This is a genomic window from Acidovorax sp. NPDC077693 (genome assembly GCF_044542805.1).
GTDB lineage: Bacteria > Pseudomonadota > Gammaproteobacteria > Burkholderiales > Burkholderiaceae_C > Acidovorax.
Map to the genome: position 1 here is coordinate 260031 of NZ_JBITVD010000005.1, position 56568 is coordinate 316598.

The 56568-nt window shown below is 69.3% G+C and carries 48 protein-coding genes (2 of these 48 running past the window's edge); 21 read left to right on the top strand and 27 right to left on the bottom strand.

The genetic code is table 11. From position 1 onward, the window contains the following. Positions 1-94: the final stretch of a phosphate ABC transporter ATP-binding protein gene (locus ACIGHN_RS08915; protein ID WP_396504140.1), read on the top strand. It extends 659 nt beyond the left edge of the window; only the last 94 of its 753 coding nucleotides appear in the window; its start codon lies beyond the left edge, outside the window; the stop codon is at positions 92-94. Between the two features lie 83 nt (positions 95-177). After that, positions 178-1005: an extracellular solute-binding protein gene (locus ACIGHN_RS08920; protein ID WP_396504141.1), complete on the top strand. Its 828-nt coding sequence runs from the start codon at positions 178-180 to the stop codon at positions 1003-1005. 136 nt (positions 1006-1141) lie between these two features. On the opposite strand, the gene ACIGHN_RS08925 is transcribed toward ACIGHN_RS08920, so the two are convergent. From ACIGHN_RS08925 to modA, 7 genes are all read right to left on the bottom strand, one after another. Beyond that, a complete protein-coding gene (locus ACIGHN_RS08925) occupies positions 1142-1618 on the bottom strand; it encodes a DUF2269 family protein (protein ID WP_396504075.1) in 477 nt (158 codons plus the stop codon). After that, the gene (locus ACIGHN_RS08930; RefSeq protein WP_396504142.1) at positions 1615-2010 is read right to left on the bottom strand and encodes a DoxX-like family protein; all 396 of its coding nucleotides are present in this window, start codon (positions 2008-2010) and stop codon (positions 1615-1617) included. Before ACIGHN_RS08930 ends, ACIGHN_RS08925 begins: the two co-directional genes overlap by 4 nt. A 5-nt stretch (positions 2011-2015) precedes the next feature. Further along, entirely contained in the window at positions 2016-3146 is a 1131-nt protein-coding gene (locus ACIGHN_RS08935; RefSeq protein ID WP_396504076.1) for a saccharopine dehydrogenase NADP-binding domain-containing protein, read from the bottom strand. After that, a complete protein-coding gene (locus ACIGHN_RS08940) occupies positions 3143-4876 on the bottom strand; it encodes an EAL domain-containing protein (RefSeq protein ID WP_396504077.1) in 1734 nt (577 codons plus the stop codon). Before ACIGHN_RS08940 ends, ACIGHN_RS08935 begins: the two co-directional genes overlap by 4 nt. Before the next feature lie 61 nt (positions 4877-4937). After that, complete coding sequence (modC, locus tag ACIGHN_RS08945) at positions 4938-6038, bottom strand: molybdenum ABC transporter ATP-binding protein (RefSeq protein ID WP_396504078.1); 1101 nt, start codon at positions 6036-6038, stop codon at positions 4938-4940. Beyond that, on the bottom strand, positions 6038-6718 hold the full coding sequence (gene modB, locus ACIGHN_RS08950) for a molybdate ABC transporter permease subunit (protein ID WP_056413008.1): 681 nt from the start codon (positions 6716-6718) through the stop codon (positions 6038-6040). Before modB ends, modC begins: the two co-directional genes overlap by 1 nt. A 62-nt stretch (positions 6719-6780) precedes the next feature. Further along, positions 6781-7572: a molybdate ABC transporter substrate-binding protein gene (gene modA, locus ACIGHN_RS08955; protein ID WP_396504079.1), complete on the bottom strand. Its 792-nt coding sequence runs from the start codon at positions 7570-7572 to the stop codon at positions 6781-6783. Between the two features lie 164 nt (positions 7573-7736). Here modA and ACIGHN_RS08960 point away from each other — a divergent pair, with 164 nt between their 5' ends. Further along, a complete protein-coding gene (locus tag ACIGHN_RS08960) occupies positions 7737-8441 on the top strand; it encodes an alpha/beta fold hydrolase (RefSeq protein WP_396504080.1) in 705 nt (234 codons plus the stop codon). A 60-nt stretch (positions 8442-8501) separates the two neighbouring features. After that, entirely contained in the window at positions 8502-9308 is an 807-nt protein-coding gene (locus ACIGHN_RS08965) for a TOBE domain-containing protein (protein ID WP_056413015.1), read from the top strand. A gap of 175 nt (positions 9309-9483) precedes the next feature. On the opposite strand, the gene ACIGHN_RS08970 is transcribed toward ACIGHN_RS08965, so the two are convergent. After that, the gene (locus tag ACIGHN_RS08970; protein WP_396504081.1) at positions 9484-10644 is read right to left on the bottom strand and encodes a helix-turn-helix domain-containing protein; all 1161 of its coding nucleotides are present in this window, start codon (positions 10642-10644) and stop codon (positions 9484-9486) included. Between the two features lie 225 nt (positions 10645-10869). On the opposite strand from ACIGHN_RS08970, the gene ACIGHN_RS08975 reads away from it, so the two are divergent. The 7 genes from ACIGHN_RS08975 (at position 10870) to ACIGHN_RS09005 (ending at position 19158) form a co-directional block, all read left to right on the top strand. Continuing rightward, positions 10870-11340 carry a (2Fe-2S)-binding protein gene (locus ACIGHN_RS08975; protein ID WP_396504082.1) on the top strand — a complete coding sequence of 157 codons (471 nt, stop codon included), beginning with the start codon at positions 10870-10872 and terminating at the stop codon, positions 11338-11340. A gap of 21 nt (positions 11341-11361) precedes the next feature. Then, the gene (locus tag ACIGHN_RS08980; RefSeq protein ID WP_396504083.1) at positions 11362-13749 is read left to right on the top strand and encodes a xanthine dehydrogenase family protein molybdopterin-binding subunit; all 2388 of its coding nucleotides are present in this window, start codon (positions 11362-11364) and stop codon (positions 13747-13749) included. 15 nt (positions 13750-13764) lie between these two features. After that, positions 13765-14556: an FAD binding domain-containing protein gene (locus ACIGHN_RS08985; RefSeq protein WP_396504084.1), complete on the top strand. Its 792-nt coding sequence runs from the start codon at positions 13765-13767 to the stop codon at positions 14554-14556. Between the two features lie 120 nt (positions 14557-14676). Further along, a complete protein-coding gene (locus ACIGHN_RS08990) occupies positions 14677-15609 on the top strand; it encodes an AAA family ATPase (protein ID WP_396504085.1) in 933 nt (310 codons plus the stop codon). Between the two features lie 144 nt (positions 15610-15753). Next, positions 15754-16968 (top strand): VWA domain-containing protein, encoded by a 1215-nt coding sequence (locus ACIGHN_RS08995; protein WP_396504086.1) that lies wholly within the window; start codon positions 15754-15756, stop codon positions 16966-16968. A 180-nt stretch (positions 16969-17148) separates the two neighbouring features. Continuing rightward, positions 17149-17895, top strand: a complete 747-nt coding sequence (locus ACIGHN_RS09000) for a CoxG family protein (protein ID WP_396504087.1) — start codon at positions 17149-17151, stop codon at positions 17893-17895. A 168-nt stretch (positions 17896-18063) separates the two neighbouring features. Further along, positions 18064-19158: an XdhC family protein gene (locus ACIGHN_RS09005; protein ID WP_396504088.1), complete on the top strand. Its 1095-nt coding sequence runs from the start codon at positions 18064-18066 to the stop codon at positions 19156-19158. A gap of 39 nt (positions 19159-19197) precedes the next feature. Here the strand turns inward: ACIGHN_RS09005 and ACIGHN_RS09010 are convergent, their stop codons facing one another. From ACIGHN_RS09010 to ACIGHN_RS09025, 4 genes are all read right to left on the bottom strand, one after another. Beyond that, positions 19198-19887, bottom strand: a complete 690-nt coding sequence (locus ACIGHN_RS09010; protein WP_056413040.1) for a glutathione S-transferase family protein — start codon at positions 19885-19887, stop codon at positions 19198-19200. 132 nt (positions 19888-20019) lie between these two features. Next, positions 20020-20190: a hypothetical protein gene (locus ACIGHN_RS09015; RefSeq protein ID WP_200912394.1), complete on the bottom strand. Its 171-nt coding sequence runs from the start codon at positions 20188-20190 to the stop codon at positions 20020-20022. A 175-nt stretch (positions 20191-20365) separates the two neighbouring features. Continuing rightward, positions 20366-21253, bottom strand: coding sequence for a transglutaminase family protein (locus ACIGHN_RS09020; RefSeq protein WP_056413142.1), 888 nt, complete (start codon positions 21251-21253; stop codon positions 20366-20368). A 366-nt stretch (positions 21254-21619) separates the two neighbouring features. After that, positions 21620-21988 carry a hypothetical protein gene (locus tag ACIGHN_RS09025; protein WP_396504089.1) on the bottom strand — a complete coding sequence of 123 codons (369 nt, stop codon included), beginning with the start codon at positions 21986-21988 and terminating at the stop codon, positions 21620-21622. Positions 21989-22091: 103 nt separating this feature from the next. On the opposite strand from ACIGHN_RS09025, the gene ACIGHN_RS09030 reads away from it, so the two are divergent. Both ACIGHN_RS09030 and ACIGHN_RS09035 read left to right on the top strand, forming a co-directional pair. Next, positions 22092-22739: an ATP-binding cassette domain-containing protein gene (locus tag ACIGHN_RS09030; protein WP_396504143.1), complete on the top strand. Its 648-nt coding sequence runs from the start codon at positions 22092-22094 to the stop codon at positions 22737-22739. A gap of 60 nt (positions 22740-22799) precedes the next feature. After that, complete coding sequence (locus tag ACIGHN_RS09035; protein ID WP_396504090.1) at positions 22800-23432, top strand: LysE family translocator; 633 nt, start codon at positions 22800-22802, stop codon at positions 23430-23432. 61 nt (positions 23433-23493) lie between these two features. Here ACIGHN_RS09035 and ACIGHN_RS09040 read toward each other — a convergent pair whose 3' ends face one another. The 7 genes from ACIGHN_RS09040 to ACIGHN_RS09070 all read right to left on the bottom strand — a co-directional run bounded on the left by ACIGHN_RS09040 (position 23494) and on the right by ACIGHN_RS09070 (position 28303). Further along, positions 23494-24342, bottom strand: a complete 849-nt coding sequence (locus ACIGHN_RS09040; RefSeq protein ID WP_396504091.1) for a LytR/AlgR family response regulator transcription factor — start codon at positions 24340-24342, stop codon at positions 23494-23496. Continuing rightward, the gene (locus tag ACIGHN_RS09045) at positions 24339-25409 is read right to left on the bottom strand and encodes a sensor histidine kinase (RefSeq protein WP_396504092.1); all 1071 of its coding nucleotides are present in this window, start codon (positions 25407-25409) and stop codon (positions 24339-24341) included. The genes ACIGHN_RS09040 and ACIGHN_RS09045 overlap by 4 nt, the downstream gene beginning before the upstream one ends. Positions 25410-25451: 42 nt before the next feature. Beyond that, positions 25452-25757 (bottom strand): 2TM domain-containing protein, encoded by a 306-nt coding sequence (locus ACIGHN_RS09050; RefSeq protein ID WP_056413055.1) that lies wholly within the window; start codon positions 25755-25757, stop codon positions 25452-25454. Between the two features lie 35 nt (positions 25758-25792). Continuing rightward, positions 25793-26824, bottom strand: coding sequence for an alpha/beta hydrolase family protein (locus tag ACIGHN_RS09055; RefSeq protein WP_396504144.1), 1032 nt, complete (start codon positions 26822-26824; stop codon positions 25793-25795). A 62-nt stretch (positions 26825-26886) separates the two neighbouring features. Continuing rightward, positions 26887-27192 (bottom strand): 2TM domain-containing protein, encoded by a 306-nt coding sequence (locus ACIGHN_RS09060; RefSeq protein ID WP_396504093.1) that lies wholly within the window; start codon positions 27190-27192, stop codon positions 26887-26889. Positions 27193-27245: 53 nt separating this feature from the next. Next, positions 27246-27815 (bottom strand): DUF6622 family protein, encoded by a 570-nt coding sequence (locus ACIGHN_RS09065; protein WP_396504094.1) that lies wholly within the window; start codon positions 27813-27815, stop codon positions 27246-27248. Positions 27816-27889: 74 nt separating this feature from the next. Continuing rightward, entirely contained in the window at positions 27890-28303 is a 414-nt protein-coding gene (locus tag ACIGHN_RS09070; protein WP_056413064.1) for a DUF2306 domain-containing protein, read from the bottom strand. A gap of 375 nt (positions 28304-28678) precedes the next feature. Here ACIGHN_RS09070 and ACIGHN_RS09075 point away from each other — a divergent pair, with 375 nt between their 5' ends. The 6 genes from ACIGHN_RS09075 to ACIGHN_RS09100 all read left to right on the top strand — a co-directional run bounded on the left by ACIGHN_RS09075 (position 28679) and on the right by ACIGHN_RS09100 (position 40432). Then, positions 28679-30016 carry an efflux RND transporter periplasmic adaptor subunit gene (locus ACIGHN_RS09075; protein ID WP_396504095.1) on the top strand — a complete coding sequence of 446 codons (1338 nt, stop codon included), beginning with the start codon at positions 28679-28681 and terminating at the stop codon, positions 30014-30016. Between the two features lie 15 nt (positions 30017-30031). After that, complete coding sequence (locus ACIGHN_RS09080; protein ID WP_396504096.1) at positions 30032-33298, top strand: efflux RND transporter permease subunit; 3267 nt, start codon at positions 30032-30034, stop codon at positions 33296-33298. After that, positions 33295-36477: an efflux RND transporter permease subunit gene (locus ACIGHN_RS09085; RefSeq protein WP_396504097.1), complete on the top strand. Its 3183-nt coding sequence runs from the start codon at positions 33295-33297 to the stop codon at positions 36475-36477. Before ACIGHN_RS09080 ends, ACIGHN_RS09085 begins: the two co-directional genes overlap by 4 nt. Before the next feature lie 63 nt (positions 36478-36540). Further along, a complete protein-coding gene (locus ACIGHN_RS09090; RefSeq protein ID WP_396504145.1) occupies positions 36541-37983 on the top strand; it encodes an efflux transporter outer membrane subunit in 1443 nt (480 codons plus the stop codon). Between the two features lie 127 nt (positions 37984-38110). Then, positions 38111-38935, top strand: a complete 825-nt coding sequence (locus tag ACIGHN_RS09095) for an undecaprenyl-diphosphate phosphatase (RefSeq protein WP_056413153.1) — start codon at positions 38111-38113, stop codon at positions 38933-38935. 162 nt (positions 38936-39097) lie between these two features. Continuing rightward, the gene (locus ACIGHN_RS09100; RefSeq protein ID WP_396504146.1) at positions 39098-40432 is read left to right on the top strand and encodes a diguanylate cyclase domain-containing protein; all 1335 of its coding nucleotides are present in this window, start codon (positions 39098-39100) and stop codon (positions 40430-40432) included. 117 nt (positions 40433-40549) lie between these two features. Here the strand turns inward: ACIGHN_RS09100 and ACIGHN_RS09105 are convergent, their stop codons facing one another. From ACIGHN_RS09105 to mutS, 8 genes are all read right to left on the bottom strand, one after another. Continuing rightward, positions 40550-42043, bottom strand: coding sequence for an FAD-binding oxidoreductase (locus ACIGHN_RS09105; protein ID WP_056413080.1), 1494 nt, complete (start codon positions 42041-42043; stop codon positions 40550-40552). A 174-nt stretch (positions 42044-42217) separates the two neighbouring features. Continuing rightward, positions 42218-44029 carry a diguanylate cyclase domain-containing protein gene (locus ACIGHN_RS09110; RefSeq protein WP_396504098.1) on the bottom strand — a complete coding sequence of 604 codons (1812 nt, stop codon included), beginning with the start codon at positions 44027-44029 and terminating at the stop codon, positions 42218-42220. 72 nt (positions 44030-44101) lie between these two features. After that, complete coding sequence (locus ACIGHN_RS09115; protein ID WP_396504099.1) at positions 44102-45886, bottom strand: diguanylate cyclase domain-containing protein; 1785 nt, start codon at positions 45884-45886, stop codon at positions 44102-44104. Positions 45887-45903: 17 nt separating this feature from the next. After that, complete coding sequence (locus tag ACIGHN_RS09120; RefSeq protein ID WP_396504100.1) at positions 45904-47433, bottom strand: oxygenase MpaB family protein; 1530 nt, start codon at positions 47431-47433, stop codon at positions 45904-45906. Further along, positions 47430-48251, bottom strand: a complete 822-nt coding sequence (locus ACIGHN_RS09125) for a carotenoid biosynthesis protein (protein ID WP_396504101.1) — start codon at positions 48249-48251, stop codon at positions 47430-47432. The genes ACIGHN_RS09120 and ACIGHN_RS09125 overlap by 4 nt, the downstream gene beginning before the upstream one ends. Positions 48252-48402: 151 nt before the next feature. Continuing rightward, positions 48403-49224: an alpha/beta fold hydrolase gene (locus tag ACIGHN_RS09130; RefSeq protein ID WP_396504102.1), complete on the bottom strand. Its 822-nt coding sequence runs from the start codon at positions 49222-49224 to the stop codon at positions 48403-48405. Positions 49225-49285: 61 nt separating this feature from the next. Then, the gene (locus ACIGHN_RS09135; protein ID WP_056413095.1) at positions 49286-50113 is read right to left on the bottom strand and encodes a proteasome-type protease; all 828 of its coding nucleotides are present in this window, start codon (positions 50111-50113) and stop codon (positions 49286-49288) included. Positions 50114-50294: 181 nt separating this feature from the next. Further along, positions 50295-52916, bottom strand: a complete 2622-nt coding sequence (mutS, locus tag ACIGHN_RS09140) for a DNA mismatch repair protein MutS (RefSeq protein WP_396504103.1) — start codon at positions 52914-52916, stop codon at positions 50295-50297. 213 nt (positions 52917-53129) lie between these two features. Between mutS and ACIGHN_RS09145 the strand changes: the two genes are divergently transcribed. Both ACIGHN_RS09145 and ACIGHN_RS09150 read left to right on the top strand, forming a co-directional pair. Then, complete coding sequence (locus ACIGHN_RS09145) at positions 53130-55676, top strand: putative bifunctional diguanylate cyclase/phosphodiesterase (protein WP_396504104.1); 2547 nt, start codon at positions 53130-53132, stop codon at positions 55674-55676. 141 nt (positions 55677-55817) lie between these two features. Further along, a protein-coding gene (locus ACIGHN_RS09150; RefSeq protein WP_396504105.1) for a PAS domain S-box protein crosses the window boundary here: on the top strand, positions 55818-56568 show its 5' portion. The gene runs 4091 nt beyond the window's last position; 751 of the gene's 4842 nt are visible here — the first part of the coding sequence; its start codon is at positions 55818-55820; the stop codon falls past the right edge of the window.

A 56568-nucleotide genomic window follows, 5' to 3' on the forward strand; every position in this document is an offset into this window, starting at 1 on the left:
CGGCCGCCTGGTGGCCGACCTGCCGGTGCACGACTTCTTCAACGGCCCCCTGCCCGAGGCCGCCCGTCTGTTTGTCAAAGGAGAACTGGTATGAAAAAAACCGCCCCCCACGCTCGCCACCCCGTGCCGTCGCTGTCGCCCGAGGACTCCGCTTTCTCGTCCCGGGGCGGCCCGGTGATGAAGAATTTCAAGCTTTTTGGCCCTGTACCGCGCATTCAGCAAGCGCTGGCAGCTATTATTTTTGTAGCATCTGACGCAGCGTCCGCGCAGAGCATCACGATGGCGTCCACCACGTCCACCGAGCAGTCGGGGCTGTTCGGCTACTTGCTGCCCGAGTTCAAGAAGACCAGCGGCATCGACCTGAAGGTGGTGGCCCTGGGCACGGGCCAGGCGCTGGACATGGCGCGCCGGGGCGACGCCGACGTGCTCTTCGTGCACGACCAGGCAGCCGAGGAGAAATTCGTGGCCGATGGCTGGGGCGTCAAGCGCTACCCCGTCATGTACAACGACTTCATCCTCGTCGGCCCCAAGGACGACCCGGCAGGCACGCGCGGCAAGGACATCGTGCAGGCGCTGCAAAAGCTCGCGGCGGGCAACGGCAACTTCGTCTCGCGCGGCGACAAGAGCGGCACCCACGCTGCCGAGCTGCGCTACTGGAAGCTCGCGGGTGCCGATGCCGCCAAGGGCAGCGGCTACAAGGAATGCGGCTGCGGCATGGGCCCCGCGCTCAACATCGCGGCGTCGAGCAACGCCTACGTGCTGGCCGACCGCGGCACCTGGCTCAACTTCAAGAACCGCGCCGACCTGGCCATCCTGGTCGAGGGCGACACCAAGCTCTTCAACCAGTACGGCGTGATGGTGGTCAACCCTGCCAAGCACCCGCACGTCAAGGCGCAGGACGCGCAGAAATTCGTCGACTGGGTCGTGTCGCCCGCGGGCCAGCAGGTCATCGCCAGCTACAAGATCGGCGGCGAGCAGCTGTTCTTCCCGAACGCGAGCAAGTGAACCCCCCTGAGGCGCTGCGCGCCATCCCGCCAGGGGGACGCCACCCGTGGCCCGGTGAAGCCGGCTCCACGGTGGCGCTGGCCTGCGGCGCGCCGGTCGGCTAACCCCCCGGGTGAAGGCATCGTCCGGTGGGGACTCAGCCCCACAGGCCGGGCTTGTTCACCATCAGGTAGAACACCACCACCATTGCGATGAAGGCGGGGTACCCCAGCGCTTCCCACCATCGGGCGCAGCGCCAGTACTGCGGGGGCAGGGCGCTGCCTGTGCGCGCAGCCTCTGCCGCCATGTCGCGCATGCGCAGCTGCAGCCACACCACCGGCAGCCAGCAGGCGCCCGCCAGCGCATACAGCCCCAGCGACAGCGCCAGCCACGGCGTTGTCAAAGGCAGGCCCAGCATGTACGCCATGCCCAGCCCCGTGGCAGGTTGGACGAACACGGTGGGGGTGGTGAACCACCAGTCCGCCCGCACCACCAGCCGCGTGACCACGGCCTGCGCCTGCACGTTGCCGCTGCGGTTGGTGAAGAACATGTAGAACGCCGAGCCCAGGCCCGTGCCCACCAGCAGCATGCTGGAGACGATGTGGATCCACTTGAGGGTGAGGTACAGGCTCATGGTCGGCTTGTTGGCGCAGCGCGCGGCGTGGCCTGCAGCAGCACCCACAGGATGGCGGCGATGGGCAGGTTCTTGGTCAAGGGGCCCAGCGGGTGCAGCCACAGGTCGGGCTGGATCACCGTGGCCAGCACCGTCATGGTGGCCATCAGCGCCAGCGCGGCGGCATACGCGGCGCGGCCAGGTCGCCATGCCATCCACCCACCCAGCACGGCATCGGCAGCCGCGCCGCCCAGGATGAGTGCAGCGGTCCAGCCAGGCGTTTGCAGCGCGGCCGGCAGGCCGGCCAGCAGGGCGCGGCTTTGGCCGTGCAGCTCCCACACGCTGACGATAGCCGTGATGAGCCACACGGCCACGAGGCTGTAGCGCAGCAGGCGCTCGGTGGCTCTGGGCAGGGCGCTCACGCGGGTTCTTCCACCACGTCGGTCACCATGCCCCAGCGGTCGAATTCAGGCGCGAAGGATTCGAGTGCGAGCAGGCCCGTGCTGGTGTGCGCACCCAGCGGCAAGGGGTTGCCGGCCGCCAGGCGCCGCGCGAGCAGGATGGCGGCCATGCACGGGATCTCCGGGCCGTGGTCGTGGTCGGCCGCGATGTGCCAGGCGCGGCGGCGCGTGTGGCCGTGGGCATCCGTGCCGGCCACGCGCACCACCATGCCGCCCAGCGGCGTGCCCAGCACGTCCAGCACGCCGCCCGCGCGGTGCAGCAGCCCGGCCAGGCGCTCGGGGTGCGGCAGCAGGCCCCAGTGGCGCAGCGCGGCGATGGCGGCGAAGCTGCGCTGCGCCAGGCCCACCTCCAGCGCGGCTCGGAACACCACGCGGTCGCGCACCTGGTAGCGCTGGGGAAACAGCTCCAGGTCCGGGATGTCGCACACCGCGGCCAGGCGGGGGCGCAGCCGCAGGAAGTGCACCGGCACCGGCTCGGACCAGCCTCGCCGGGGCCGCCACTGGCCACCTTCCCACACCGGAATGGGCACGCCGCAGTAGCTCAGCACCGCCGCCAGCGTGGCCTGCCCGCGCGGTGCGCGCTGGGCGGGGGCGATGCAGATGTCGATGCTGTCGATGTGCTGCCAGCCGGCGCACAGGTGGTCGATGACGGCGGACGACAGCGCGGGCACGGTGCTCGCGCCCGTGACGGCGGTGCGCTGCGCCGCAGCGAAGGTGCCGTGCACCGCCGCCGGGAAGTCGCACACGAAGCGGCGACCGTCGGCCAGGTCGATGTAGTGCGCCCCGGCCTCGGCCGCTGCCTGCGCCACGGCGTAGGCCTGCGCCTGGAACGGGCCGGCCGTGTGGATGACCAGGCCCACGCCCCAGGCGCGCAGCTGGTCGGCCAGGCCCGGGGCCTGGTGGTCCAGCGCCACGCCGCGTGCGCCGTGGTGCAGCGTGGCTGCCAGCGCTTGCGCGCGGGCTGCATCGCGGCCGGCCACCAGCAGGATCATGTGGTGGTGCTGGGACGGGTCGCCCGCCAGGGCGCGGCAGATGCGCGCGCCGAAGTTGCCATAGCCGCCCAGGACCAGTGTGGTGAGAGTTGTCACGAATGAGAGGGATGAACGGAGTGCAGAAAGTCGGGCCCGGAGGCGCGCGACGCGGACAGCACCGGCGCCGCCGCAGCGCTGCCAGCGGCCGCCCGGGTGGTGTGGGAGAGCAGGGCCTGCAGGGCCTTGCGGCGCGGCTGCATCTCGTGGGCGTACCAGGCCGGCACGCTGGCCGATGCCATGGGCTTGCTGTACAGGTAGCCCTGGATGGCGTGCAGGCCCGCGGCCGCCACGGCTTGCAGTTCGTCCGCGGTCTCCACGCCCTCCACCACCACCGACAGGCCGAACTCGCGGGTCAGCGCGCCGATGTGCCGCAGCAGCGACTGCCTGCGCGCATCGCTGGCCAGTTGCTGCACGAACAACCGGTCGCACTTGACGCCCGCGATCGGCAGGTCCGCCAGCATGCCCAGCGACGAGTAGCCGGTGCCGAAGTCGTCCATCACCACCGCGATGCCCAGCGTGCCCAGCGCCTGCAGCGCGTCCACCATGGGTGCGCCCAGCGCGATCACGGCGTGCTCGGTCATCTCCAGCCGCAGCGCGTGGTGCGGCAGGGCGCGCTGCGCGAGTTCTGCGCGCAGCCAATCTGAGAAGCCGGTCGCCAGCAGCGTGCTGGGTGCCACGTTCACGCTGATGGTGATCTGAAGCAGCCCTTGTTCGCGCCAGGCGGCCAGGCAGTCCAGCGCGTTGCCCAGGATCATGCGGTCCACATCGGCAGTGCGGCCCTGCAGCTCGCAGGCCAGCAGAAAGATCTCGGGGTTGAGCGGGCCCAGGGCCGGGTCTTTCACGCGCAGCAGCGCCTCGAACTGCACGCCGGGCTGGCGCAGGTCCACGATGGGCTGAAAGTGCAGCGCCAGCCGGTCGGGCTGCAGCAGGTCGTGCAGCCGGTCGGCGATGAGCGACAGCTGCATGTCGCGCTCGGGGTTGTGCGCCATGTTGGACGCCCGCATCATCGACAGCCCGCGGCGCAGCAACTGCTGGCGGCCCGCGTCGAAGTGCATGTTGCGCAGCTGCTCTACTGCCAGGGCGGTGCCGAACACCAGCACGCAGACCAGCAGCGCGCTGTTGTGCGCCGTGTCGCCAGCCGGGACGCTGAGCAGGCCGAACGTGTTGACCAGCAGCCAGTGCAGCAGCAGGATGGCCGCGCCGCACACGGCCTTTTCTTCCCACGACCGGCGCAGCAGATGGGGTGTGAGGACGCTCATCTTCACCGCCCGGTGGCGGATGGATGTCCAGGTGGCCAGGCACAGCGCAATGGCAGCCGCCAGCACGATCGCCGTCCAGTTCACCGTGGCGAAGCTGCGCACCAAGTCCTGCGTGATGGTGAAGTGCGCCAGCAGCATGCCCGCCGCCAGGCAGGCCCCCGCCATCGCGATGTGCAGTTTGCGGGCGCTGGTGCTCAGCGTCGGTATGGTCAGGCGCGTGCTCACCGCCATGATGATGAGCCCGCTGAGTGCGGGCACCAGGTCGAGTGCCACCGCGTGGTGCGCCAGCTCTTCATACAGAAAGAGGCCCACCACGTCCAGCGCCCACACGATGCAGCCGATGCCCAGCGATGCGTGCGATGCACTCACGCGCCGGCTGGGCGGGTCGGCCGAGAACGCCGTGTGCTCCACCAGGCGCTGGCACACGTGCACCACCAAAGACGCAGTCACCCAGAACAGCAGGCCCTGCAGCGGCGCAGGAAAACCCACCCCGAACGCCTGCGCGGCGTCATGCCAGATTGAAACCATGTTGCCCCACCCCCGTTGTAGGCGGTCATCATACGACCCGTGGACGGGCCCACTGTTGCGCTCAGTTGACGATGGCCACGCCCTTGATCTGCGCGTACACCGGCCTGCCCGGGACCAGGCCGAGCACGCTGGCCGAGCGCTGGGTCACCCGCGCCAGCAGCCGCGTGGGCCCGGCGTCCAGCGCCACCATCAGCTGGCCCGGGCTGTCGTGCGCCACGTGGGCCACCGTGGCAGGCAGGATGTTGAGGATGCTCGTGCCTGCAGGCGGAGTGAGCGCAATGCTCACGTCCCGCGCCTGGATGCGCAGGCGGATCGGCGCGCCCACCGCATGCGCACCGGGGCTCACCAGCAGCAGCTGTCCGCCCGCGAAAGCCACCGTGGTCACCAGGTCGTGGTCGTCGTGCTGCATGACCTGGCCTTCGATCACCGTGGCGGCGGCGTCGCCATGGGCCAGGGGCAGGTCGAGCCGCACGAGCAGTTCGGCGGTGGGGCCGTGGGCGCGCACGCGGCCATCGTCCAGCAGCACCATGTGGGCGGCCAGGCGCGCCACTTCATCGATGGCGTGGCTCACGTACAGCACCGGGATGTCGAGTGTGCGGTGCAGTGTGTCGAGGTAGGGCAGGACCTCGGCCTTGCGCTGCGCATCCAGCGCGGCCAGGGGCTCGTCCATGAGCAGCAGGCGCGGGCTGGTGGCCAGGGCCCGCGCAATGGCCACGCGCTGGCGCTCGCCGCCCGACAGGGCCTGGGGCTTGCGGTCCATCAGGTGGTGTATGCCCAGCAGGTCCACCGCTTGCTCCAGCGCCACCCGGCGCCGCGCGGGCGGCGTGCGCTTTTGGCCGTAGCCGATGTTGCCCTGCACCGTGAGGTGGTCGAACAGGCTCGCTTCCTGGAACACATAGCCCAGAGCGCGCTCGTGCGTGGCCCGCCAGATGTGCTGTGCGTCGTCCTGCCAGGTCTCGCCGTTGACCTGCACGTGCCCCGGCCGCGCACGCTCCAGGCCCGCAATGGCGCGCAGGCAGGTGGTCTTGCCGCAGCCCGAGGGGCCGAACAGCGCGGTCACCCCGCGCCCGGGCAGGCGCAGGTCCACATCCAGCGTGAAACCGGGGCGTGCCAGGTGCAGGCGGGCAGCGATCTGCTGAGAACTCGGTGGGTTGGCGCTCATCACGACACCATCGACGCCCGGCGCCGCGTGAGGTTCAGGCCCAGCAGCACCAGGAAGGAAAACACGACCATGCCCCCGGCCAGCCAGTGCGCCTGCGTGTACTCCAGCGCTTCCACATGGTCATAGATCTGCACCGACACCACGCGCGTCACGCCGGGGATGTTGCCGCCCAGCATCAGCACCACGCCGAACTCGCCCACCGTGTGCGCAAAGCTCAGGATCGCCGCGGTGATGAAGCCTGGGCGGGCCAGCGGCAGCGCCACCGTGAAGAACCTGTCCAGCGGCCCGGCGCCCAGCGTGGCAGCGGCTTCGAGCGGCCGCCGGCCGATGCTCTCGAACGCATGCTGCAGCGGCTGCACCGCGAACGGCAGCGAATAGATGAGCGAGCCCGCCACCAGCCCCCAGAAGGTGAAGGGCAGGGTGCCCAGCCCCAGGCTCTGCGTGAACTGCCCGATGGGCCCATGCGGCCCCATCGTGACCAGCAGGTAAAAGCCGATCACCGTGGGCGGCAGCACCAGCGGCAGCGCCACCACGGCGGACACCGGACCGCGCCAGCGCGACGGCGTGTGCGCCAGCCACCAGGCCAGCGGCGTGCACAGCACCAGCAGCAGCGCCATGGTGGTGCCGGCCAGGCGCAGCGTCAGGCCGATGGCCGCCAGATCGGCGCTGGAAAAGGGCATGGAGCGTCGGAAAGTGTCTTGGAAGTGGAGAAGCGGTGCCAGGCGATTTGCGCACGCGCCCTTCAGAAACTATAGCCGTAGGACTTGATGATGGCGCGGGCCTTGTCGCCGCGCAGGTACTGGAGCAGCGCCGTGGCCGCCGCGCTGTCCTTGCCCGGCGTGAGCAGCGCCGCATCCTGGCGGATGGGCTCGTGCAGATCCGCCGGCACCTGCCAGGCCGAGCCGCTGGTGATCTTGCCGTCTGCCATCACCTGCGACAGCGCCACAAAGCCCAGTTGCGCATTGCCCGTGGCGACGAACTGGTGCGTCTGCGCGATGTTCTCGCCCTGCACGAAGCGCGGCTGCAGCTGCGCGGTCACGCCCAGCTTGTCCATGGTCTGCATGGCGGCCAGGCCGTAGGGCGCCAGCTTGGGGTTGGCGATGGCCAGGTGCTTGAAGTCGCCGGTCTTGAGCACGGCGCCCTGCGCATCCACATAGCCGGGCTGCGCGCTCCACAGCACCAGCGTGCCGATGGCATAGGTGAAGCGTGCGTTGGCCACGGCCTTGCCTTCCTTCTCCAGCCGGGCGGGCGTGGTGTCGTCGGCGGACAGCAGGATCTGGAACGGCGCGCCGTTGGTGATCTGTGCGTAGAACTTGCCGGTGGCGCCGAACGACAGCTCGGCCTTGTGGCCGGTGTCGGCCTCGAAGGCGGTGGCGATCTTCTGCATGGGCGCCGTGAAGTTGGCGGCCACGGCGACCGACACGGTGTCGGCATGGGCCGACGGCAGCAGGGTGGCGAACAGTCCCGTGGACAGGCTGGTGGACCAGCCGATGGCGGTGAGGATGCGGGGCAGGGAGGCAAGGCGATGCAGCATGGCGGCGCGGCGCGGGTGGCGCTATTCATAAATGGAATAGCGCGAGTATATGCAGATCGCTCTGGTGTGCTGGTGGGGCCAGGGGGCCCGGCTGCGCCGGGTCAGGCCAATGGAGGCAGCCGCATCGGCCAGGCCGCAGTCGGCTGCGCTGTAAGCTTTGGCGGATGCAAGAGCAAGAATTTCAGGTGCTGTGCAAAGGCAGGGCGCTGCATGGAACAGCTTTTCACGGCATTTCGCCACAACCCCCGCGCACGCTGGCCCTGCACGGTGGCGGGCGCTCGTCGCGCCAGGGCTACCGGCCTCTGTTGACCTACCTGGCGGGCCAGGATCAATCTGCGGCGGCGTTCGATTTTGCGGGCCAGGGCGACAGCCCAGGGCCGATGTCCGACTCCAGCCTGGACGACCGTGTGGCGCAGGCGCTGGCGGTGGTGGAGAGGCTCGGCCTGCAGCCGCCGGTGTCACTCATCGCCAGCAGCATGGGCGGCCACATCGCGTGCAGCCTCATCCCGCGCCTGATGCCTGCGGCCATCGTGCTGTTCTGCCCGGCCGCGTACGAGGCCGCGGCGCAGCCGGTGGCTTTCGGGCCGGCATTCCAGCAGGTCATTCGCACCACCACGGCCTTTGCGGCATCGCCCGCGTTCAGCGCGCTGGAGCAATTCGAAGGCCGGCTGTTGCTGGTGCTGGGCGAGCACGACGCAGTGATCCCCCGGGAGGTCGAGCACGGGTACATCACCCGGGCCACGCGGGCGCGCAGCGTGGAGGTGATCCGCCTGGCAGGGTCGGGCCACGCGCTGCATGCCTGGCTGCAGGACCACCCCGCGGACCGTGGGCACGTGTTTGCCCGCGTCCTGGCCACGCTGCGCGGCTAGGTGTGGTGCGACACTTGTGCTTGGCCGCCCGCGCCGCCTGGCCATCATCCTGAATCTTCCATGTCCTCATCGCTGTCCATCTCGTCCGCACTGACCCACGCCCTCACCGACAAGCGCATCGACATCCTGCGGCAGATCGGTGACACCGGCTCCATCTCGCAGGCGGCGCGGGTGGTGGGCGTGAGCTACAAGGCCGCGTGGCAGGCGGTGGACACGCTCACCAACCTGGCCGGTGCGGCGCTGGTCGCACGGGCCGTGGGCGGCGCGGGTGGCGGGGGCGCGCGGCTGACCGAGGCGGGGCAGCAGTTGCTGGCGGCTGCGGATGCGATGGCCCAGGCGCGGGGCGCCGTGCTCTCGCGCTGGCAGGCCACGCCGCATGCGGGCCCCGCGCTGGCGAGGCTGGCGGTGCGCACCAGCATGCGCAACCAGTGGCCCTGCGTGGTGCAGCGGCTGGAGGTGCTGGGGCAGATCGTGCGCGTGCACCTTGTGTTCGAGGCCGAGCTGGGCGATCTCGCGGGTGCGACGGTGCTCGCATCGCGCATCACCCGCGAGAGTGCGGAACTGCTGGGCCTGCAACCGGGGCTGGTGGTGCAGGCGCTGTGCAAAGCCACTGCGGTGCGGGTGGAGCGCAGGGCGGTTTCGCGCACCGATGCGGGCGCGCAGAGCGCCGCCACGGGCAGCTTTCGCCTGCCGGCCAAAGCCGTGCGCGTGGTGCGCGGCGAGTCAGGCGACGAAGTGTCGGCCCAGCTCGCTGCCGGCGTGCAGATGGTGGGCTTTGCCGCGGCGGGCAGCGGGCTGCGCGCAGGTAGCCAGGTGGAGCTGATCGTGGACGACAACGCGGTGGTGCTGGCGCTGGCGGAAGTCTGAAGGGACCGCAGTCGGCTGTCTGCGCCGTGCGGCGCAATCTATGCAGATGCTATTGATTTGATAGCTGATAGCGCTTGTCTACCCAGCGGCAGACCACGTTTTTATTCAAGAAATTGGAGTCTTTGTGGGCCTGGGCCCGGCGCGCATGTCCACCATGCGTGCCCGCCGTCTGCGCTCAATGCCCCTTGGGCACGCCCAGCTTGCGGTACACCGTGGCGCGGCTGATGCCCAGGGCGCGTGCGGCCTCGGCGACATTGCCGCGGGCGTCCTGCACGGCCCGGCGGATGAGGGCGGTTTCGGCCTCGCGCAGCGGGGCGGGTGATGTGGCGATGGGGACCATCGGCGCCATGGTCGCAGGGCCCGCAGTCCAGGCGCTGCCGGGCGCAGCCTGGTGCGGGGCCTGGGCCAGGCCCGACAGCCGCAGCCCCGACCACAGCGGCAGGTCCAGCGGCGCGGGCGTGCCGCGCGAGCGGGCGGCATCGAAGAGCTGGGGCCAGGGCAGCGCCATCAGGTCGCTGCAGTGCCGCAGGCTGCCGGGCGGGCACAGCGGCAGGGGCAGCAGTTGCCGGGCCATGCTGTTGCAGCCCAGCACGTAGCCGTCGCCGTCCAGCACCAGCAGCCCGTCGGCTTCGCTGCCCAGCGTGCTGCCGGGCCAGTTCACGCGCAGCAGCAGGGCGTGGGGCAGTTGCAGCAGCAGCGCGTCTTCCATGGCGCGGGCGGACCGGGCCACCAGGTGGCGCAGTTCGGGGCGTTCGGGCACATCCACGCCGGTCAGGTCCAGCATGCCGATGCACTGCCCGTCGGGGCCGAAGAGCGGCGCGCCCGCGCAGCTGTAGCTGCCGTTGTCGTCGAAGAAATGCTCGCCCCGGTGCAGCCACACCGGCTGCAGCTCGGACAGCGCCGCGCCGATGGCGGTGGTGCCCACTGCGGCTTCCGACAGGTCGATGCCCACGCGGCCGATGGCGCTGGCGCGCGGGTCGTGGCGGTCGCACGGGCCCTGCACGTCCACCACGATGCCGTGGGCATTGGTCAGGATGGCGAAGTACCGCATGCCGGCAATCGCGCGGGTGAGCTGGTCCAGCACCGGGCGCGCCGCGCGCAGCAGGGCGTGGCTTTGCTCGCGGCTGCGGCGCTGGGCGGGCGCGCTCACCATGTCGAAGGCCACGCGCTGCGCGGGCTGCAGGCCCCTGTCCAGGCAGCGCTGCCACGACCGCGTGATCCACGGCTCCACCGCCGTGCGGGTGGCCAGCGCACCGTCGTCCAGCAGTGCGCGGCGTGCCTGTGCGATCAGGGCGTGGCGGTCCTCGGCGGGTGATGGCGGTGCGGTGGCGAGCATCGGTATCCCGGATGGATGGCGGGTGGCGGCGCCGCAGCAGGGGCGGTCGCAGCGGCGTGCCCCGCATGATGCGCCGGTGTGCGGCGCAACATGTTTCATTTTGAGAATTTCCGGCGCGCGCTGCCGGAAATTCAGGGTTCTCCCTAGGGATGGGGCCGGGGGGCGGGCAGAAGATGCAGCGGCTTAGGACAGGTTCACAGCCAAACTCTTCGAGGAGACAGCCAGATGCAAGTCCAGTTCACGGTCAACGGGCGCGCGGCCCGTGTTGACGTTCCACCCAACACCCTGCTGGTCCATGCGCTGCGAGAGCACCTGATGCTCACCGGCACCCACGTGGGCTGCGACACCAGCCAGTGCGGCGCGTGCACGGTGCACGTCAACGGCCGCGCGGTCAAATCCTGCGCCATGTTGGCCGTGCAGGCCCAGGGCGCCGATGTGCAGACCATCGAGGGCCTGGCCGCGCCGGACGGCACCATGCACCCCATGCAGGCGGCCTTCAAGGAATGCCACGGCCTGCAGTGCGGCTTCTGCACCCCGGGCATGGTGATGAGCGCGGTGGACCTGTGCAACAGCCACCCGCACGCGAGCGAAGGCGAGATCCGCGAGCTGCTCGAAGGCAACATCTGCCGCTGCACGGGTTACCAGAACATCGTGCGCGCAGTGCAGGTCGGCCAAAAAGCCATGGCCTCGGCATAACGGAAAACAAGGAGACAGACCATGGGTGCATCCGACTTCTCCAAGCTGCCGCACATCGGCGAGTCGCTCCGGCGCAAGGAGGACTACCGCTTCCTCACCGGCGCGGGCCAGTACACCGACGACGTGGTGCTGGCTGCGCAAAGCCACGCCGTGTTCGTGCGGTCGCCGCATGCGCATGCACGCATCAACAGCATCCACACCGACGCCGCCAAGGCCGCGCCGGGCGTGCTGGGCATCTTTGTGGGCACCGATGTGGCGGCCGACAACATCAACGGCCTGCCCTGCGGCTGGCTCATCACCAGCACTGATGGGCAACCGATGAAGGAGCCACCGCACCCCATCCTGGCGCAGGGCAAGGTGCGCTACGTGGGCGACCACGTGGCCATGGTGGTGGCCCTCACGCAGCAGCAGGCGCGCGACGCGGCTGAGTTGGTGGAGGTGGACTACGACGTACTGCCCGCGGTGGTCAGCGTGGCCGATGCAGCGGCAGGCACGGTGGCCGGCGCAGGCCTGCACGACGCGGCGCCGGACAACCACTGCTACAAGTGGGCCATCGGCGACAAGGGCGCGGTGGATGCGGCCTTTGCCAACGCGGCGCACGTGACGCAGCTCGATCTGGTCAACAACCGGCTGATCCCCAACGCCATGGAGCCGCGCACGGCCATCGGCAGCTACAGCCGCGCCAACGACGAGTACACGCTGTACGTGAGCAACCAGAACCCGCACGTCGAACGGCTGCTCATGACGGCCTTCGTGATGGGCCTGCCCGAGCACAAGGTGCGCGTGATCGCGCCCGACGTGGGTGGCGGCTTCGGCTCCAAGATATTTTTGTATGCCGAGGACGTCTGCCTGACCTGGGCGGCCAAGAAGCTCAACCGCAACATCAAGTGGGTGGCCGACCGCAGCGAGTCCTTCTTGTCCGACGCGCATGGCCGCGACCACGTGAGCCATGCCGAGATGGCGATGGACAAGGACGGCAAGTTTCTGGCCATGCGCGTGCACACCGACGCCAACATGGGTGCGTACCTCAGCACCTTTGCCAGTGCGGTGCCCACCATCCTGTACGCCACGCTGCTGGCGGGCCAGTACACCACGCCACAGATCTATGTGGAGGTGGACGCCTGGTTCACCAACACCGCGCCGGTCGATGCCTACCGCGGCGCGGGCCGGCCCGAGGCCACCTACCTGCTGGAGCGCCTGGTCAGCCGCTGCGGCTGGGAGATGAACCTGCCTCAGGACGAGATCCGCAAGCGCAACTTCATCACCAGCTGGCCCTACCAGACGCCCGTGGCGCTGCAGTACGACGTGGGCGACTACCACGCGTGCATGACGCAGGCGCAAGAGCTGGCCGACGTGGCGGGCTTTGCGGCGCGCAGGGCCGCCAGCGAGGCCCAGGGCCTCAAGCGCGGCATCGGCTACAGCAGCTACATCGAGGCCTGCGGCATCGCGCCGTCCAACATCGCAGGCGCCCTGGGTGCGCGCGCGGGCCTGTTCGAATGCGGCGAGGTGCGCGTGCACCCCACCGGCAGCGTGACGGTGTTCACCGGCTCGCACAGCCATGGCCAGGGGCACGAGACCACCTTTGCGCAGGTGGTGGCCGCGCGCCTCGGCATTCCGGTGGAGAACGTGGACATCGTGCACGGCGACACGGGCCGTGTGCCGTTCGGCATGGGCACCTACGGCTCGCGCTCCATCAGCGTGGGCGGCGCGGCCATCATGAAGGCGCTGGACAAGATCGAGGCCAAGGCCAAGAAGATCGCGGCGCATTTGATGGAGGCGAGTGACGCCGACATCGACTTCAGCGGCGGCGAGTTCACCGTGCGCGGCACGGACAAGAAGATCCCGTTCGGCCAGGTGGCGCTCACGGCCTACGTGCCGCACAACTACCCGCTCGACAAGCTCGAACCCGGGCTCAACGAAACAGCCTTCTACGACCCGACCAACTTCACCTTCCCCGCTGGCACCTACATCTGCGAGGTCGAGGTAGACCCCGCCACCGGCAGCACGCGGGTGGACAGGTTCACCGCCGTGGACGACTTCGGCACCATCATCAACCCGATGATCGTGGAAGGCCAGGTGCACGGCGGCCTGGTGCAGGGCATCGGCCAGGCGCTGATGGAAAACTGCGTGTACGACCGCGAGACGGGCCAGTTGCTGACGGGCAGCTTCATGGACTACGCCATGCCGCGCGCTGATGACTTCCCCGAGTTCAAGCTGGGCCATGTCTGCACACCCTGCACGCACAACCCGCTCGGTACCAAGGGCTGTGGCGAGGCGGGGGCCATCGGCTCGCCACCGGCGGTGATCAACGCCGTGCTCGACGCGCTGCACCCGCTGGGCGTGAAGGAGTTCGACATGCCCGCGTCGCCGCACCGCGTGTGGGAAGCCATTCAGTCGGCCAAGGCATAAGGAAGGAGATCGACCATGTACGCATTCACCTTTGAAGCGCCTTCTTCCGCCGCAGCCGCCGCGCAGCTCATCGCCCAGGGCGGCAAGCTGCTCGCGGGCGGGCAGAGCCTGCTGCCGTCGATGCGCCTGCGGCTGGCCAATCCCGAGAAGATCGTCGACCTGAACAGCATCGCCGAGCTGGCCGGCATCCGCCGCGAGGGCAACGCGCTGGTCATCGGCGCCATGACGCGCCACATGGACGTGGCGAACAGTGCAGAGGTTAAAAGCGCCATCCCGGCGCTGGCCGACCTGGCCGCCCACATCGGCGACCGGCAGGTGCGCGCGCGCGGCACGCTGGGCGGGTCGGTGGCCAACAACGACCCGGCGGCCTGCTACCCCAGCGCGGTGCTGGGCCTGGGGGCGACGGTCATCACGAACCAGCGCGAGGTCGCGGCCGATGATTTCTTCGTGGGCATGTACACCACGGCGCTGGAGGAGGGCGAGATCATCACCGCCATCCGCTTTCCGATTCCGAAGCGCGCGGTGTACCTCAAGTTCAAGCAGGCCGCGTCGCGCTTCTCGCTGGTGGGCGTGTTCGTGGCGCAGACGGACGGCGGCGTGCGCGTGGCCATCACCGGCGCGGCCAGCAGCGTGTTTCGCCATGCAGGGCTGGAGGCAGCGCTCAACCAGAGCTTCACGCCCGCATCGGCCGCAGGCGTGAAGATCGACGCGAGCGACCTCAACAGCGACATCCACGCGAGCGCCGCGTACCGCGCCAACTTGATCAGCGTGCAGACCCAACGTGCCGTGGCCCGGTTGGTGGGATAAGCGGGGAGGGGAGATCGGCGACCCACCACGGCGCCGGGTGCTCCGTGGTGGGCAGGTATTGAATAAAAATGGCCGCTACCGCTTGATGGGAAAGCGCTAGCAGCTATCAATTAAATAGCAATGAATCCACAAGCCCCTCACGTTGCACACCACCCGGCATCCGCCTCCGTGGACGCGCTGCTGCAGGCCCTGCAGGGCGTGGGCTACTTTGCCGACCGGCGCCTCGCCACGTCGGTGTTCCTGGCTCTGCAATTGCAGCGCCCCCTGCTGCTGGAGGGGGAGCCCGGCGTGGGCAAGACTGCGCTGGCCCGGGCCCTGAGCGCCGTGCTCTCGCGCAGCCTGATCCGCCTGCAGTGCTACGACGGGCTGGAGCAGCGCGAGGCGCTGTACGAGTGGAACTATGCTGCCCAACTACTGCATATGCGCGCGGCAGAGGGCCAGGGCACTGCCGACATGGAGCGGGTGGAGCGCGAGGTCTACCAGGACCGCTACCTCATCCGCCGCCCCCTGCTGCAGGCCTTGCAGGCCCCCGCGCCCGGTGCCGTACTGCTCATCGACGAAGTGGACCGCGCCGACGAGCCCTTCGAGGCCTTCCTGCTCGAATACCTGGGCGAGTACCAGGTCAGCATCCCCGAGATCGGCACGGTGCGCGCCAGCGCCACGCCCGTCACCCTGCTCACCAGCAACCGCACGCGCGACCTGCACGACGCCGTCAAGCGCCGCTGCCTGTACCACTGGCTCGACTACCCCGACCGCGACCGCGAGCTGGCCATCGTGCGCGCGCAGGTGCCGGGCGCGAGCGCGGCCCTCGCGCAGCAGGTGGCCGACTTCGTGGGCCGCCTGCGCAGCCAGCCGTTCGCCAACGCCTTCCAGCGCGCGCCCGGCATTGCCGAAAGCGTGGAATGGGCCAAGGCGCTGGTCGCGCTCGACACCATCGTGGTGGACCCCGAAGTGGTGTCCGACACGGCGGGTATCTTGTTCAAGCAGCGCGAGGATGTGGCGGCACTCACGCGCGACATGTCGCAGCAGCTGTTGCAGCCTGCCGACGCGTGATGCCAAGCGGCCCTCCAAAACACGCAGCCGTTCACGCTGAGCTTGTCCAAGCGCTGCGCGAGGCTTCGACAGGCTCAGCCCGAACGGTCTGGAGCGATCGAATGCGCATCCGTGGCCTGTGTGGGAACCTGTGAGGGTGCGACCATGGCGGGAGGCACCACCATCTCTCAACTCGGCGACGCCCGCACCGGCAAGCTGGCCGACAACCTCACGGGCTTTGGCCGCACCCTGCGCCGCGCCGGAGTGCCGGTGGATGCCGCCCGCATGGCGCTGGCGCAGCAGGCCGTGATGCTGGTGGGCGTGGAGCGCGCCGACTTCGGCGCGGCGCTGGAGTCGGTGCTGATCAGCCGCGAGCAGGACCGGCTGGTGTTCCGCGAGCTGTTCGATGCGTACTTCAAGAACCCCGCCATCGCGCAAAAGCTGCTGGCCCAGATGCTGCCCAGTGCCGAAGCGAAGGCAAACCCGGTCAAACGCCGCCCGCGCGTGAGCGAGGCCCTGGCCCCGGTGCAGGCCGCGCGCAACGCCCCGCCGGTGCGGGAGGACGAAAAAATCGACCTCGACGCCGCCATGACCGCCAGCGACCGGCAGCGCCTGCACCATGCAGACTTCCACCAGCTGTCGGCCAGCGAATACTTGCTGGTCGAACGCCTGGCGCGAGACATCGCGCTGCCCTTGCCGCACTACGCGGCCCGCCGCACCCGCCCCGGCGTGCGCGGCAGCCGCCCGCACTGGCCCGGCGCCATGCAGCAGGCCGCGCGCACCGGCGGCGAGCTGCTGACCCTGCCGCGCCTGCAGCGCCGCCAGCAGCCGCTGCCCTTGCTGGTGCTGGTGGACGTGTCGGGCTCCATGGAGCGCTACGCGCGGCTGCTGCTGGCCTTCTTGCACGCGGCCACCGCACCGCGCCATGCAGGGCCCGGTCTGCGGCGCGACGTGTTCGCGTTCGGCACGGGCCTGACCGACCTCACGCCTGCGTTCCGGCTGGCCGACACCGACGCCATGCTGCAGGTGGCTGGCCAGGCGATTGCCGACTTTGCCGGCGGCACGCGCATGGGCGACAGCCTGGCCGCGCTGCGCCTGCAGCACGCGCGGCGCCTGGTAGGGCGGCGCACGCTGGTGCTGCTCATCACCGACGGCCTGGACACCGGCGCGCCCGAGGTGCTGGAGCGCGAGCTGGGCTGGCTGCGCCGCCACAGCGGCCGCCTGCTGTGGCTCAACCCCTTGCTGCGCTTTGGCGGCTATGCGCCCACCGCGCGGGGCGCGGCGGCGCTGCACCGCCAGGCGCACGGCATGCTGGCGGTGCACAACCTCGCGCGGCTGCAGGACCTGGCGGGCAGCCTGGCGGCGCTGCTGCGGCAGTGAGGACTTGGAGCGGACGCGGAGGCGGTGGTGGTTGCCGACGAATGCCATCACCACCGTTCATGCTGGGCCCGCCGAAGCGCCGCGCAGGGCTTCGACAGGCTCAGCACGAACGGTGAAGGGGCTGCGCTGTATCGAATGCAATGGATTTCTGAGACTTGTGAACACTGAGAGGACCCCACCATGGAAATGCAAGCCAGCCGTACCCTTGCCGTGAGCCAGCAGCAGGCTTGGGACGCACTCAACGACCCCGAGGTGCTCAAGCTGTGCATCCCCGGCTGCGACAAGGTCGAGCCCACCGCCGAGCACCAGTACAGCGTGTCCATGGCGCTCAAGATCGGGCCGGTGTCGGCCAAGTTCGCCGGCAAGATCACGCTGTCGGACATCGTGCCGCCCGAGAGCTACACCATCGCCTTCGACGGATCGGGCGGCGTGGCAGGCTTTGGCAAGGGCAGCGCGCAGGTCCGGCTGGTGCCGCTGCCTGCCGATGCGGCAGGGCAGGACAGCTGCGAGCTGCACTACACCGTGCAGGCCACGGTGGGCGGCAAGATCGCGCAGCTGGGCCAGCGCCTGATCGACGGCGCGGCCAAGTCGATGGCCGAGGATTTCTTCAAGCGCTTTGACAACGAGATGCAGCGCCGCCACCCGCGCGCTGTGGCAGACGACGCAGCGGGTGCAGCCGTGCCGCCCGAAGAGCCCGAGCCTGCGGTGGCGGCCCTGGCAGCGGCGACTGGGATGCAGGCAGGCAGCGGGCCCGGTGCGCCCACTGCCACCGCCACCGTGTCTGCAGCCTCGGTGTCGACTGCCGCCGCAGAGCACAGCGCATTGGCCGCCACAGCGGGTGATGACAATCCCCCCAGCGGCATACCGGTTTGGGTGTGGGCGGCCGGCGCAGGCGCGCTGGTGCTGTTAGCGTGGTGGTGGAATTGACGCCCCCCTGAGTCGCTTCGCGCCTTCCCCCCTGAGGGGGGACGCCTCCGGTGGACCGGCGAAGCCGGATCCACGGTGGCGCTGGCATGGGCACCGTGCTGATTTGGGGCGCAGCGGGCGTGATGGATGGCGGTGCAAGACCGTTGAAATGAACTAGCGAAGAAGCAAATGGAAAACCTGGATGTGATGGTGCTGCGCACGCTGCAGGGCTGGCGGGCTGCGGGGCGGCGGGCGCTGCTGGGCACCGTGGTGCGGACTTGGGGATCGTCGCCGCGGCCGGTGGGTTCGATCATGGCGCTGTGCGAAGACGGGGCGGTGGTGGGGTCGGTGTCGGGCGGGTGTATCGAAGACGATTTGATCGACCGCCACACGCGGGCCTATGCGCAGGTGGCCGCCGCAGCCAGTGCGGCCGGTGCAGGTGATGCGGCGGTGGACCGCAGCATCCCGAGCGGCCCGCCCGCCTTCGTGAAGTACGGCATCACGGCGGACGAGGCGCACCGCTTCGGCCTGCCCTGCGGCGGCACGCTGGAGCTGTTGCTGGAGTACGACCCCGACCCGGCCGGCCTGGCCGCGCTGATCCAAGCGCTGGAGGCCGGCCGCCTCATGCAGCGCAGCGTGCGCCTGGCCGATGGCGTGGTCACGCTGCAAGCCGCCGCAGCGCCGCAGGACCTGGTGCTGGACGCGCAGCAGCTCACCAACACCTTCGGCCCCGAATACCGCATGCTGCTCATCGGCGCGGGGCAGCTGGCCGAGTACCTGGCCACCATGGCGCTGTTCAACGGCTTCGCGGTCACGGTGTGCGACCCGCGCGAGGAATACCGCGGCAGCTGGAACGTGCCCGCCGCCACGGTGGTGAGCGACATGCCGGACGACGTGGTGGCCGCCTTCAAGCCCGACCGGCGCAGCTGCGTGGTGGCGCTCACGCACGACCCCAAGCTCGACGACCTGGCGCTGCTGGAGGCGCTGAACACCGAGGCGTTTTACGTGGGCGGCATCGGCTCGCGCCGCAACAACGAGGCGCGCCGCGCGCGGATGATGGAGCACTTCGACCAGACGGCCGAGAGCCTGGCGCGGCTGCGCGGGCCCATCGGCATCTACATCGGCAGCAAGACCCCGCCCGAGATCGCGGTGAGCGTGATGGCCGAGATCCTGGCCGTGAAGAACGGCGTGGCCCTGCCGCGCGACGTGGAGGTGGCACAGGCCAAGAACGAGCGGGAACTGGCGCACAACGAGCCGGGTGCGCTGGTGTGCGGCGTGGGCTGACGCGAGCCAGCCGCGCCGACCCCTCGTTCAGCCACCCGTTCAGGCCCCCATGACCACCGGCCCGCCCTTGGCGATGCCGCGCTGGTAGGCCGGGCGTGCTTCCATGCGCCGCTTGTAGGCCTGCAGGTTCGGGCAGCTGGCAGCCTTGCTGGCGCGTGAGAGGGCGGCCTCGACCGCAAAGCTCATCTGGAAGTCGGCCATGCTCAGGTGCTCGCCGGCGAACCAGGTGTTCTGGCCCAGGTGCTGCTCCATGAAGTCGAGCGCCGTGTTCACGTTGGGGTCGATCACCTTGTCCTGCACCTTGCCGCACAGCGCCTTGGCGATGGGTTTGACGAAGAAGGGCATGGGCTGCGTCGGGATGGTCATGAACACCAGCTTCATCACCAGCCAGTTCATCAACGAGCCCTCGGCGTAGTGCATCCAGAACCGGCATTGGCGGTAGGCCGGCGTGCCGCGCGCAGGCTGCAGGTGGGCCAGGTCGCCGCCGGCCTGGGCGCCGTAGGTTTCCACCAGGTATTCGACGATGGCACCGGACTCTGCAATCACCTCGTCGCCGTCGGTGATGACGGGCGACTTGCCCAGGGGGTGGATCTTTTTCAGCGCGGGCGGGGCCAGCTTGGTGGCCTTGTCGCGCTGGTAGATCTTGAGCTCGTACGGCACGCCCAGTTCTTCCAGGAGCCACAGGACGCGCTGCGAGCGCGAGGTTTCGAGGTGGTGCACGGTGATCATGGTGTCATCTTAGCGGTTGGAGATGGGCGCCCGCGCTGTGGCGGGCCGATGGCGGGGGCAGGCCGGCAGGCACAAAAAAGCCCTCGCGAAGGAGGGCGTTTCTTGGCACGGGGCCATGGCCCCAGGGGCAGATCAGCCGCCCTTGTGGGTGCGCTTGCCAGGGTTCTTCTTGCTGCGGGTGGCCACGCCACGCTCCAGGCTGGTGCGCTGGCCGCGGCCAGGGGTGGCCAGCGACATGCCAGGCAGGGGCTGGGGACGGGGAGTGCGCTTGCGGTCTGCTTCGGTGACGATCTTGTTGCCCATGGTGGTTCTCTGTCGAAGTGGAAAAAAGAGTGATTTTAGGCCACATGCGGCTTTCGGGCTTTTTCACGCGTGGCGCACGGGCATCGAGCGTGGTCACAGCCGGCCGGTTGCGAGCCGGCGGCCATCTGCTGGCACCCAGTTGCCGCGCCGGCAGGCAGGGCACTGCCTGCGCGCGTCAAGGCACCGTGAAGTGGTTGCCTGCGACCGTTCCCTGGTCGGTGGACAGTGCCTCGATGCAGTGCACGGGCTGCACGAAGCGGTTGTCCGCATCTTCGATGGCAGTGGTGCGGATGACCGGCGGGTCGGCCCGCACGCCGCCGAAGATGGTGGCAAACGCCACGTCCGCCGCATCGCGCCCGGTGGAAAAGCGCAGCAGTCCCATCGGGATGGCGGTGCCGGAGGGGTCGAAGATGTACCAGCGGTCGCCCAGGTACACCTCCACGTAGGCATGAAAGTCCGGTGGGCCCAGGCTGGGGTCGGCGCCGTAGTCGGTGCCGGTGGTAAACCGCGCAGGAATGTTCACCGCGCGGCACAGCGCGATCATGAGGTGCGCGAAATCACGGCACACGCCCACCTGTTCGATCAGGGTATCGACGGCCGATGTGTTGGAGTTCGAGGTGTTGGACGTGAACGCCACATGGCGGTTCACCCAGTCCCGGATCGCCTGCACGCGGCCATGCCCTTGCCAGAGCGCGCCGAACTCCTTGTTGGCCAGGCGCAGCAGCCTGTCCGACTGGCAGTAGCGGCTGGGGTAGATGTAGCCCATCACCTCGGGCGGCAGTTGCCGCACCGGCACTTCCGCCAGCTGCAGGGGGTCGGCGCGGTGGTGGGCGATGTCTACCGTGGCCGAGTACGACAGCTCCAGCACGCCCGGCTCGCCGTGCAGGCGCAGCGAGCGGTTGAGCGTGGCGGGGTCGGTGTGGATCTGGTAGGAGATGTCCTGGTTGATGACCAGCCGCTCGTTGCTCACCGTCTGCTGGGGCGTCTTGGCGGCGTGGATGTTGAACACGAAGTCCGCGCCGTACTGGTCGATCTCGTAGCGCAGTCCGATGTGCAGCTCCATGCGGACGCGGTCGGCCGACGGGCGCGACGCTGCGTTGGCGTCGCTGCCCCCGGTGCCGGGCAGGGACCAGCCATCGGTGGCGAGCAAGGCGCTGTGGGGTGGCGTGGCGGCCATGGTGTGCAAAAGGGTCATGCTGCGCTCCACTGTCCGGCCGTGGACGCAAAGGGTACCGCACCGCGGCGCGCGGTGCGGGTGTGGCGGGGGTACTGGAGGTGGCGATCCATGGGTGTCCTTGGTACGCTGCGCATCCGCAATCCGGGCGCGACAGCTTGCATTGAGGATAGACCCGCAGGCCCTGCGGCCACTGTAGGCCGACGGCGCGCCGTTGCGCAGGCTGTGCGGGGCTTTGTGGCCGCCAGGGGGGATTCACGCTATGTCGAACGCGCTGCGCAGCGCTGCGCAGAACGCAGCATTGCCGCTGATCGACAGCGTCAAGGTGGTGCGTGCAGGCGCTGGGCTGCCCGGGACGCTGTGGATGCTGCCGGACAGCGGCTCGAAGGCGAGTTGCAGCGGCGTGCTGACTTCCTGCACGCCCTGCAGGTCGTACTGCCACTGGCCCCCATCCTCCGCCGGGCCGCAGGCGTCGGGGAATTCGGCGTGGGCCCACTGCAGCACCTGCGCCACTTCGGCCTGCAAGGGCGGCAGCTGTGCAGGCGACACGCTGGCCATGGCGTCGAAGGTGCCGGTGCCTTCGTCGTCTTCGCTGTAGTCAAAGTCCAGGTAGTTCAAGGTCATTGCGGCATTGTGCGGGAGACGTATGGCAACCTGGCGCGGCCACGCGTGCTGGTGCGCTCGGTGCGTGCGCGGCCCACTCTCTAGAATTCCTTCTTTTTTGAATGTGCAAGGACGCGCGGTGGCCGACAACGTGGTTTTGAGGGTGGAGCGCCTGGGTTTTGCCTACCCCGAGTGCGCGGTGCTGGAGGACGTGTCTCTGGCCTGGCCCGCAGGCCTGGCACTGGTGCAGGGCGATGAAAGCAGCGGCAAGACCACGCTGCTGCGCCTGCTGGCGGGCGAGCTGGCGCCCCGGTCGGGCGAGGTCACGCTGCAGGGCGTGCGGCAGCGCACCGACCCGGCGGCCTACCGCGCACAGGTGTTCTGGCAGGACCCGCGCAGCACGGCGCTGGACGAGCTCACCGCACGGCAGTGGCTGGCGGGGCTGCCTGCGCAGCATGCACGGTGGGATGCTGCGGCCCTGGCGGCCCATGTGGAAGGCTTTTCGCTGGACCCGCACCTGGACAAGCCCTTTTTTGCCTTGTCCACCGGCAGCCGCCGCAAGGTGCTGATGGCTGGCGGCCTGGCCAGCGGGGCGGCGCTCCTGCTCATCGACGAACCGGTGGCGGGGCTCGACAAGCCCTCGGTCAACTACCTGGTGCAGGTGCTGGGCCGGGCCGCCGCCGACCCGGCGCGGCTGGTGGTGGTGGCGCACTACGAGCCGTTGCCGGGCGTGGCCTGGGGCCGCACGCTGACGCTGGCCCGGGCTCGGTAAACTGGGCGCCTTCCCCCGGCAGTTTTTTCTACTTTTTCTCCTTTCATCCCAAGGAACACCATGGACGCGCTCCTCTTCGCCCCCGTGGCGGTGGCCATTGCGCTCACGCCCGGCCCCAACAATTTTTGCGGCCTGAACAACGGCATCCGCGCCGGTGTGGGCGCCGCGCTGGTGGCTACGGTGGGCCGGGTGGCGGCGTTCGCCATCTTCCTCACGGTTTCGGCCGTGGGCCTGGGAGCCATGCTGCTGGCGTCCGAGACGGCGTTCACCGTGGTCAAGTGGGTGGGCGCGCTGTACCTGTTCTGGCTGGGCTGGCGTGCGTGGCGCAGCCGCGAGTTCAGCGGGCTGGAGGTGGTGGAGGGCGGCGATGTGAAGGCCTCGGGCGCGCCGGTGAACCTGCGGGCGCTCATCACGCAGGAGTTCCTGCTGGGCATCACCAACCCCAAGGCGATCATCTTGTTTGCCGCGGTCTTTCCGCAGTTCATCGACCCGGTCCAGCCGGCGGTGCGCCAGTTCGTGGTACTGGGCGCCGTGTACCTGGCCGCCGAGTTCGTGTCCACGGCGGTGTACGCAGCGGGTGGGCGGCAGATCCGCCGCTTCATCCGCACATCGCGCGGGGTGGTGCGGCTGAACAAGGCCACGGGCGGCTTCTTCATGGGCGCGGGCGGCCTGCTGCTGGCCACCAACCGGTAGCGCGGTGACGCGGTAGAGCGAGCAGCGGGCCGCGCAGCCAGGACCGCCCTGCGCTGCTGCGCTACATCGCCTTGAACAGGTGGGCGTACAGGCGGCTCACGGGCAGTTTCTCGGGCCGGCCGGCCAGCTCCAGGTGCAGCTTGCCCGCCTCGTCGCGGGTCACGGTGGTGATGCTGCTGGCGCGCACCAGCGTGCTTCGGTGGATCTGCCAGAACACCTGGGTATCGAGCTGGCCGATCAGGTCCTTGAGCGGGGTGCGGATCAGGTACTCCCGCGCTGCGGTCAGCACCCGCACGTACTTGTCGGCCGCCTCGAAGTACAGCACGTCGGCCACCGGCACCATGTGGATCTGGCTGCCGCTGCTGGCCTGGATCAGCGTGAGCGGCGTGCCCGCCGCGGGCGTGGCAGGCGCTGTTGCGGCTGCGGGTGCTGCCACCCCCGGCGCCACCAGCAGATGGCGCAGTTGCGCCATGGTTGCTTCCAGATCAATAGCAGCTGGCGCTTTGCTGGCAAGCGCCAGCTGCAGTTTTTGCACTGTCTTTTGCAGCCGGGCCGCCTGCACCGGCTTGAGCAGGTAGTCCACTGCCTGGGCTTCGAACGCCTGCACCGCGTACTGGTCGTAGGCGGTCACGAACACCAGCGCCGGGAAGGGACGGCCCGCGGGGCCGTCCGTCGGCCAGGCGTCGGCCAGTTCCACCGCCGCATCCAGCCCGCTCTGGCCGGGCATGCGGATGTCGAAGAACAGCACGTCCGGCTGCAACGCCAGGGCCTGGCGCACGGCGGACAGGCCGTCGCCCACCGTGGCCACCACCTGCAGCGCGGGCCAGGCGCGGGCCAGCTCCTGCTGCAGCGCGGCGGCGAGCAGGGGTTCGTCTTCGGCGATCAACGCGCGCACGGCAGGCTGGGTCATGGGGTGGTGCTCGATGGGCTCGATTTCAAAGGAAAAGTGACCGTAGCGCTTGTCCCGCCAGCGCTACCAGCTATCAATTTCAGAGTGCCCGCCGTTCCGTGCAGCGTGGCCAGCCGCTCACGGGCCTGGGCCAGGCCGAAGCTCTGCCCCGGGCCCGGGGTGGGCAGGGTGTCGGGCAGGCCCGCGCCGGTGTCGATGACGTCGAGCACCAGTTGCGGCCCCCCGTCACCCTGCCGGGTGCTGGCGCGCACGGTGATGTGCCCGCCCTCGACCTGCGGCTCCAGGCCGTGGCGGATGGCGTTTTCCACCAGCGGCTGCAGCAGCAGCGGCGGCACGGGCACGCCGCGCAGCGCGTCGGGCAGATCCAGCGTGTAGGCCAGGCGCGGGCCCATGCGCACCGCCATCAGCTCCAGGTAGTCACGCAGGCGCTCGAACTCGTTTTCCAGCGGGTGCTGGGTGCTGCGCGATGCGCTGAGCGTGGCGCGCAGGTAGCCGATCATGCGGTCCAGCATCTCCTGCGCGCGGGCCGGGTCGGTGCCGATCAGCATGCGCAGGTTGGCCAGGGTGTTGAACAGCATGTGCGGCTCGAGCTGGGTCTCCAGCAGCTTGAGCTGCGCTTCGCTGGCCTGGCTGCGCACCTCGTTCACCTTGGCCAGCAGCCAGGCGCTCTTGCTCTTGGTGTAGAAGTAATAGGTGCCCAGGAACCCCGCCACCACGGTGATGCCGATGGAGATGCGCAGCTGCGCGCGGCCGCCCTGGTCCCACGACGAATAACCGCACCACCAGTCGCCCAGCAGCGTGCCGCCCAGGTAGCCCAGCACGATGCTGGCAAACGGCAGAAGAAACCCGGACAGGCCCGTGGGCCAGCCCGTCTCCTTGCTGGACGGAAACAGGTGCCGGCCGAAGTCGATCAGCGCCCAGGTCAGCGAGCCGATGGCGATCGAGTAGCGGGCCGGGATGTCGTAGGCCTTCTCGGGCTGAAAGGCGTACTGCAGGGCGGCGATGGCCAGGCAGAAGGCCAGCACTTGCAGCAGGTGCTGCAGTTTCTCGATCCAGTCGATTTTCATGGCAGCGCGGGCGTGGAGGTCGGGGGCTCGGAGCGGTGCGTGCTAGCGCTGGTTGCGCTCTTGCTGCTCGCGCAGCAGCCGCTCGCGCTCCTTGTGCACCATGCGCTCGCGCAGCCCGCTGCCCGTGCCCAGCACGAACACCGAGATGCCGTGCAGCGCCAGCCCCAGGCCCCAACCCAGCAGGGGGAACACCGACCAGGGCCGGTTGCCGAAGCCGTAGCGCGACATGCCGAACACCACCAGGTTGACCACGACGAAGGCTGCGGCATGCACATACCAGCCCAGCTTGGCGCCGGCGCGCCGGCGGGCCAGTTGTTCGATGTCGTCGGGGGTCATGGGGTGGGGCATGGTGAAGGGTCGATTCTAGGGCGCCGGACTGCTGGTCACGGCGCACGCCGCAGCGGCTGCAGCGGCTGCAGGTGCTGGGCAAAGAACGCCACCACCTTGGCGTCCAGCTGGGGCAGGGTGCTGCTGCGGTCAAACCCGGGCGGGTCTCCCAGCAACGCCTGGTGCACCGTGCCCAGCAGGTGCATCGGCGGCAGGGGCGAGAGCATGGCGCCGTGGCTGGCGCCGGGCAGGTGGGCGACCAGGGTGCAGCGGTCCTCGCAGGCGGCCAGCACCGCGCCGCTGTGAAATTGCGGCACCTGGTTGATGTCCAGGCCCGCGGTGATCAGCCCCAGCGGAATGCGCGGAGTGGCCAGCGTGGCCATGTCGAAGTCGGCGGCAAAGGGCACGAAGGCGATGGCCGCCTGCACGCGCGGGTCGCGGTAGGACTGGTCGGTGGCGTCGTCGAAGCGCTGGCGGATCACGCCCAGCGCCACGGCTTTCTTCAACCCGTCCAGCAGGTTGCCGTGCAGCCGCGTGATGAAGCCGACGCAGGACGAGAAGTCTTCGGCGATGTGGGCCTCGCAGTGCTGGCGAAAGCGCGCCGGGGACCAGTGGCCTCCCGCCAGCGTCAGCGCGGTGTGGCCGCCGGCCGAGCCGCCGAACACGCCCACCGTGGCCGTGTCCACCAGCGGCGCCAGGCGCGCATCCTGCGCCACCGCATCGATGGCGCGGGAGACTTCGGCGGGGCGGCGTTTCCAGCTCTCGGGGCCGGGGGTGGATGGGTCCTGGTAGTTGTCGCCCGCATGTTCGGGCAGGGCGACGACGAACCCGGCCGCGACCAGCGCGCGCACCAGGTCGGTGTGCACCCAGGGGCTGCCGCCGGAGCCGTGGGTGATGACCACCAGCCGCCCGTTGCCCGGTGTGGCTGCGCCGTCCAGGGCCAGGTGCAGGGTGAAGGGGCCGCGCGTCACTGCCTGGTCGGCGCTGCCGCTGGGGTAGAACACGGTGACCGGGCCATCGCCCTGCAGGCCAGGCAACTCCCTGAGGCCCGTGCCGGCGTGGGCGGCGGTGGCGGTGGCGGTGGCCATCGCCAACAGGCCCGCGGCCAGCAGCCGCCACGCCGGGGTGCGCGCGGCGACCGGTGTGCGGCTCACAGGTGCTGCTCCTGTTGCATGGCCAGACGGTTGCGCTCGGCCTGCACCATGCGTTCGTGCAGCCCGCTGCCCGACACCAGGAACACCACCATCCCGTGAATGGCCAAGCCCAGGCCCCAGCCCAGCGCGGGGTACACCGCCCAGTGCCTGCCGCTGGTGGCAGACAGGGTCACGAGCAGCAGGTTGACCAGCAGGTACACACCGGCGTGCATGTACCAGCCCAGCTTGGCGCCTGCGCGTCTGCGGGCCTGGCGTTCGATGGGGTCGAGGGCGGTGTCGTGGTCGAAGCGGTGGTGTCGCATGGGGAACTCCTGGGGGATCGAGGTGGGTGGTGGGGTGTCGAGGGGGGCCGCCTTCAGGCGCTGGCAGCCTGGCTGGCAAAGCCCCCGCTGCTGCGCACCAGGCGCCACAGCCGCAGCGACCGGGCCGCGAACAGGCCGTTGAACACGCCGTAGAGCGCAGCGATCTGCAGGGCGAAGCTGCCGTCGTGGGCCAGGGCCGGCTGCATGGCCAGCTCGACGCCCACGAGGTACTTGGTCAGAAAGATGCCCAGGATCAATGCCAGCGGCATGGCGCTGCCCGGCAGCTGGAAGCAGCGCGAGCCGCTGTCGTACAGCGTGCCTGCAGGCGCGGTGGGCTGGAACCACAGGGCCAAGCAGGTGGCGGCCGTGGCGGCAGCCATCCAGGCGCCCACGGCGCCGCCGGTATGGCCTGCACCGCCGAAGGCCGAGGCCAGCCCGTAGATGGAAAAGCCCGTCATGGCCACCGGCATGACCACCACCCGCACCAGGCTGGCGGTGCGGTCGAACAGCTGGCTGGCGCCCAGCCACACCAGCGCGGCCAGCAGGCCCCAGACCCAGTAGGGCGTTTGCTGAATGATCTGGCCCAGGGCCTGGGGCTGGTGAACGAGGAGTTGGAGCAGCATGGTGAAAATCCTTGGAAGGGGGTTGAAGCGGTGGGGAAGGCGCTGGTGAGCAAAAAAAGCGGGGCGCCGCGGCGTCAGATCACGCCCAGCTGGGTCCACAGCGAGTGGCCGAGCAGCCGCCCGGGCAGCAGGGTGAAGGCACCCGCCACCACGCAGGCGCCGAAGTAGACGCGCTGCATGACCGCCCTGTGGCCGGTGATGTTGCGGCGGGCCAGGTAGACGAACGACAGGGCCAGCATGCCCAGCGTGATGGGAATGAGCAGGTGGATCAGGCCGAAGCTGCCCCAGCGGGGGCCGCCGCCACCGGTGATGAAGAGGGCCGAGACGGCCGTCGCCACCATCAGGGTGACCCAGGCGTAGCCTGCGGCCCGGTGCAGGCGGGGGCGTTGGGTGGCGCCCTTGCGGGCCCACAGGGCCACCGGGCCGATGGCAATGGCCGCCAGCGCTGCGGCGACATGGATGGCGATGACGGGGGTGAAGCTTTGCATGGCGGGTTCTCCTGGCGGTCGGTCGATGGGGTGGACTGTGCCGATGCGCCCCTGCCGCCGCCAGCGGCTTGCGACGAAATGCCGCCTGGCGGGCGCGAAATGCAGTCGGCGAGAGCGGCCGGCGCAACATTCGGCGATGGCCTACGGTCCGCAGCGCCATGGCGGACGCCTTTTTGCACCGGCGAGCAGGCAAACTACCGGGGGTCGTGAGGGGGCCGGGCCGGTGCAAGGACAAAGACCCGGCTGGGCAGGGGCCGCGAGGCGGCTGCTGCCCGAGGTTTACTTTTCTTCGCACAGCGTTCAAGGCAGACCGTGAACTGGCCCCCTACGATGCTCTGACCCGGCCGAACCCAAGAACACCCACCAGCTACCGCCATGAATCCGCAAGAAGAAGTCAACGCGCCCGCCCCGCAACCGGCCGTCCCACCACAGCCCCCGCAGGCACCGCGCCGCCGGCGCCGCTGGATGGGTAGCGTGCTGGCGTTGCTGCTGGTGGCCCTGGTGGGCGGTGCGGCCTGGTACCTGGTCCAGCGGGCCAATGGCGATTCCGCCGCGGCGCCGGGTGCCGGCCCGGGTCGGGGAGCGCCTGGCGGGGGCCGGCCCATGGTCACCGTGGGTGACGCCGTGGCCCGCAGGGCCGAGCTGCCGGTGGTCATCGATGCGCTCGGCACCGTGATCCCGGCCACCACCGTGACGCTCAAGCCCCAGGTGTCGGGCACGCTGACCGAGGTGCTGTTCACCGAAGGGCAGATGGTCAAGAAGGGGCAGCTCCTGGCGCAGATCGACCCCCGGCCTTACGAGCAGGCGCTGATGCAGGCCCAGGGCACCCGCCAGCGCGACGAGGCGCAGTTGGAGAATGCGCGCCTGACGCTGGCACGCTACCAGACCCTGCTGTCGCAGGACTCCATCGCCCGGCAGGACGTGGACACGCAGGCCGCGCTGGTCAAGCAGCTTGAAGGCACGGTGATGACCGACAAGGCCCAGGAAGGCACGGCGCGCCTGAACCTGAGCTACACCCGCATCACCTCGCCGGCCACGGGCCGCATCGGCCTGCGCACCGTGGATGCGGGCAACCTCGTGTCCTCGGGCGACGCCACGGGCATCGCCACCATCACCCAGGTGGCACCCATCGACGTGCAGTTTGCCGTGCCGCAGGACCGCGTGGCCGATGTGCTGGCTGCGCAGCGCGACGCCGACGCGCTGGCCGTGACCGCGCTGGACCGCACCCGCAAGTCCGAGCTGGATAAGGGACGCTTTTCCACCCTCGACAACCAGATCGACACCACCACCGGCACCGTGAAGGCCAAGGCGCGCTTTGCCAACGCCGCGGGCACGCTGTTCCCCAACCAGTTCGTCAACGTGCAGCTCTTGCTGCGCAATGTGCCGGCCATCGTGGTGCCGGTGACGGCCGTGCGCACCGGGGCCAACGGCGACTATGTGTATGTGATCAACGAAGACCGCACCGTGACGCTGCGCAAGGTCAAGCGCGGCCAGGCCACCGTGGGCCTGATGGCGATCGCCGAAGGCCTGAAGGAGGGCGAGCGCGTGGTCACTGAGGGCGGCGACCGGCTGCAGGACGGCATGGCCGTGCAGACGGCCGACGGCCATGGCGCGCGCGGGCCGCGCTCGGGGGCGAGCGGGCCGCGCAGCGGTGCGTCCGGCCCCCGCGGAGAGCGCGGGGAGCGCCGCCAGCGTCCACCGCAAAATCCTTGAGCGCGCGCTGACACCATGAGTCCTTCGCGTCCGTTCATCGAGAGGCCTGTCGCCACCGCCCTGCTGATGCTGGCCATCGTGCTGGCGGGGATGCTGGGCTTTCGCTTCCTGCCCTTGTCGGCCCTGCCAGAGGTGGACTACCCCACCATCCAGGTCCAGACCCTGTACCCCGGGGCCAGCCCCGAGGTGATGAGCCGCACGGTGAGTGCGCCGCTCGAGCGCCAGTTCGGCCAGATGCCCGGGCTGGAGCGCATGGCCTCGACCAGCGCGTCGGGCGTGTCCATCATCACGCTGCAGTTCGGCCTGGGCCTGGCGCTCGACGTGGCCGAGCAGGAGGTGCAGGCGGCCATCAATGCCGGCAACTCGCTGCTGCCCGCCGACCTGCCCGCGCCGCCGGTGTACGCCAAGGTCAACCCGGCCGATGCGCCGGTGCTCACGCTGGCCATCAGCTCCGACACGCTGCCGCTGACCGAGGTGCAGAACCTGGTCAACACCCGCCTGGCGCAAAAGATCAGCCAGGTCACCGGCGTGGGGCTGGTGTCGCTGGCGGGCGGGCAGCGGCCCGCGGTGCGCATCCAGGCCGACACCAAGGCGCTGGCGTCGTACGGCATCGGCCTCGATACCCTGCGCACGGCCATCACGTCGGCCAATGCCAACAGCGCCAAGGGAAGCTTCGACGGACCGCAACGCTCCTACACCATCAACGCCAACGACCAGCTGCTCACGGCCGACGACTACAAGAACCTCATCGTCTCGTGGCGCAACGGCGCGCCGGTGCGCATGATCGAGGTGGCGCGCGTGGTGGACAGTGCCGAGAACAACCGCCTGGGCGCCTGGGCGGGCCTCAACGAGCTGCCCGGCGCTGCGCCCGACCGCCGTCAGCCAGGCAGCGCGCCCGCAGCAGGCAGCGGCAGCGGCATCGGGGGGGGCGATGCAGGCGCGAAGGAGCCCGGGGCCACACTGACCCCGGCCATCATCCTGAACGTGCAGCGTCAGCCCGGGGCGAATGTGATCGCTACGGTGGACAGCATCAAGAAGCTGCTGCCCGAGCTGGAGGCCGGCCTGCCCGCGTCGCTCAAGGTGCAGGTGCTCTCCGACCGCACCACCGGCATCCGGGGCTCCGTGCACCACGTGGAGCTGGAGCTGATCCTGGCGGTGCTGATGGTGGTGCTGGTGATCTTCTTCTTCCTGCACAGCCTGCGCGCCACCATCATCGCCAGCCTGGCCGTGCCCATCTCGCTCATCGGCACCTGCGGCGTGATGTACCTGCTGGGCTACAGCCTCAACAACCTGAGCCTCATGGCGCTGACCATCGCCACGGGCTTCGTGGTGGACGACGCGATCGTGATGATCGAGAACATCGCGCGTTACCTGGAAGAGGGCGAGCCGCCGTTCCAGGCCGCGCTCAAGGGCGCCACGCAGATCGGCTTCACCATCATCTCGCTGACCGTGTCGCTGATCGCGGTGCTGATCCCGCTCCTGTTCATGAGCGATGTGGTGGGGCGGCTGTTCCGCGAGTTCGCGATGACGCTGGCCATCACGATTTTGATCTCGGGCGTGGTGTCGCTGACGCTGGTGCCCATGATGGCCGCGCGCTGGCTGCGCCCCGAGCCCGTGGGCGGGCAGCACGGCATTGCGGGCCGCATCAACCGCGGTTTCGACCGCGTGATCGCGGGCTACGACCGCTGGCTGCAGTGGGTGCTGCGCCACCAGGGCGCGACCCTGGTGGTGGCGGTGCTCACGCTGGTGCTCACCGCGCTGCTGTACGTCGTCATCCCCAAGGGCCTGTTCCCCACGCAGGACACCGGGCAGCTGCAGGCGCGCATCGAGGCATCGCAGGATGTGTCGTACGCCCGCATGAGCGAGCTGCAGCTGCAGGCCTCGCGCGCCATCCTGCAGGACCCGGACGTGCAGTCGCTCAGCTCCTTCGTGGGCGTGGACGCGGCCAACAACACCATGCTCAACGCCGGGCGCATGCTGATCAACCTCAAGCCCGACCGCGACGGGCAAGAGGCCATCATGCAGCGCCTGCGCGAGCGGGTGCGGTCGGTGGCGGGCGTCACGCTGTATCTGCAGCCCACGCAGGACTTGACCATCGATGCCGAGACCGGGCCCACCGAATACCGCGCGTCCATCGGCGGTGTGGATTCGGCCCAGGTCAACGACTGGACGCGCAAGCTGGCCGAGCGCCTGAAGACCGAGCCCAAGGTGCGCAACGCCACCACCGATGCGGGCGCGCAGGGCCTGTCGGCCTACGTGGACATCGACCGCAATACCGCGTCGCGCCTGTCCGTCACGGCCAGCAATGTGGACGACACGCTGTACAGCGCCTTCGGCCAGCGCATCGTGTCCACCATCTTCACCGAGACCAACCAGTACCGCGTGATCCTGGAGGCGCAGCAGGACCAGCTCAACACGCCCGAGGCCCTCGGCACGCTGCAGCTGCGCACCGGCTCGGGCGCGCCCACGCCGCTGGCGGCCATTGCCACCATCCGCGAGCAACCTGCGCCGCTGCAGGTCACGCGCGTGGCGCAGTACCCGGCGGCCACGCTGGGCTTCGACAAGGCGCCGGGCGTGTCGCTGGGCGCGGCGGTGGATGCGATCCGCGCGGCCGCCAAGGAGATCGGCATGCCCGCCGGGCTGTCGATGGAGTTCCTGGGCGCGGCCGGCGCGTACGAGAAGTCGCTGTCCAGCCAGCTGTGGCTCATCCTGGCGGCCATGGTGTGCGTGTACATCGTGCTCGGTGTGCTGTATGAGAGCTATATCCACCCGGTGACCATCCTCTCGACCCTGCCGTCGGCGGGCGTGGGCGCGCTGCTGGCGCTGATGCTCACGGGCAACGACCTGGGGGTGATCGGCATCATCGGCATCATCCTGTTGATCGGCATCGTCAAGAAGAACGCGATCATGATGATCGACTTCGCCATCGACGCCGAGCGCAACCAGAACAAGTCGCCGCAGGAGGCCATCCACCAGGCGGCGCTGCTGCGCTTTCGGCCGATCCTCATGACCACGCTGGCGGCGCTGTTCGCGGCGCTGCCGCTGATGCTGGGCTGGGGCGAGGGCGCCGAGCTGCGCCGGCCGCTGGGCCTCGCGATCTTCGGCGGGCTGATCCTGAGCCAGATGCTCACGCTGTTCACCACGCCGGTGATCTACCTCGCGTTCGACCGCATGGGCCGCCGCGTCACGGGCCGGGGCACTGCCGCGGCGCCGCAGCAGGGGGCAGGGCCTGAAGCAGCTGCCGGTGTGCGCACCGGTGCGGGTGCGGGAGACGTGCGGTGAACCTTTCGCGCCCCTTCGTGGAGCGGCCGGTCGCCACCGTGCTGCTGACCATTGGCCTCGCGCTCGCGGGCATCGCGGCGTTCTTCGTGCTCCCGGTGTCGCCGCTGCCGCAGGTCGACTACCCGGCCATCTCGGTGTCGGCCAGCCTGGCCGGCGCCAGCCCCGAAACCATGGCCACCAGCGTGGCCACGCCGCTGGAGCGGCGCCTGGGCGTGATCGCGGGGGTCAACGAGATGACCTCGTCGAGCTCCAACGGCTCCGCCCGCGTGAGCCTGCAGTTCGACCTGAACCGCGACATCGACGCCGCGGCGCGCGAGGTGCAGGCCGCCATCAACGCATCCCGCGCGGACCTGCCTTCCACGCTGCGCAGCAACCCCACCTACCGCAAGCGCAACTCGGCGGCGTCGCCCGTCATCATCCTGGCGCTCACCTCCAAGACCCGCACGCCGGGCGAGATCTACGACGCGGTGTCCAACGTGGTGAGCCAGCGGCTGTCGCAGGTGGACGGCGTGGGCGAGGTGGAGATCGGCGGGGGCTCGCTGCCCGCGGTGCGCGTGGAGCTGCTGCCGTTCGCGCTCAACCGCTACGGCATCAGCACCGAAGACGTGCGCGCCGCCATCCAGGCCTCGAACGCCAACCGCCCCAAGGGCGCCATCGAGGGCGACGGTCGCCGCCTGCAGATCTACACGCCGTCGCCCGCGCGCAAGGCGTCCGAATACGAATCCTTGGTCGTCGCGTGGCGCAACAACGCTGCGGTGCGGCTGGGTGATGTGGCGCGGGTGGAAGACGGCGTGGAGAACCGCCGCACGGTGGGCCTGTTCAACGGCGAGCCGGCCATCATCGTGCTGGTCACGCGCCAGCCGGGCGCCAACATCATCGAGACCGTGGATTCGGTGCGCGCGCTGCTGCCCGACCTGCAGGCCCAGCTGCCGCAGGACATCCAGGTGGCGGTGGCGTCGGACAGCACCAACTCCATCCGCTCGTCGCTCAAGGAGATCGAGCTCACGCTCATGGTCTCCATCGCGCTCGTGGTGCTGGTGGTGGGGCTGTTCCTGCGCAAGGCGCGGGCCACGGTGATCCCGGCGGTGGCCACGGTGGTGTCGCTGCTGGGCACCTTCGGCGTGATGTACTTTTTGGGGTTCAGCCTGAACAACCTGAGCCTGATGGCGCTGACGGTGGCCACCGGCTTCGTGGTGGACGATGCCATCGTGGTGCTGGAGAACACCATGCGCCACATCGAGTCCGGCATGGACCGCATGCAGGCGGCGCTGCAGGGCGCGCGCGAGGTGGGCTTCACGGTGCTGTCCATCAGCCTGTCGCTGGTGGCGGTGTTCATACCGCTGCTGTTCATGGACGGGCAGGTGGGCCGGCTGTTCCGCGAGTTCGCGATCACGCTGTCGGCCGCGGTGATGATCTCGCTCGTGATCTCGCTCACCACCACGCCCATGATGTGCGCGTGGCTGCTGCGCGCGCACGACCCGGCCGATGACAAGCCGCCATCGCGCCTGGCCCGCTGGGCCGAGCGCGGCTACCAGGGCGTGCTGCGCACCTACACCAGCAGCCTGGACTGGGCACTGGCCAGCAAGGGGCTGGTGGTGCTGATCCTGCTGGCGGTGGTGGGGCTGAACGTCTACCTGTTCGCCAAGATCCCCAAGGGCTACTTTCCGGAGCAGGACAACGGCCAGCTCAACGCCGGCCTGCGCGCCGACCAGAGCATCTCGTCCGACGCGCTCGCGGCCAAGCTGCGCCAGGCGGTGGACATCATCCGCAAGGACCCGGCGGTGGACACGGTGGTGGGTTTCTCGGGCGGCAGCCGCGCGGGCGGCGGCTTCATGTTCGTCAACCTGAAGCCCCTCAAGCAGCGCACCGACAGCACGCCCGCCGTCATCGCGCGGCTGCGGCCGCAGCTCAACCAGATCACCGGCCTCAGGGTGTTTTTGAACCCGGTGCAGGACCTGCGCATGGGCGGGCGGTCGAGCAATTCGACCTACCAGTACACCCTGAAGAGCGACAACATGGCCGACCTCAAGCTGTGGGCGGGCAAGCTGGCCGACCGGCTCAAGGACGAGACCCTGCTGAAAGACGTGGACACCGACCTGGCCGAGAACGGCGTGGAGACGTACATCGAGGTGGACAAGGCGTCCGCATCGCGCCTGGGCGTGACGTCGTCGGCCATCGACAACGCGCTGTACAACGCCTTCGGCCAGCGCTCGGTGGCCACGATCTACGGCGAGCTCAACCAGTACGCCGTCATCATGGAGTGGGCGCCTGAGTACACGCGCGGCCCGCCGGCCTTGAAGGACATCTACGTGGCCGCCAACCCGAGCGGCGCCACCGGCACGGTGGCCAACCCGGGCCAGCGCGGCGCGTCCACCGGCCAGGTGATCAGCACGGCGGCATCGACCATGGTGCCGCTGAGCGCGATCGCCAAGGTGGTGGAGCGGGCGTCGCCCACCTCCATCAGCCACCAGGACGGCGAGCTGGCCACCACGGTGTCGTTCAACATCGACCCGGGCACGTCGCTCGGGCAGGCGCAGCAGGTCATCGCGCAGGCCGAGGCCGACATCGCCATGCCCACCAACGTGCGCGGCAGCTTCCAGGGCACGGCGCTCAGCGCGCAGCAGTCTCAGGGGCAGCAGGCCTTTCTCATCATCACGGCCATCATCGTGATCTACATCGTGCTGGGCGTGCTGTATGAAAGCCTGATCCACCCGATCACGGTGCTGACCACGCTGCCCTCGGCCGGCGTGGGGGCGGTGCTGGCGCTGCTGCTGTTCAACATGCAGTTCACCATCATCGCGCTCATCGGCGTGTTTTTGCTGATCGGCATCGTCAAGAAGAACGCGATCATGATCATCGACTTTGCGCTGGAGGCCGAGCGCGCGCGCGGACTGTCGGCGCTCGATGCCGTGCGCGAGGCCTGCATCCTGCGCTTTCGGCCCATCCTCATGACCACGATGGCGGCTGCGCTGGGCGCGCTGCCGCTGGCCATCGGCTTCGGGCAGGGCTCGGAGTTGCGCCAGCCGCTGGGCGTGGCGATCATCGGCGGGCTTATCGCCAGTCAGTTGCTCACGCTCCTGACCACGCCCGTGGTCTATGTGCTGCTGGACAGGCTGCGCACGCCCGCCCCCAACGAACAACATCTGAGCCGTGCCGGCGCCCCCGGCGCGGCCACCTGATCGGTGCCCATGACACATCTCCACGCCCCGCTCACACCCGGCGCGCACGCCGCCCGGCCCCCCATGGCCCGCCCGACCACGCTGGCACTGGTGCTGGCAGCCGCTGCCCTGCTGTCCGCCTGCTCGGTCACGCCGCCCTACCAGCAGCCCGAGATGGCGGTGCCCGCGTCGTTCAAGGAGGCCGGTGCCACCTGGGCACCCGCGGCGCCTGCCGACGCGCTGGACCGCGGCCCCTGGTGGGAGCTGTTCCAGGACGCCGAGCTCAACCGCCTGGCCGAGCAGGTGCAGCTGTCCAACCAGAACATCGCCGCGGCCGTGGCCGCCTATGCGCAGGCGCAGGCCGTGGTGCGGCAGCAGCGGGCAGGGCTGTTCCCGTCGGTGAGCCTGTCGGGCGGTGCCACGCGCACCGGCGGCGAGGGCGCTGCCCGCTCGGGCCTGACCACCCAGGCATCGCTGGGGGTCGACTGGGCGCCGGACCTCTGGGGCCGACTGCAAAGCGGCGTCACCGGCGCCCAGGCCAGCGCGCAGGCGAGCGAGGCCGACCTGGCCTCGGCGCGTCTGTCGGCCGTGGGCACGCTGGCCTCGGCGTACTTTCAGCTGCGCGAGGCGGATGCGGAGATCGAGCTGCTGCAGGCCACGGTGGAGGGCTACGAGCGCAGCCTGCAGATCGTGCGCAACCGCTACGGTGCCGGGGTGGTGGCGCAGACCGACGTGCTGCAAGCGCAGACCCAGCTGGCCAACGCGCGCGCGGACTTGGCCACCGTGCGGCAGAACCGGGCGCGCTTCGAGCATGCGCTGGCCGTGCTGACCGGTCGCGCCCCGGCCGACTTTTCGCTGGCGCGTGCGCAGTGGGTGGCTGCGGTGCCCGACGTGCCGCTGGGGGTGCCCTCGACGCTGCTGCAGCGCCGGCCCGACATCGCGGCGGCCGAGCGTGCGGTGGCGGCGGCCAATGCGCAGATCGGCATCCAGCGTGCAGCGTACTTCCCGAACCTGAGCCTGGGCGCGTCGGTGGGCAGCGGCGGCAGCAGCGTGGCCGACCTGTTCAAGGCGTCCACGCTGGTGTGGTCGCTGGGCCTGTCGGTGGCGCAGACGATCTTCGATGCCGGCGCTACGGCGGCCCGCGTGGAAGAAGCCCAGGCCGCGCGCGAGGGCCGCGTGGCGGTCTACCGCCAGACGGTGCTCACGGCCTTCCAGACGGTGGAAGACCAGCTCACGGTGCTGCGCACCTTGCAGGAGCAGGAGCCCCTGCGCCGCGAGGCGGTGGCCGCGGCGGAGCGCACGGCGCAGCAGCTGCTCAACCGCTACCGCGAAGGGCAGGTGGGCTACACCGAGGTGGTCACGGCCCAGGTCTCGGCGCTGTCGGCGCAGCGCGCGCTGCTGCAATTGCAGGTCAACCGCCAGCTGGCGGCGGTGACGCTGGTGCAGGCGCTCGGCGGCGGGTGGCAGGCGCCGTGGCAGGAGCAGCAGCAGGCTCCGGCTCAAACGCTCCCGCAGTCCCGGCCCTGAGGGGGCTGGAGCCTGCGCGGGCCCGCCACAGGCCCGCTGCGCATATACTCCTGTTTTGATAGCTGCTAGCGCTTGCCAGGCAAGCGGTAGAGCCCGATTTGGCTTAAATTTTCCTTAAGGAGTGCGCGTGGACGTTCTATTGCTGGTCAAGGCCGCCATCATGGGCGTGGTCGAGGGCCTGACCGAGTTCCTGCCCATTTCCTCCACGGGGCACCTGATCCTGGCGGGCTCGCTGCTGGGCTTCGACGATGCCAAGGCCAAGGTGTTCGACATCGCCATCCAGACGGGCGCCATCTTCGCCGTCATCCTGGTGTACTGGCAGAAGATCCGCGAGACGCTGGTGGCCCTGCCCACCGAGCGCCAGGCCCAGCGGTTCGCGCTCAACGTGTTCATCGGCTTCCTGCCCGCCGTGGTGCTGGGCCTGCTGTTCGGCAAGATGATCAAGGCGCACCTGTTCACGCCGGTGGTGGTGGCCAGCACCTTCATCCTGGGCGGCTTCATCATCCTGTGGGCCGAGCGGCGCTCGCCGGCCGCCACGCGCATCCAGACGGTGGACGAGATGACGCCGCTCGATGCGCTCAAGGTCGGCCTGGTGCAGTGCCTGGCGATGGTGCCCGGCACCAGCCGCAGCGGCGCCACCATCATCGGCGGCATGCTGCTGGGCTTGTCGCGCAAGGCGGCGACGGACTTCTCGTTCTTCCTGGCCATCCCCACGCTGATCGGTGCCGGGGTGTACAGCCTGTACAAGGAGCGCGCGCTGCTGTCGGCGGCCGACATTCCGATGTTCGCGGTCGGGCTGGTGTTCTCGTTCATCAGCGCCTGGCTGTGCGTGCGCTGGCTGCTGCGCTACATCAGCAGCCACAGCTTCGTGCCGTTCGCGTACTACCGCATCGTGTTCGGCATCATCGTGCTGGTGACCGCCTGGACGGGCTGGGTGCAGTGGGCGGATTGACGGCTGCGCATTCACTCGGATTGGTTATGGGACGAAAGTGATAAGCTGATGGCACACCCGGCCGCTCGGCGCAGGGGCCGAGGCGCGCGGCGGTGACCTTCCTGGAGGGCTGGCGCGCGGGGCGTTCCACCGATGACCCTGCCCCGCTGGGGCTTTCGCCGCATGATGCAAGACGATCCAGAGTTGTCCGACTATCGGGCCATCGCCCCCGGGCACAGCCTGTCCAAGGACGAGTTGCTTGATGTGATCACGCGCAGCGCTGGCGCCACCATGGCGGTGGTGGACCGCAGCCTCACGATGCTGTATGTCAACGATGAATACGCGCGCTGGTTCGGCACCGTGCCGGAGCAACTGGCGGGCAAGTCGTTGACCAACATGTACGGCGATGCGGCGGTCACCGCATTCATGCCCTTCGTCGCCCGCGTTCTGTCGGGTGAGCGGGTTCAGTACCAGCGTCTTTTGCGCACGCCCTACGGCTTTGACGAGTGGCGCACCATCTGCCTGACGCCCTGGCACAACCGTGAAGGCTCCATCGAGGGCTTCATCACCACCGCACTCGATGTGCACGAGCTGCAGGTCACCATGGACGCGCTGCGCGCCGCCAACCAGCGCCTGTCCTCGCACATGGAAAACAGCCCGCTGGCGGTGCTGGAAATGGACCACAACCTGCGGCTGCTGCACTGCTCGCAGCGCGCGGTACAGCTCATGGGCTGGCTGCATGTGGCGGACCTGCAAGGGCAGTTGCTCAACGAGTTGCTGGACCTCTCGCCCGCGGATGCGACCCTGCAGCTGGCCCTGCAGCGCCTGCAGTCGGGCCAGGAGTCGCAAAACCGGGCCGAGACTTCCTTCACGCGCGACGACGGGTCCGAGGTGCATTGCGAGTGGTTCAACTCGGCGCTGACCGATGCCGAGGGGCAGGTCACATCGATCATGGCGCTGGTCGAGGACGTGTCCGCCAAGATCGAGATCGCGCGCCAGCACCACTATCTGGCCAACCACGATTCGCTCACTGGCCTGCTCAACCGGGCGGCCTTCCAGGCCCAGCTGGAAAAAGCCCTGGAGCCCGCGCGCAGCGTGGGCTGCCTGGCGCTGCTGTTCATCGACCTGGACGGCTTCAAGAGCGTGAACGACACCGAGGGCCACCGCGCGGGCGACGAGGTGCTGCGCATCGTGGCGCGGCGCATCGCCGGCACCGTGCGGTCCGGCGACACCATGGCGCGCCTGGGGGGCGACGAGTTCCTGGTGATGCTGGAGCACGACGTCACCCGCGACGTGACGGACACCATCGGTCACCGGCTGCTGGAGGCGCTGCAGCAGCCCATGCTGGTGGACGGGCGGGAGCTGTCCATCGGCGCGAGCATCGGCGTGGCCGTGTGCCCCCCGCTGGGCGGCCACATCGACGATCTCATCAACCGCGCCGACCAGGCCATGTACAGCGCCAAGCGCGCGGGCAAGGGGCGCCTGCACTACGCGGACGCAGACGCGGACGCGGGCTGATTCGCCGGCTGGCCGGCGGGCAGGGCGCCCGGGCCGGGGCCACTGCCAGGCCGTGACCTGCCACACCACACCACGCAACGCAACGCCAGGGCGCTGGGCCCTGGCGGCAAGCTGCTGCTACCCCGGCAGCGCGATGCTCTGCGCGAAGTGGAAGAAGTTGGTCGGGTCGTACTGCGCCTTCACCTTGCGCAGCCGCGGGTAGGCCGGGCCCCAGTAGGCGTCGGCGAAGTTCTCCAGGCTGCCGTCGGGGTAGTTCTGGTAGACGTGGCCGTTGAGGAACGGCTTGACCAGCGCCATGAAGCCGTCAAGCCAGGCCTCCATCTGCGCCCGCTCGGCCGGGTTGCGCCAGAACACGTCCACCACCAGGTCGGCATCTGCGCTGCGGTGGATGAAGGCGCTGTCTTCCACCGGGTAGCGGTTGATGGCGCCGCCGTAGGCCTCCAGGTAGGCCAGCGACCAGGTGTTGGGCGAGGTCTTGAAGTAGTCGATGATGCGCTGCCAGTCGGCGGTGCTCAGGCGCGCGCTGATGTAGCCGCTGGCCTTGGACTCGGCCACGCCATTGGGCAGGTTGTCGGGCAGGGTGTAGGGGTGGTCTTCGAGCCATGTGTTCATGGCCGGGTAGCTGCCGGTCTTGTCCACCAGCAGCTTCGCACTGGGGACGGCCAGCAGCGGCGCGATGGCCGCCAGGCCCGCATCGCGCGGTCCGGTGTACATGCCCTGCACCATGTACACGGGCACGCCGTTCTGGTAGCCGAGGTTCATCATGTAGCCCAGCGCATCGGGCGCGCCGGTCTTCATGAAGTCGCGCTGCATGAGGGTGAGGACTTCGGCGGCATGGGCCTCGTCCCAGCTGATGGCCCAGGCCCAGACGTCGTCCAGGCGCACCATGCGGTAGGTCACCTGCAGCAGCACGCCGAAGTTGCCGCCGGTGCCGCCGCGCATCGCCCAGTACAGCTCGGGGTTTTCGGCCGCGCTGGCCAGCACGATCTTGCCGTCGGCCAGCGCCACGCGGAAGGATTCCACCATGTCGCTCTGGATGCCGAAGGCCCGCGAGGTGTAGCCGAAGCCGCCGCCCTGTACGAAGCCGCCCACGCGCACATTGCCGCAGGCGCCGGTGGGCACGTGCCAGCCGGTGCCCCTCATGGCGCCGTTGAAGGTGTCGAAGTCGGTGCCGGGCAGCACATGCACGCGCCGGGCCAGCGGGTCGAGCGTGACGCCCGAGATGCCGCTCAGGTCGATCACCATGCCGCTGTTGACCGAGTAGCCTGCCGTGCTGTGGCCGCCGCTGCGCACCGCCACCCACAGCCGGTACTTGCGCGCCACGGCCAGGCATTCGAGCACGTCGCCTTCGCACACGCAGTAGACGATGACCTGGGGGTAGGCCTGGAACGCGGGGTTCGACTCCTGCCGGTCCTTGTCGTAGTTGCGGTCCGACGGCAGCACCACGCGCCCGACGATGTTGTATTCGAGTTCGGCGATGGCCTCCCACGAGATGGCTTCACCGGCGCCGTCGCCGGCAACCACGGCGGCCGTGTTCAATGCGGCGTGTGACCTGAAAAGTGCGATGCGTTCGTCCTTGGCATGACGGGCAGGGCTCTTGCGATGGGGCATGGCGAACTATCCTCCAGAGTGAAAGGGAGCCCCGTGTTTATCGCAGGCCGTGGGTTTTGACCAGTGCTGAATGACCGCTGTTGCCCGCGCAGTGCATGCGAGGGGTCGGCAGGCCGCCGGGCACGGCGGCCGCCCCCCGACACGCAGCCCGTAGGGAGGCCGCAGCAACGCAGGTCAGGACGACGACAGCGCCAGGTCGCCGGTGTTGCGCCGCAGGCAGAACTTGCCGCCCTGCTTGCCGCTGTACATGGCCGCATCGGCGAGCTTGAGCAGGCCCACGGCGTCGTTGCTGTCCTCCGGCGCCAGCGCGTAGCCGATGGTCAGGCCCACCTGCACCTGCAACTGGCCCAGCGAGAACGGCGAGCGAAAGGCATCGAGCAGCTTGAGCCCGAGCTCGTGGGCTTGCTGCGCATTGCCCAGGTCGCCCGTCATCACCACGAACTCGTCGCCGCCCAGGCGCGCCACCACGTCGCTTTGCCGCAGGTGGCCCTGCAGGCGGCGCGTGACGGCCACCAGCAGCTCGTCGCCCACATCGTGGCCGTGCCGGTCGTTGACGGGCTTGAAGCCGTCGAGGTCCATCACGTACACCGCCAGCAGCTTGTCGGGGCCGCACCGGGGCAGGGCCGAGGCCAGCGCGATGTTCAGCCCGCGCCGGTTGGGCAGCCCGGTGAGCGGGTCGGTGTGGGCCAGGGAGCGCATGGCATCGCGTTCGCGGTTGGCGTCGATGGCCTCGGTGCGCAGCGCCTTGGTGCGCACCCCCAGCACCCGCATGAACAGCAGCATGTCCAGCGTGGCGCCGAAACCGAACGAGTGCATGGTCCAGAAGTTCACCGGCACCCAGCCGCGGATGACGCCGATCACCGTGGCGGTGGCGGCAAAGTAGATCAGCCAGGCCAGCAGCAGGCTGGTGCCCACCGGGTCGCCCTGCCGCGCGCGGCGCACGGCGCCGGGGATGCCCATGAGCGCCGGGACCAGCCCGAGGATGCTCACCACGGCGGCGATGGCCGCGGTGCTCAGCACGTCCAGCGCATGCACCACGGCCAGCAGCGCGCACAGCACCGCGCCGGCCCGCATGGCGCGCAGCAGCCGGCTTTGCGGCCGGTGGCCCACGAGGGCCTGGCTGATGAAGAGGAACGACCCGCAGGTGGCCATCAGCGCCGACAGGCCTGCGGCATGCAGCTCGAGCCAGATGTTGTCCTGCCAGAGGTACTGCGATCCCAGGCCGAACAGGTGCAGCGAAAAGAGCGTGCTGCCGGTGATGAGCAGCGCGTACTGCAGGAACAGGATGTCCCGCAGGTTGATCCACTGCGCCAGGCTGTAGATCAACAGGCACAGCGCCAGGCCGGTCAGGATGCCCTGCAGCATCTGCTCGTTCATGGCGGCGCTGTGCCATGCGGTGGGCTTGTTGAGCGTGATGGGCAGCACCATCGCGCCGGTGGTCTCCACGCGCAGCAGCAGGTCGTAGTGGTGGCCTGGCTGCATCAGGAGCGGCAGGGCATGCGTGCGGGTGCGCAGCGGGCGCTGCGAGAACGGCTGCAGGCTGCCGAGCGTGGCCTGCTGGGTCACGTGGCCCCCATGGGTCAGGTAGACCTCGATGCGCTGCAGCACGGGGTAGTCGATGTCCAGCACCCAGGTGCCGTCGGAGCTGGGCGCCACGCTGACCGGCACGCGCACCCACACTGCGTCGGTGCGCACGCCCAGCGTTCCGCTGCTGCGCGGGGGCGCGGCGAACTCGGCGGTGCGCCGCATGACGTCGTCCACCGACAGCACGCGCGACGCGTCGTTCAGGATGGTGACGGCGGGCCAGGCTTCGTGCGAGTGCACCTCGTCGCGCAGCAGGATGCGGCTGTCGTGACCGTTGCCGTCGCCCTGCGCCCAGCTGCCGTGGCACCCCACCGACAGCCACACCAGAACGCAGCCCATCATCCAGCGCCTGAGGAGGGCCGGCAACCGTTGCCACGGCAGCAAGAGGGGGACGGTGCGCATGGTGTGGATCGACGCTTGGGCAGTATAGGAGGCAGCAGGGTCGCGGGGTTGCAGGTGGTGTGGCTGTCTCGTTCAGGTGGCCGGCGCCAGGTCGTTGCGGCCACGGCGTACCGTGCGCTTGCCGTCTTGCTTGCCGGCGTACATGGCTGCATCGGCCAGGCGCAGCAGCACCTGCGGGTCTGCGCCGTCCAGCGGCGCGATGGCATAGCCTGCCGTGAGCCCCACGTGCAGCCGCAGGTGGCTCAGGCTGAACGGCTGCTCGAAGGCACGCAGCAGCGCCTGGCCCAGCTCATGCGCCTGCTGCGGTGTTTCCAGGCCCTGCGCCATGATGATGAACTCGTCGCCGCCCATGCGGGCCACCATGTCCGAGTGGTGGCGCACGCTGCGCTGCAGGCGGTGGCCCACGGCCACCAGCAGGTCGTCGCCGACGTCGTGGCCGTGCGCATCGTTGACGGGTTTGAACCCGTCCAGGTCCATGAGGTAGAGCGCCACCAGCCGCTGCTCGGAGCACTGCGCCAGCGCGGAATGCAGCGCATGCTGCAGGCCGCGCCGGTTGCTCAGGCCGGTGAGGTGGTCGGTGTGGGCCAGCGAGCGCATCAGATCGCGCTCCTGCATGGCTTCCACGGCGCGTGCCTGGGCCGCGTTGGCGCGCAGGCCCAGCACGCGAAAGAAGAGCAGCATGTCCAGCGTGGCGCCGAACTGGAACGAATGCAGCGTCCAGAAGTTCGCGGGCACCCAGCCCTGGACCAGGCACACCATGACCGCGGCGGCGACGCCGAAAGCGACCCATGCAGCCAGCAGGGTGGCGCCGATCGGGTCCCCGCGCCGCACCCGCGTGATGGCCGCGGGCAGGCTGATGAGTGAGGGCAGGGCACCCGCCAGGCTCATGTAGGCAATGCCGATGGGCACGCTCACCCAGCCGAGCACGAGCGCGGCGCACACCGCGGCGGTGATCGCCGCGCCCGCCCGCATGGTGCGCGCGTACCGGCTGTGCGGTGTGTCGCCGGCCAGCGTGTGGCCCAGGAACAGGAACGAGCCCGCCAGGGCCATCAGCCCGGCTGCCAGGCCCGCATACCGGCCCATCCAGAGATTGTCGGGCCACAGGAACTGGGCGCCCAGGCCGAAGAACTGCAGCGAAAAAATCGCGCTGCCCAGCACCACCAGCGCATAGAAGCCGAACATCCGGTCGCGCTGCGTGACCCACTGGACCAGGCTGTACGCGAGCAGGAAGAACGCCAGCCCGTTGAGCAGGCCCTGCAGCATCTGCTCGCTCAGGGCTGCATGCATCTGATAGGGCATCTCCCCCACCGTGATGGGCAGGATCAGCGGCCCCGTCGCCTGCACCCGGATCAGCAGGTCGTACGGTTGCCCGGGCTGCAGCTCGAACGCCATCGCAGGGGTGCGGCTGGACAGCTGCCCCTCGCCCGGCTGGCGGGTGCGCAGTCTCTGGATCACCTGGCCGCCGCGGGTCAGGTAGATCTCGGCCTGCAGCGAGCTGTAGCCCAGATCCACCACCCAGGGCGTGCGCGGGGCCTCGGGCGCAATGACGGGAATGCGCAGCCACATCGCGGCCTTGTGCACACCCAATGATCCCCCACGCCGGGCGGGCGCCTCGAACGCGTCCAGGCGTTCCAGCATGTCCTCGGCCGTGAGGCTGTACGTGGGGTCGGCCTGCAGGGTGATGGCTTCCCACGCATTCACCTGGGGCCGGGCCTGCGTCAGCACCAGGGGCGCGTCAGCCCGTGCCTGCAGGGGCACGGCCATGGGTGCGAGCAGCCACAGCAGGGTGAGTGCCAAGCCGCGATGCGCGCGCCAGAGCCGGGCCGGGAGCAGGAGGGCATGGAGCAACAGGTGCATCAGTGGGGAGGCCCTGGTTACGCGGGTCGCTGCGCCTGCGCGGAGCCCGTGGCCTGCGCCTTCTGGGTCCGGCCCAGGCCCAGGCTCCAGCTGCCGTGCGTGGTGAGGCGGTCTTCCAGGCGGTTGAGCCAACGGGGTGCGTTGGGGTCGTCGCTCCAGCTGTGGACCACGTCGTCGACTTGGTTGAGCAGCGCGGTCGGCAATTGCAAGGGCCGTGTCTGGCTCATGAGCACCCGGCTCATGAAGTGGTAGCCCAGCACGCGGGTGAGGGCGCGGACTATCGAGAACCGGGGCATTGCCAGGCGCACCACCGCATCGAGCACGCGCGCCGCGATCAGCACCACCCAGAACAACAGCGCCGATGGCCAGGGCACGGGCTGGGTCAGTCCCAGGTCGCTGGCCGTGTCGCGCCCGCACAGGTAGCGGGTCATGAGCTGGGGGAAGGGTTTGACGATGTCCCACGGCAAAGCCTTGGCCATGGTCTGCATCAGCGCCTGGCCCAGGGCCGGGCGGGGATCGGGGCTGATCGGGTCTGCACGCCCGCGCGCCTGCATCTGCGCCATCAGCACCTGGCCTTGCTCCATGGTGTCGACCATCAGCGAGCGTTCGATGCCCAGGACGTGGCCCACCACGTTCCAGGCATGCAGGTAGGCTTCTTCCTCGTGGCGCGGCAGTCCGATGCCCAGCTTGTGCAGGCTGCGCAGGAACACATAGCCGAAGGTCAGCAGCGTGTAGGCCAGCTCTTCCTGGTTGCAGGGCAGGCCGTCATCGGCCACGTCCCAGCCGCGCGCATGCAGCATCTGGAACATGGTGACGCCGCGGCCGCCGCTGGCGGGCAGCGGCGTGGGCGCGATGGCGCTGGCATCGCCCGCTTTCAGATGGTCCACGGCACGCTGCGGGCTGCCGTGCAGGATGAGGTTGCGGATGGTGGCGTGGATGAGCCGCACCTTCAGCACCTGCGCCACGCCCGCACCGCGTTCGCTCAGGCCGCCGTGCATCATCACCGGAAAGATCATGGCGGCGGTGGAGCGTATGCGGTATTCGGTGTTCTGCTCCAGCTGCCCGGCGGTGTGCAGCACGGCCGACAGGTCGGGGATCACGTAGCACTCGGGCAGGCTGGCGCAAAACAGCAGGATGCACGACAGCGCGCCGTGCTCCATGAACAGCTTTTCGGCGCGCTCGATCTGGCGGGCGTCGGCCCAGTCGGGCAGCACCTGGGCGGTGCGTACATAGTGGTTCAGCGCATCGGCCATGGCCTGGTCCACATAGCCATCGGCCGGCTTGCCGCCCACGGTGCCATGCACCGGGCCCACCGCAATCGTCCACTGCGCGATGCCCGCGTTGTCGGCCCATTGGCCCAGCAGGATGTTCACCGTGTCCAGGCGCTTCCATTGCTCGGCATCGGCATCCACCATGCCGGGGGGCCAGGGGCCGAGCATGTCGGCAATGGTCTGGTCGGCCAGCGGGTCGGCGTGGTGCTGCATGCCGGCCAGTTCGGCGTCGGGAAGCGGGAAGTGGCGGGAGTTCGTCATGGTGGCTGTCTTCATGCTGCGGCTTCTGTGGGGGTGCGCCAGCGCTGGAATCCGGCCATGGCGCACAGCAACGGTATGCCCATGGCAAACGGGGCGATCGAGCGGATCTCCACCGGGTTGCCCAGGACCATCTGGAACACCATGCCGGACGCGTAGATGGCCAGCGGGACCAGCGCGTGGCGCCGCAGGAAGGGGCTCACGGGCTGCAGCGGGCGGCGGCGCACCGACAGGCGAAAGCTGAAGATGATGCAGAAGGCGACGAACACCCAGCCGAAAAAGCCCTGCACGGTCTCGCCGAACCAGGCGCCGTCGGTCTTGGCCATGATCCAGGCCTTGAGCGTGTAGACGAGGTAGGGGTCGGCGCCCAGGTCGAACGCGGTGACGATCATCGCGGCCAGGAACGACAGCATGGCCGCATTGCCGAGCCCCGGCGCGCCGTCCACTGGCGACTGCCACACGATCAGGTTGCTGATCACGTAGCCTGCGTAGGTGAGCGAGAACCACATCATGGGGATGACGATGGGCACGTTGACGAGCCGGGCCCCCAGCACATCGGTGTAGGTGTAGTGCCCGAAGAACCAGCCGTGCGTGCTGCCCATCTGCTCGGCGAACCAGCCCAGGCTCACCGCGATCAGCACGAACTGCAGCGCCGGGCGGGCGCCGAGCAAATGGGTGGCACTGGCCCAGCAGCACGCGAACATGAGCACCGACGCAGTGACGATGGCAATGGTGGTGTCGTTGTGCGTGCGCAAGGCCGTGACCACCAGGAATGCCGCGAGCAACGCGAAGGTCACCGCGGGCAGTCGGGCAGTCAGGGGAGTCTTTGCAGGCATGTGGGGTGTATCACGCTGTAACAAACCCCCAGTGTAGAGGATGCGCCCGTGATTCGCGCCCCTTGTTTTTGCAGAAACCTCAGTGCCTTTTCGGTACTTTTGCGGGCCGTTTTGGTGTTATATCAGCGTCACACCGTGGCGGCTCAGCGCATCACGGGGTCAGGGCTTTCAGCGAAGCGAGATTGAGCAAGGAGGCCTCGATGGCCGCCGCGGTGGCCACCGGCTGCTCCATCGGGAACAGGTGGCTGCCGTCCAGCATCATCGTGCGGCCCTGCGTGATGCGCAGGGTCAGGGCCATGCCCACCTGCTTCATCTCTTCGGAGTCGCGCCCGCCGATGAAGGCGGCGGGGCACTGCAGCGGGTGCGCGGCCAGCAGCCGGCCCAGGTTGTGCGGCAGCGTGTTGTAGATGGCGGTTTCCACCGCGCGGTCGAACCCCAGGATGCGCTTGCCATCGTGGTCCACCAAGCCGTGGGTGACGTAGTCGTGCAACACCTCCGGGTCCCAGCGCGCGAACGCCTTTTTCTTGCGAAAGTGTTCCAGCGCCTCGTCGTTGCTGGCCCAACTGAAGCGGCGCTGCCGGCTGATCTTGCCCGGCGAGATCGAGCCCACCACCTGCGTGCGTTTGGCCACGTCGACGGCATTGGCCTTCCAGCCGCCCAGCAGCGGCGAGTCGATCAGGAGCACGCCCCGCACCAGCTCGGGGTGGCGCGCGGCAGCCATCACGCTCAGAAAGCCGCCGAGCGAATGCCCCACCAGAAACACCGGCTGGCCCAGGCGCTGCACCTGCGGCGTGGCGAAGTCGGCCAGCTGCTGCACCAGGTGCGGCCAGTTGTTGGTGACGGGGTACTGCGCTTCGTGGCCGTACCGCTCCACGGCATGCACCTCGAAGCCGCGGGCCTTCAGGTGCTGGAAGAGGACGCGGTAGGTGCACGCCGGAAAGCTGTTGGCGTGCGAGAAAACGATGGGGAGCATGGAGGTACGCGCAGGGAGCAAGGGCTGCAGCCGGCACCCCGGGCGGGGCGGGCGGGGCAGGTCAGATGAGCTTGTCCAGGTGGTTGGTGATCTTCTTGAGCGGCTTGCTGCGCGCAGGGTTCACCATGATGGGAACGTTGGTGGCACCGCCGCCCCAGGCCGGGTCCTCGATGCTGTCGAACACCTCGCGCAGCTTCTGGCCCCAGTTGTCGTGCAGCATGCGGAAGTACGGGTTGTTCTCGTCGATGCAGACCACCTTCTCGGTGGAGAAGCGGTCGACCTCGTAGACCACCAGGTCCAGCGGCAGTCCCACCGACAGGTTGGACTTGAGCGTGCTGTCCATGGACACCAGCGCGCACTTGGCGGCTTCGTCCAGCGGCGTTTCGGGCGTGAGTACGCGGTCGAGCACGGGTTTGCCGTACTTGGACTCGCCCACCTGGAAGTACGGCGTCTCGGACGTGGCCTCGATGAAGTTGCCGGCCGAGTAGACCTGGAACAGGCGCATGCCCTCGCCCTTGATCTGGCCGCCGAACACCATCGACACATTGAAGTCGACGCCCGAGCGCTTGAGCGCCAGGCCGTCGCGCTCGTGCACATGGCGCACCGCAGCGCCCAGCACGCGGGCGGCGTCGAACATGCTTTTGGCGTTCCAGATGGAGATGGTCTCGCCCGAGTCCCCGTCCTTGAGCTGCTCGGTCTGCAAGATTTCGCGCACCGATTGGGAGATGGACAGGTTGCCGGCCGACAGCAGCACCATGAAGCGGTCGCCCGCCTTCTCATAGACCATCATCTTGCGAAAAGAACTGATCTGGTCCAGGCCGGCGTTGGTACGGGAATCGGACAGGAAAACCAGCCCGGCGTTGAGTTTGATGGCGACGCAATACGTCATGGAGCAGATGGTGGGTCTAGGGTGGGGGAACCCGCAAGTTTAGTCCGGCTTGCGCTCCAGGTTGGTGCATGGCCCGTGCAAGGCCCTGCGCGCCGCACGGCGCTGGCGCAGTTTTGAGTGGATTGCTATTGAAATAATAGCTGGCAGCGCACGCCAGGCATGCGGCAGGTGGCATTTACACTCAATTGGCCAGCATCTTCTTGAGTTGGTAAAGCGCGTCCAGCGCCTCGCGCGGGCTCAGCTGGTCGGGGTGGATGCCCGCCAGGGCTGCTTCGATGGGGCTGGCGCCCGCGCCCTCGGGGGCCTCCGGCGTGGCGAACAAATCCACCTGCAGATCGTTTTCGCCCGCACGCTCTTCCAGCGCGGCCAGGGCATGGCGGGCGTGGTGCAGCACGGGGGACGGCATGCCCGCCAGCTTGGCCACCTGGATCCCGTAGCTGCGGCTGGCGGGGCCGGGCTGGATCTCGTGCAGAAAGACGATGTCCGCGCCGGACTCGGTGGCGCTCACGTGCATGTTGATGGCGTGGCGTGCCTTGGCGGGCAGCTCGGTCAGTTCGAAGTAGTGCGTAGCGAACAGCGCGAACGCGCGCGTCTTGTCGTGCAGGTGCGTGGCGATGCCGCTGGCCAGCGCCAGGCCGTCGAAGGTGCTGGTGCCGCGGCCGATCTCGTCCATCAGCACCAGGCTGTGCGGCGTGGCGGCGTGCAGGATCTGCGCGGCCTCGGTCATCTCCAGCATGAAGGTGGACTGCGCGTTGGCCAGGTCGTCCGCCGCGCCGATGCGGGTGTGGATCGCGTCGATGGGGCCCAGGCGGCAGTGCGATGCGGGCACGTGGCTGCCCATGCAGGCCAGCAGCACGATCAGCGCCACCTGCCGCATGTAGGTGCTCTTGCCGCCCATGTTGGGGCCGGTGATGATCTGCATGCGCGTGTTGGCGTTCAGGCGCGTGTGGTTGGCGATGAAGCTGCCGCTGGATGTCTCGGCCAGGCGCGCCTCCACCACCGGGTGGCGGCCGTTTTCGATCTCGATGCAGGGCTCGGGCACGAACTGGGGCGCGCACCAGTTGAGCGTGAGCGAGCGCTCGGCCAGGGTGCACAGCACGTCCAGCGCGGCCAGGGCCTGGGCCAGTCGGGTGAGGGCGGGCACGTGGGGCTGCAGCTGGTCCAGGATCTGCTCGTACAGCCACTTCTCGCGCGACAGGGCGCGCTCGTTGGCCGACAGTGCCTTGTCTTCGAAGGTCTTGAGTTCGGGCGTGATGAAGCGTTCGGCGTTCTTCAGCGTCTGGCGGCGGCGGTAGTCGTCGGGCACCTTGTCCACATGGCTGCTGGTGACCTCGATGTAGAAGCCGTGCACCTTGTTGAACTGCACGCGCAGGTTGGGGATGCCGGTGCGGGCTTTCTCGCGGGTTTCCAGGTCGAGCAAGAAGGCATCGCAGTTGGTCTGGATGGCGCGCAGCTCGTCGAGTTCGGTGTCGAAGCCGCTGGCGATCACACCGCCGTCGCGCACCAGGGCCGCAGGCTCCTCGTCGATGGCCGCGCACAGCAGCGCGGTGCAGCCCTCGGGCGGGTGCAGGTGGCTGAAGATTTGAATCAAATAGGGCTCTGGTGCTTGCCCGGAAAGCGCAAGGTGCTCTGATTTTTGTAGCGTCTTGCACAGGGCGACCAGCTCGCGCGGGCGCACCTGGCGCAGGGCGATGCGGGCGGTGATGCGCTCCACATCGCTCACGCCCTTGAGTTCGCCGCGCAGCAGGGACCACGGGCCGCTGCCCCCGCCGGCACCCGCGTCGCCGCGCAGCGCCGTCGTGGCCGACAGGCGCTGGCGCGCCTGGTCGCGGTCGCGCTGGGGCTCCAGCAGCCAGGTCTTGAGCAGGCGGCTGCCCATGCCGGTCATGCAGGTATCGAGCAGCGAGAACAGGGTGGGCGCGTCGTCGCCGCGCAGCGTCTTGACGAGTTCGAGGTTGCGTCGCGTGGTGGCCGGCAGGTCGATCAGGTCGTCGCCGCGCTGCACCTGCACGCTGTGCACGTGCGTGAGCGTGCGGCCCTGCGTGTGCTCGGCATACGCCAGCAGCCCGGCGGCGGCGGCGTGCGCTTCGCCCAGGTCCTGCGCGCCCCAGGCCTGCAGGCTGGCGGCGCCCAGGTTCTCCAGCAGCTTGCGCTCGCCCAAGGCGCTGTCGAACTGCCAGTCGGGGCGCAGGCTGATCGGGCAGGTGAAGGCGCCGCCCTGGCGCAGCACCTGCAGTTGCTGCTCGAAGCGCTCGGTCACGCCGGCGCTGTAGATCAGCTCGCTCGGGGCCACGCGCGCCAGCCAGCCGCCCAGTTCGTCGTGCGCGCATTCGGCCAGGTACACGCGGCCCTGGGTCACGCTCAGCCAGGCCAGGCCGCAGCGCGCGCGGGGCGCCTGGTGCACGGCCATGAGCAGCGATTCGGATTTGTCGGACAGCAGTTCGGTGTCGGTCAGCGTGCCGGGCGTGACCACGCGCACCACCTTGCGCTCCACCGGTCCCTTGGCCGCGCCGACCTCGCCCACCTGCTCGGCAATGGCCACCGACTCGCCCATCTTGATCAGGCGCGCCAGGTAGGTCTCCAGCGCATGGAAGGGCACGCCTGCCATCAGCACCGGCTGCCCGCCCGACTGGCCGCGTTGCGTGAGCGTGATATCGAGCAGGCGCGAGGCCTTCTCGGCGTCCTGCCAGAAGACTTCGTAGAAGTCGCCCATGCGGTAGAGCAGCAGCGTGTCGGGGTACCCGGCCTTGAGCGTGAGGTACTGCTGCATCATGGGGGTGTGGTGCTCGAACGTGTCGGACATGCAGGGGCGTGCTCTTGAAATGAGGCGTGGACTGTAGCAGTTCACCCCTGGGGTTTCCCCTCACGCGGTTACATGTCTGTTTGTCATGGCGTTACGTTTTGACATACTCTTGCCTGTATGCTGTGCCATGGCCTGGCGCAGTGGCCGCCACGGCTTTGCAACCGGCTGCTGTGCGCGCGCAGGCCCCTTTCCTTCAGAGGTTTCAGACCGACCGTGATTTCGTCCGAACTGCTGACCGACCTTCTTGCTCCCGCTGGCGAAGGGGCCATCGAGCCCATGGCGCAGGCGCGCCTGCAGGCCCTGGTGGATGCGGTGCCGGTGGCGCTGATGGAGTTCCGGCTGCAGGGCGGCCGCCTGCTGCTGCTGGCCGCCAACGCCGCCGCGCGCCGCATGCCGGGGCTCGGTGCGGTGCGCCACCCCGGTGCGGATGCCAGCGAGGTGTTCGACCTGCTGGCCGGCACGCAGCTGCTGGACCAGCTGCACGGCGTCGTGCGCGTGGGGGCGCCGCTGGAGTGCCGCCAGGTGGTGCGCGAAGCCGGGCGCCTGCTGCTGGCCTGGGACCTGTCCGCGCGCCGCGTGACCACGGACTGCATCGTCGTCACGGTGCGCGACGCCACCGAGGCCGAGACCTTGCGTGCCGCGCTGGCCAACGCCGAGCACGCCCTCGAAGAAGTGCGCCGTGAGCTGCGCGAGCAGACCGACGTCTTCAACACCATGGAAAGCCTGGCCCGCGCAGGGCACTGGCGCCGCATCGAGGACCCGGGCGAGACCGTGCTGCTGTGGTCGCCCGGCCTGTGCAACATCGCCGGCTTCGAGCAGCAGGAGTGGGTGGATCCCGAGCGCGCCGTGAGCGGCATCCTGCCCGAGGACCGCGGCGTGTTCGACAAGGTGCGCGAGCGCGGCCAGGGCCTGGATGTGGAGTACCGCTGGCGCCGGCCCGATGGCGAGGTGCGCTGGATGCGCTCGCGCGTGCAGCGCACGCTGCCGCGCGACGGCGTGCAGGTGGTGATGGGCGTGGTGCAGGACGTGACGGACGAGCACCGCGCGGCCGAACAGCTGCGCGAGCAGCTGCTCTTCATCCAGCGCATCGCCAGCCGCATCCCCGGCTTCATCTACGAATACCGCCTGCATGCCGACGGCAGCACCAGCGTGCAGTACATCAGCGACGCGGTGCGCGAGTTCATGGGGGTGGAGCCGCACGAGGTGACGGCCGACCACGAGGTGCTGATGCTGCGCGTGCTGCCCGAGGACCTGCCGCATGTGCAGAGGTCCGCCATCACCTCGGTGCGCAAGCTCGTGCCCTGGCAGTGCGAATACCGCGTGCGCATGCCCGACGGCAGCATCCGCTGGCACATGACCAACGCCATACCGCACCGCGAGCCCGACGGCTCGGTGGTGTCCCATGGCTTCACCATGGACATCACCGACCGTAAGCGCGCAGAGCAGGAGATCGAGCGCCTGGCCTTCTACGACGCGCTCACCGGCCTGCCCAACCGCCGCCTGCTGCTGGACCGCCTGCAGCGCTCCATCGCTGCCTGCCAGCGCACCAGGAACCTGGGCGCCCTGCTGTTCATCGACCTCGACAATTTCAAGGACCTCAACGACACCCTGGGCCACGACATGGGCGACCAGCTCTTGTCCCAGGTGGCCGCCCGCCTGGTGGGCAGCGTGCGCGAGGCCGACACCGTGGCCCGCTTTGGCGGCGACGAATTCGTCGTCATGCTCGAAGCCCTGGCCCCGGACCTGGCCGAAGCCGCCACCCAGGCCGAGACCGTGGCCGAGAAACTGCTGGCCCACCTGAACCAGCCCTTCGAACTCGACGGCGCCCAGCACTACAGCACCCCCAGCATCGGCATCACCCTCTTTGGCGACGAACGCCTGTCGGTGGACGAACTCTTGAAGCGCGCCGACCTGGCCATGTACCAGGCCAAGGCCGCAGGGCGCAACACGCAGCGCTTCTTCGACCCCGACATGCAGGCGGCGGTCAACGCCCGCTCCAACCTGGAAGCCGACCTGCGCCAGGGGCTGGCGCGGGGCGAGCTGCTGGTGCACTACCAGCCCGTGGTCGACCACCAGGCGACCCTGATGGGGGCCGAAGCGCTGGTGCGCTGGCGCCACCCCCAGCGCGGCATGATCAGCCCGGGCGACTTCATCCCGCTGGCCGAGCAGACCGGGCTCATCCTGCCGCTGGGCCAGTACGTGCTGCAGACCGCCTGCGCGCAGTTGCAGCGCTGGGGCCAGCACGTCGAGACGGCGCACCTGTCGATCTCGGTGAACGTGAGCGCCCGCCAGTTCCGCCAGCCCGGCTTCGTGGCCGAAGTGCTGCAGACCCTGAGAGAGCACGGGGCGGACCCCCGAAGGCTCAAGCTCGAGCTCACCGAAAGCCTGCTGCTGGGGGACATCGAAGACACGATCGCGCGCATGGTGCAGCTCAAGAGCGAAGGCGTGGGCTTTGCGCTGGATGACTTCGGCACCGGCTATTCATCCCTGTCCTACCTCAAGCGGCTGCCGCTGGACCAGGTGAAGATCGACCAGAGCTTCGTGCGGGACGTGCTGTCGGACCCGAACGACGCGGCGATCGTGCGGACGATTTTGGCGCTGGCCAAGAGCCTGGACCTGGAGGTGGTGGCCGAGGGGGTGGAGACGACGGGGCAGCTGGGGTTCTTGCGGCTGCACGGGTGCGAGGGGTTCCAGGGGTATTTGTTCGGGCGGCCCGGGCCGGTGGAGGACATCGATGCCTTTTTGTTTGCCACACGCTGAGACTGCGCAGCGCACACCAGGGCGATGGCGGGCTTGTGCGCCCGGCGCCGAATCGCACGGCGGCTGGGGATCGCCCCGCCGTGGTGCGCATCCACCAGCGGCCAGGGGCCCGGTGTGAAGCGCGCGGGCGGAGGTGTCGGCATGTTCCTGGACAAGGTGCTCGATAGCAATGCCCCCGGCAAGCGGGGCCTGGCCCTGGTGGCCGTGCTGGCCATGTTCGGCGCGTGGCTGGTGGTGCAGGGCGTGGTGCACTGGCGCGCGGGCGAGCGCGACGACGACCGCTCCCGCCAGCTGCAGCAGACCTCCGACCTGCTGATCAGCCAGACCACCGGCGGCAGCATGCTCGGGGCCGTGTCGCTGCTGGGCCTGAGCGAGCCGCTGCTCAAGGACATGGCCACCGGCAAGCTCCCGCCCGACCACCCGGAAGCGCTGGCCAGGCTGGGCGTTGCGCGCGGAAGGTTCCTGGTGCATGGCGTGTACGTGATGTCGGTCGACGGGACGGTGGTGGCCCACGAGACGGCCGGCGCCCGCTCCACCGGCATCAACCTGGGTTTCAGGCCGTACTTCCAGCAGGCGGTGGAGGGTGCGGTCAGCGTCTACGCCGCCATCGGCAGCAACTCGCAGGAGCGCGGCCTGTACTACGCCGCCCCCCTGTACGACCGCGATACGCCGGCCAGCTCCATCATCGGGGTGGTGATGTTCAAGGTGGGCTTCGAGGCGGTGGATGAGTTGCTCAGGCGCTCCGAGCTGCCTTCGGTGCTGCTGTCTCCACAAGGCGTGGCGTTTGCGTCCACCCGGCCCGAGTGGCAGTTTGCGGTGGCGCCGCCGCTCACGCAGGCGCGCATCGATGCGATCCGGGCCACGCGCCAGTTCGGCCATCTTTTCGAGAACG

Bases quoted from the DNA above. Each gene is read 5' to 3' on its own strand.
- ACIGHN_RS08920 (WP_396504141.1), top strand. From the start codon at position 178: ATGAAGAATTTCAAGCTTTTTGGCCCTGTACCGCGCATTCAGCAAGCG.
- ACIGHN_RS08925 (WP_396504075.1), bottom strand. From the start codon at position 1,618: ATGAGCCTGTACCTCACCCTCAAGTGGATCCACATCGTCTCCAGCATG.
- ACIGHN_RS08940 (WP_396504077.1), bottom strand. From the start codon at position 4,876: ATGGTTTCAATCTGGCATGACGCCGCGCAGGCGTTCGGGGTGGGTTTT.
- modC (WP_396504078.1), bottom strand. From the start codon at position 6,038: ATGAGCGCCAACCCACCGAGTTCTCAGCAGATCGCTGCCCGCCTGCAC.
- modB (WP_056413008.1), bottom strand. From the start codon at position 6,718: ATGCCCTTTTCCAGCGCCGATCTGGCGGCCATCGGCCTGACGCTGCGC.
- modA (WP_396504079.1), bottom strand. From the start codon at position 7,572: ATGCTGCATCGCCTTGCCTCCCTGCCCCGCATCCTCACCGCCATCGGC.
- ACIGHN_RS08960 (WP_396504080.1), top strand. From the start codon at position 7,737: ATGCAAGAGCAAGAATTTCAGGTGCTGTGCAAAGGCAGGGCGCTGCAT.
- ACIGHN_RS08965 (WP_056413015.1), top strand. From the start codon at position 8,502: ATGTCCTCATCGCTGTCCATCTCGTCCGCACTGACCCACGCCCTCACC.
- ACIGHN_RS08970 (WP_396504081.1), bottom strand. From the start codon at position 10,644: ATGCTCGCCACCGCACCGCCATCACCCGCCGAGGACCGCCACGCCCTG.
- ACIGHN_RS08975 (WP_396504082.1), top strand. From the start codon at position 10,870: ATGCAAGTCCAGTTCACGGTCAACGGGCGCGCGGCCCGTGTTGACGTT.
- ACIGHN_RS08980 (WP_396504083.1), top strand. From the start codon at position 11,362: ATGGGTGCATCCGACTTCTCCAAGCTGCCGCACATCGGCGAGTCGCTC.
- ACIGHN_RS08985 (WP_396504084.1), top strand. From the start codon at position 13,765: ATGTACGCATTCACCTTTGAAGCGCCTTCTTCCGCCGCAGCCGCCGCG.
- ACIGHN_RS08990 (WP_396504085.1), top strand. From the start codon at position 14,677: ATGAATCCACAAGCCCCTCACGTTGCACACCACCCGGCATCCGCCTCC.
- ACIGHN_RS08995 (WP_396504086.1), top strand. From the start codon at position 15,754: ATGGCGGGAGGCACCACCATCTCTCAACTCGGCGACGCCCGCACCGGC.
- ACIGHN_RS09000 (WP_396504087.1), top strand. From the start codon at position 17,149: ATGGAAATGCAAGCCAGCCGTACCCTTGCCGTGAGCCAGCAGCAGGCT.
- ACIGHN_RS09005 (WP_396504088.1), top strand. From the start codon at position 18,064: ATGGAAAACCTGGATGTGATGGTGCTGCGCACGCTGCAGGGCTGGCGG.
- ACIGHN_RS09010 (WP_056413040.1), bottom strand. From the start codon at position 19,887: ATGATCACCGTGCACCACCTCGAAACCTCGCGCTCGCAGCGCGTCCTG.
- ACIGHN_RS09015 (WP_200912394.1), bottom strand. From the start codon at position 20,190: ATGGGCAACAAGATCGTCACCGAAGCAGACCGCAAGCGCACTCCCCGT.
- ACIGHN_RS09020 (WP_056413142.1), bottom strand. From the start codon at position 21,253: ATGGAGCTGCACATCGGACTGCGCTACGAGATCGACCAGTACGGCGCG.
- ACIGHN_RS09025 (WP_396504089.1), bottom strand. From the start codon at position 21,988: ATGACCTTGAACTACCTGGACTTTGACTACAGCGAAGACGACGAAGGC.
- ACIGHN_RS09035 (WP_396504090.1), top strand. From the start codon at position 22,800: ATGGACGCGCTCCTCTTCGCCCCCGTGGCGGTGGCCATTGCGCTCACG.
- ACIGHN_RS09040 (WP_396504091.1), bottom strand. From the start codon at position 24,342: ATGACCCAGCCTGCCGTGCGCGCGTTGATCGCCGAAGACGAACCCCTG.
- ACIGHN_RS09045 (WP_396504092.1), bottom strand. From the start codon at position 25,409: ATGAAAATCGACTGGATCGAGAAACTGCAGCACCTGCTGCAAGTGCTG.
- ACIGHN_RS09050 (WP_056413055.1), bottom strand. From the start codon at position 25,757: ATGCCCCACCCCATGACCCCCGACGACATCGAACAACTGGCCCGCCGG.
- ACIGHN_RS09055 (WP_396504144.1), bottom strand. From the start codon at position 26,824: ATGGCCACCGCCACCGCCACCGCCGCCCACGCCGGCACGGGCCTCAGG.
- ACIGHN_RS09060 (WP_396504093.1), bottom strand. From the start codon at position 27,192: ATGCGACACCACCGCTTCGACCACGACACCGCCCTCGACCCCATCGAA.
- ACIGHN_RS09065 (WP_396504094.1), bottom strand. From the start codon at position 27,815: ATGCTGCTCCAACTCCTCGTTCACCAGCCCCAGGCCCTGGGCCAGATC.
- ACIGHN_RS09070 (WP_056413064.1), bottom strand. From the start codon at position 28,303: ATGCAAAGCTTCACCCCCGTCATCGCCATCCATGTCGCCGCAGCGCTG.
- ACIGHN_RS09075 (WP_396504095.1), top strand. From the start codon at position 28,679: ATGAATCCGCAAGAAGAAGTCAACGCGCCCGCCCCGCAACCGGCCGTC.
- ACIGHN_RS09080 (WP_396504096.1), top strand. From the start codon at position 30,032: ATGAGTCCTTCGCGTCCGTTCATCGAGAGGCCTGTCGCCACCGCCCTG.
- ACIGHN_RS09090 (WP_396504145.1), top strand. From the start codon at position 36,541: ATGGCCCGCCCGACCACGCTGGCACTGGTGCTGGCAGCCGCTGCCCTG.
- ACIGHN_RS09100 (WP_396504146.1), top strand. From the start codon at position 39,098: ATGATGCAAGACGATCCAGAGTTGTCCGACTATCGGGCCATCGCCCCC.
- ACIGHN_RS09105 (WP_056413080.1), bottom strand. From the start codon at position 42,043: ATGCCCCATCGCAAGAGCCCTGCCCGTCATGCCAAGGACGAACGCATC.
- ACIGHN_RS09110 (WP_396504098.1), bottom strand. From the start codon at position 44,029: ATGCGCACCGTCCCCCTCTTGCTGCCGTGGCAACGGTTGCCGGCCCTC.
- ACIGHN_RS09115 (WP_396504099.1), bottom strand. From the start codon at position 45,886: ATGCACCTGTTGCTCCATGCCCTCCTGCTCCCGGCCCGGCTCTGGCGC.
- ACIGHN_RS09120 (WP_396504100.1), bottom strand. From the start codon at position 47,433: ATGAAGACAGCCACCATGACGAACTCCCGCCACTTCCCGCTTCCCGAC.
- ACIGHN_RS09125 (WP_396504101.1), bottom strand. From the start codon at position 48,251: ATGCCTGCAAAGACTCCCCTGACTGCCCGACTGCCCGCGGTGACCTTC.
- ACIGHN_RS09130 (WP_396504102.1), bottom strand. From the start codon at position 49,224: ATGCTCCCCATCGTTTTCTCGCACGCCAACAGCTTTCCGGCGTGCACC.
- ACIGHN_RS09135 (WP_056413095.1), bottom strand. From the start codon at position 50,113: ATGACGTATTGCGTCGCCATCAAACTCAACGCCGGGCTGGTTTTCCTG.
- mutS (WP_396504103.1), bottom strand. From the start codon at position 52,916: ATGTCCGACACGTTCGAGCACCACACCCCCATGATGCAGCAGTACCTC.